The organism is Mycobacterium colombiense (assembly GCF_001953985.1).
Taxonomy (GTDB): domain Bacteria; phylum Actinomycetota; class Actinomycetes; order Mycobacteriales; family Mycobacteriaceae; genus Mycobacterium; species Mycobacterium colombiense_B.
Map to the genome: position 1 here is coordinate 55,861 of NZ_MBEI01000022.1, position 45,347 is coordinate 101,207.

30 protein-coding genes, 1 tRNA gene and 1 pseudogene (1 of these 32 running past the window's edge) are annotated in these 45,347 nt (G+C 65.4%); 11 read left to right on the forward strand and 21 right to left on the reverse strand.

Translation table 11 applies throughout. From position 1 onward, the window contains the following. From A5732_RS04435 to A5732_RS04445, 3 genes are all read right to left on the reverse strand, one after another. Positions 1-132, reverse strand: partial view of a nitroreductase family deazaflavin-dependent oxidoreductase gene (locus A5732_RS04435; protein WP_076100959.1) — the beginning only. 300 nt of this gene lie to the left of the window's left edge; only the first 132 of its 432 coding nucleotides appear in the window; its start codon is at positions 130-132; the stop codon falls past the left edge of the window. 169 nt (positions 133-301) lie between these two features. Continuing rightward, the gene (locus tag A5732_RS04440; protein ID WP_076054025.1) at positions 302-628 is read right to left on the reverse strand and encodes an STAS domain-containing protein; all 327 of its coding nucleotides are present in this window, start codon (positions 626-628) and stop codon (positions 302-304) included. Beyond that, positions 628-3,201 (reverse strand): SpoIIE family protein phosphatase, encoded by a 2,574-nt coding sequence (locus A5732_RS04445; protein WP_076054027.1) that lies wholly within the window; start codon positions 3,199-3,201, stop codon positions 628-630. The genes A5732_RS04440 and A5732_RS04445 overlap by 1 nt, the downstream gene beginning before the upstream one ends. A gap of 221 nt (positions 3,202-3,422) precedes the next feature. Between A5732_RS04445 and A5732_RS26700 the strand changes: the two genes are divergently transcribed. From A5732_RS26700 to A5732_RS04460, 3 genes are read left to right on the forward strand one after another with little or no spacing between them, the layout of a single operon-like run. Beyond that, positions 3,423-15,800 carry a BTAD domain-containing putative transcriptional regulator gene (locus A5732_RS26700; protein WP_081395981.1) on the forward strand — a complete coding sequence of 4,126 codons (12,378 nt, stop codon included), beginning with the start codon at positions 3,423-3,425 and terminating at the stop codon, positions 15,798-15,800. Further along, on the forward strand, positions 15,797-16,504 hold the full coding sequence (locus A5732_RS04455; RefSeq protein ID WP_076100961.1) for a Type 1 glutamine amidotransferase-like domain-containing protein: 708 nt from the start codon (positions 15,797-15,799) through the stop codon (positions 16,502-16,504). Before A5732_RS26700 ends, A5732_RS04455 begins: the two co-directional genes overlap by 4 nt. A 37-nt stretch (positions 16,505-16,541) precedes the next feature. After that, positions 16,542-18,143 carry an AAA family ATPase gene (locus tag A5732_RS04460; RefSeq protein WP_076100963.1) on the forward strand — a complete coding sequence of 534 codons (1,602 nt, stop codon included), beginning with the start codon at positions 16,542-16,544 and terminating at the stop codon, positions 18,141-18,143. Between the two features lie 51 nt (positions 18,144-18,194). Here the strand turns inward: A5732_RS04460 and A5732_RS04465 are convergent, their stop codons facing one another. Next, positions 18,195-19,106 carry a TPM domain-containing protein gene (locus A5732_RS04465; protein ID WP_076100965.1) on the reverse strand — a complete coding sequence of 304 codons (912 nt, stop codon included), beginning with the start codon at positions 19,104-19,106 and terminating at the stop codon, positions 18,195-18,197. A gap of 218 nt (positions 19,107-19,324) precedes the next feature. On the opposite strand from A5732_RS04465, the gene A5732_RS04470 reads away from it, so the two are divergent. Further along, positions 19,325-20,731 carry an aldehyde dehydrogenase family protein gene (locus tag A5732_RS04470; RefSeq protein ID WP_076100967.1) on the forward strand — a complete coding sequence of 469 codons (1,407 nt, stop codon included), beginning with the start codon at positions 19,325-19,327 and terminating at the stop codon, positions 20,729-20,731. Positions 20,732-20,820: 89 nt separating this feature from the next. Then, a tRNA-Cys gene (locus A5732_RS04475) sits at positions 20,821-20,891 on the forward strand. 55 nt (positions 20,892-20,946) lie between these two features. On the opposite strand, the gene A5732_RS04480 is transcribed toward A5732_RS04475, so the two are convergent. The 9 genes and pseudogenes from A5732_RS04480 to A5732_RS27255 all read right to left on the reverse strand — a co-directional run bounded on the left by A5732_RS04480 (position 20,947) and on the right by A5732_RS27255 (position 28,564). Then, complete coding sequence (locus A5732_RS04480) at positions 20,947-21,744, reverse strand: maleylpyruvate isomerase N-terminal domain-containing protein (protein WP_170880068.1); 798 nt, start codon at positions 21,742-21,744, stop codon at positions 20,947-20,949. 201 nt (positions 21,745-21,945) lie between these two features. Further along, positions 21,946-22,332, reverse strand: a complete 387-nt coding sequence (locus A5732_RS04485) for a YchJ family protein (RefSeq protein WP_076100970.1) — start codon at positions 22,330-22,332, stop codon at positions 21,946-21,948. A gap of 20 nt (positions 22,333-22,352) precedes the next feature. Beyond that, a pseudogene (locus A5732_RS04490) lies at positions 22,353-23,002 on the reverse strand (hypothetical protein). Further along, entirely contained in the window at positions 22,999-23,850 is an 852-nt protein-coding gene (locus A5732_RS04495) for a hypothetical protein (RefSeq protein WP_364298299.1), read from the reverse strand. The pseudogene A5732_RS04490 and the gene A5732_RS04495 overlap by 4 nt, the downstream one beginning before the upstream one ends. Before the next feature lie 38 nt (positions 23,851-23,888). Further along, the gene (locus A5732_RS04500; protein ID WP_076100974.1) at positions 23,889-24,866 is read right to left on the reverse strand and encodes a hypothetical protein; all 978 of its coding nucleotides are present in this window, start codon (positions 24,864-24,866) and stop codon (positions 23,889-23,891) included. After that, positions 24,857-25,330: a hypothetical protein gene (locus A5732_RS04505; protein WP_076100976.1), complete on the reverse strand. Its 474-nt coding sequence runs from the start codon at positions 25,328-25,330 to the stop codon at positions 24,857-24,859. The genes A5732_RS04500 and A5732_RS04505 overlap by 10 nt, the downstream gene beginning before the upstream one ends. After that, a complete protein-coding gene (locus A5732_RS04510; protein ID WP_076100978.1) occupies positions 25,320-26,186 on the reverse strand; it encodes a DUF58 domain-containing protein in 867 nt (288 codons plus the stop codon). The genes A5732_RS04505 and A5732_RS04510 overlap by 11 nt, the downstream gene beginning before the upstream one ends. 8 nt (positions 26,187-26,194) lie before the next feature. After that, positions 26,195-27,196, reverse strand: a complete 1,002-nt coding sequence (locus A5732_RS04515) for an AAA family ATPase (protein ID WP_076054049.1) — start codon at positions 27,194-27,196, stop codon at positions 26,195-26,197. Between the two features lie 102 nt (positions 27,197-27,298). Then, on the reverse strand, positions 27,299-28,564 hold the full coding sequence (locus A5732_RS27255; RefSeq protein WP_076100981.1) for a hypothetical protein: 1,266 nt from the start codon (positions 28,562-28,564) through the stop codon (positions 27,299-27,301). A gap of 487 nt (positions 28,565-29,051) precedes the next feature. On the opposite strand from A5732_RS27255, the gene A5732_RS04525 reads away from it, so the two are divergent. After that, the gene (locus tag A5732_RS04525) at positions 29,052-29,729 is read left to right on the forward strand and encodes a TylF/MycF/NovP-related O-methyltransferase (protein ID WP_171974955.1); all 678 of its coding nucleotides are present in this window, start codon (positions 29,052-29,054) and stop codon (positions 29,727-29,729) included. Positions 29,730-29,747: 18 nt separating this feature from the next. On the opposite strand, the gene A5732_RS04530 is transcribed toward A5732_RS04525, so the two are convergent. Beyond that, positions 29,748-32,300 (reverse strand): excinuclease ABC subunit UvrA, encoded by a 2,553-nt coding sequence (locus A5732_RS04530; RefSeq protein WP_076054055.1) that lies wholly within the window; start codon positions 32,298-32,300, stop codon positions 29,748-29,750. 99 nt (positions 32,301-32,399) lie between these two features. Between A5732_RS04530 and A5732_RS04535 the strand changes: the two genes are divergently transcribed. Further along, complete coding sequence (locus A5732_RS04535) at positions 32,400-33,551, forward strand: alpha/beta fold hydrolase (RefSeq protein WP_170880070.1); 1,152 nt, start codon at positions 32,400-32,402, stop codon at positions 33,549-33,551. A 25-nt stretch (positions 33,552-33,576) separates the two neighbouring features. Further along, the gene (locus A5732_RS04540; RefSeq protein WP_076054060.1) at positions 33,577-34,761 is read left to right on the forward strand and encodes an ATP-grasp domain-containing protein; all 1,185 of its coding nucleotides are present in this window, start codon (positions 33,577-33,579) and stop codon (positions 34,759-34,761) included. Here A5732_RS04540 and A5732_RS04545 read toward each other — a convergent pair. The 5 genes from A5732_RS04545 to A5732_RS04565 form a co-directional block, all read right to left on the reverse strand. Further along, entirely contained in the window at positions 34,750-35,634 is an 885-nt protein-coding gene (locus A5732_RS04545; protein ID WP_076100986.1) for an alpha/beta fold hydrolase, read from the reverse strand. The two genes, A5732_RS04540 and A5732_RS04545, sit on opposite strands and share 12 nt — an antisense overlap. Positions 35,635-36,097: 463 nt before the next feature. Continuing rightward, complete coding sequence (locus A5732_RS04550) at positions 36,098-36,517, reverse strand: hypothetical protein (protein WP_076100989.1); 420 nt, start codon at positions 36,515-36,517, stop codon at positions 36,098-36,100. Further along, the gene (locus A5732_RS04555) at positions 36,514-37,323 is read right to left on the reverse strand and encodes an SDR family oxidoreductase (RefSeq protein WP_076054065.1); all 810 of its coding nucleotides are present in this window, start codon (positions 37,321-37,323) and stop codon (positions 36,514-36,516) included. The genes A5732_RS04550 and A5732_RS04555 overlap by 4 nt, the downstream gene beginning before the upstream one ends. A gap of 4 nt (positions 37,324-37,327) precedes the next feature. After that, entirely contained in the window at positions 37,328-38,236 is a 909-nt protein-coding gene (locus A5732_RS04560; protein ID WP_076054067.1) for an RNA polymerase sigma-70 factor, read from the reverse strand. 432 nt (positions 38,237-38,668) lie between these two features. Further along, on the reverse strand, positions 38,669-39,691 hold the full coding sequence (locus tag A5732_RS04565; RefSeq protein ID WP_171974956.1) for an ABC transporter substrate-binding protein: 1,023 nt from the start codon (positions 39,689-39,691) through the stop codon (positions 38,669-38,671). A 206-nt stretch (positions 39,692-39,897) separates the two neighbouring features. Between A5732_RS04565 and A5732_RS04570 the strand changes: the two genes are divergently transcribed. Further along, positions 39,898-40,158: a DUF1918 domain-containing protein gene (locus A5732_RS04570; protein WP_076054068.1), complete on the forward strand. Its 261-nt coding sequence runs from the start codon at positions 39,898-39,900 to the stop codon at positions 40,156-40,158. A gap of 96 nt (positions 40,159-40,254) precedes the next feature. Here A5732_RS04570 and A5732_RS04575 read toward each other — a convergent pair whose 3' ends face one another. After that, positions 40,255-41,163, reverse strand: coding sequence for an SPFH domain-containing protein (locus A5732_RS04575; RefSeq protein WP_076054070.1), 909 nt, complete (start codon positions 41,161-41,163; stop codon positions 40,255-40,257). A 274-nt stretch (positions 41,164-41,437) separates the two neighbouring features. Between A5732_RS04575 and A5732_RS04580 the strand changes: the two genes are divergently transcribed. Further along, positions 41,438-42,985, forward strand: a complete 1,548-nt coding sequence (locus A5732_RS04580; RefSeq protein WP_076100991.1) for a molybdopterin-dependent oxidoreductase — start codon at positions 41,438-41,440, stop codon at positions 42,983-42,985. 4 nt (positions 42,986-42,989) lie between these two features. Here the strand turns inward: A5732_RS04580 and A5732_RS27525 are convergent, their stop codons facing one another. Further along, positions 42,990-43,190: a hypothetical protein gene (locus A5732_RS27525; protein WP_076054073.1), complete on the reverse strand. Its 201-nt coding sequence runs from the start codon at positions 43,188-43,190 to the stop codon at positions 42,990-42,992. A gap of 849 nt (positions 43,191-44,039) precedes the next feature. On the opposite strand from A5732_RS27525, the gene cax reads away from it, so the two are divergent. Beyond that, positions 44,040-45,197 carry a calcium/proton exchanger gene (gene cax / locus A5732_RS04595; RefSeq protein WP_081395984.1) on the forward strand — a complete coding sequence of 386 codons (1,158 nt, stop codon included), beginning with the start codon at positions 44,040-44,042 and terminating at the stop codon, positions 45,195-45,197. Positions 45,198-45,347 lie beyond the last annotated feature (150 nt).

The following is a 45,347-nucleotide window of genomic DNA, read 5'->3' on the forward strand; positions in this document are numbered from 1 at the left end:
CGCACCGGTCGACGTCAGAAGCAGCAGCGGGAAACCCTCGAATTGCCCGCCCACCTTGCCGCCATTGCGGCGAAACTCTTCGATGTTCTGCTCGTTGAATTCCCGTTCCGAGCTCAGCGCGTCGTTAGCCATTACGCCATCGTGGCACGCGGCGCGGACCTCGGCCAGGGGCCGCCGAAGTTACGCTGTGCCGCAAGGGTATTCGATGCTTGTCGATTTTCGCGGGTGCGACGTCGAGGGGCAGCGGCCAACGTCCGGGCACGGCACCGCCGGTCGGCGCGAAGTTGATGTGCTTGATGCGTCAGTGCCCCGACGCTGTCGGCGCGGCTCGGACGCTAGTCAGTTCGCTCAGGCCACTAATCCTCAGGACGGGCATCAGGATCGGGTGAGCGACGACCTCGATATGGTCGGCGTGGCTGACGAGGGCGCTGATCGCCGCGCTGTCCAGGTACTCCACCGCGCTGAGGTCGACGAGTAACGCCCCTTCCCCGCCGGTGGCCTCGGTCGCGGCGCTGGCCAACGCCAGATTGAACGCATCGATATTGCTCAGGTCGATTTCCCCAGCGACGACCAGCACGAACTTCCCATCACTGCCTCGCGCGCTGTCGAGCGTGAGCGGGGTGGTCATCAGGTGATCCTCGTGGATAGGTGCACGGTGGTCCCGTCGGTGTCGGGCCGGATGTCGACATCCTGCATCAGACTTCGCATCAGCGGAATACCGCGGCCCCGATGCGGGCGGGAAGTCGGGTGCGGGGCCTTCCACGAACCCGTGTCGGTAATGGTCAACTGGACCTCGTCGCCGAGCGCGACCGCTCCCAGACGTATCGTGCCCTCGGGTCTATGACGGTGACCGTGCTCGATGGCGTTGGCGACGGCTTCCCCGGCGGCAACGAGCACGTTCAGGGTTTGGTCGGGGTCCAACCGGGCCCGGGTCAGCCAGTTACGCAGGGCAGTACGAGTGGGCGCGAGTTGGCTGACTTCGGCGGGAAACTTCAGCTCCAATGGGGCGGGGTGGCGGTAGAGCAGCAGCACGACGTCGTCCTGGTACCCGCCGAACGGCGCGACGCGAGACATGATCTGGTTCGCCAGATCCTCCAGCGTCAACGCGCGCGAATCCTGGGCGACGCCGGCGACGCGGGAGATGCCGTGGTCGAGCGGAACCCGGCGGCGTTCGACCAGGCCGTCGGTGTAGAGCAACAGCGTCGAACGCGCCGGGATGGTCACATGGGCCTCCGGTCGAATCCAGTTGCCCCGTATCCCCAACGCGATGGTGTGTCCCTCGTCGAGTATCTGGGTGCTGCCGTCGCCGTGCACCAGGATGGGCGGCGGATGACCGGCGCTGGAGTAGACCAGTTCACCGGTCTCGGGGGTGAGCACCGCGCAGACCGCGGTGGTGCACTGCGCACCGGGCAGCCGCGCGGCGAAGCGGTCCATCCCCGCGAGAGCTGCACCAGGACTTGGGTTTTCGAACAGGAGCGCGCGACAGGCGCTGCGCACCTGGCCCATCACTGTGGCGGCGGCGAGGCCATGGCCGACGCAGTCGCCGACGATCAACGCGATGCGCCCGTCATCCAAATCGACGATGTCGTACCAGTCACCGCCCACCTGGAGGGGCCGCGTCGCGGCCTGATAACGCACCGCGAACCCGTTGGGCAAGTCGGCGGGCCCCAGAATCGCGTGCTGTAGGGCGAGCGCGGTCTCGCGCTGTTGATCGACCTGGTGCACCCGCTGCAAACCCTGTCCGAGGCGGCCGGCGAGCACGGTGAGCAAGGTCTGATCCTCGAGGGTGAACGGGCGCTGCGCGGTCAGATCCATCCAGACCACGAGCACGCCGTCGGGGTGCTGCAGTGCAATGCCCGCGGTTCCGGGTTGCGGCGCACTGGGGGTGAGCAGGTCGCCGTCGCGCAATGAGCTCAGCGCTTGCTGGGTGTCCGATGGCAGGTCGGCCCACTCCGCGGGTTCGCCGACAGACACCACCTGCGGTGCGCCGAAGGTGGTTTCCAGGGTCGACAACGTCTGCGTCGGGAAGGTGACGGCCAGGACGCGGCGTGCCCGCCAGAGCCGGCGCAGTTCCTCCGCGGCGGCTTTCACCGCGTCATCGACGGTGTCGGCTTCGGCGAGCTCCTGGTTGAGCGCGTGTTCGCGGCCCGCCGCCAACGCCAGGGCGATCGCCGCATGCCGGGCGAAGTCGCTGACCAGGTCGAGGTAATCGCTGCCGAACACGGGCTGGTGCGGGTCGCGCGCGACCGCGATGACGCCGAGCACCGCGTCGTCCGCGATCAGCGGCATGACGATCGCCGAGCGTTCACCGACATCGGTGAAGCCCTCGATCGGGTACTGGAAGGAATCGGTGATCAGCGGCAGGCCGCGGCGGGCCACGCCGCCGGTGGTCGAGCCGTCCATCGGAACCTGTCGGCCGATCACCGCTGACGAGTACCGGCCCGCGGTCGCGGCCACGACCAGGGTGTCGACCTGGTCGGCGGGCAGTTCGGCCTCCTTGGGAACCAGCAGAATGGCCTGCTCGGCGCCGGCCAGCTCGAGCGCCCGGTTCACGATGAGCTGCAACGGACCCGTCTGCGGGTCGCCGGAGAGCAGCGCGGTGGTGATCTCGCGGCTGGCCTTCGTCCATTTCGCTGACTCACGCTCGCGCTCGAAGAGTCGGGCGTTGTCGATGGCCGCGGCGGCGGCCGTGGCCATGGCGCGCACGGCGCCTTCCTGCGTGTCGGAGAAGACCCGGCCGGGCCGGTCGTCGGCCAGGTAAAGGCTGCCGAAGTTGGATGCCCGCACGGTGATCGGGATGCCAAGGAGCGCATGCATGGGCGGCTCGTGTCCGGCCAGCGCGAGGGTCGCGGGATGGGAATTCAGATCGTCGACGCGCAGGCCGTCGCCGACTGGAAGGTCGCCGAGCCGCCGCGCGGTGTCGGCGTCGATCCCGGCGTGCACGAAAGAAACGAGCGTGCCGTCGAAGGCGCGAATCCCGAGGGCGGCGTAGCGGGCGCCGGTCAGCTCCATCGCAGCTTTGATGACGCGTTGCAGCGTGACGTCCAGGTCTAGATCGGAGCCGATCTCGACGATGACCCGCACCAGTTGTTCCATCTGGTCGCGCGCCGCCACCAGCTCATCGAGCTGGTCGTGCATCCGGCTCACCAGGTCGCGCCGGCCCTGCCAGGTGAAGGCGGAGTCACTCCGGTCGCTGTCCATAGATACCAACGTAAACGGTCGGGTGAACGCGAATGTTCGGTATGTGCATGAGCGCAGCACGACGCCGGCCTTCTTGGCTCACCGATCGGTGCGGCCCGGCGCAGTAGCTGGTAGACATCCGTCGAGGTCAAGGGTCGTGGCGCGTCGTCGACGAACTGCAGGCAGCGCGCCTTTACTGGATCTTGACCGAGTATTGAATTGTCCCGCCGAAGATTGCTGACATGAGTACGCTTTCTTCGGTGGAACTGGGGGTTTTGGGTCCTCTCCAGGTCCGGCAAGGCGGAGCGTCCGTCGTCATACCGGGCGCGAAACCGCGCGCCATCCTCACGATGCTCGGACTGCACTGCGGGTCCGTCGTTGCGGCCGACACCCTCGTCGAGCTGCTCTGGGGCCAGGACCCGCCGCGCACCGCCGCTAAAGCCCTGCAGACCCACATTTCTTCGCTGCGTCGCACCCTGGGCGACGGCTTTGTCTTGACCCAGGGGGCGGGCTGGGTCCTCGCCGAGAGCGAGGTTGACGCGTCGCGCTACAAGTCGGCGGCTCGACTCGGACGCGATGCCGCCGCCGCTGGCGACACCAGCCAAGCACTGGCCCGCTTCGAGGAGGCGCTTGCCCTGTGGCGCGGGATCCCCGAACTGCCCGACGGCCGGCGCGGAACGTCCGAAAAGACGCGATGGATCGAGGGCCACGCAGCGCTGGTGGAGGACCGGGCGGACGCGCTGCTGGCTACCGGCCGGGCCGCGGAGGTCATCGGTGATCTCGAGGCGGCGGTGGCCGAAGCCCCGCTGCGGGAGCGGCGTTGGGGCCAGCTGATGCTCGCCCTGTACCGCGCCGGCCGGCAAGGTGAGGCCCTCGGCGCTTATCAACGGGCCCGGTCGCTGCTTGCCGACGACCTGGGTGTCGATCCGGGGCCGGAACTTCGCCGGCTCGAAGCGGCGATCGTCGCGCAGGACGCCTCGCTGGATGTCGTTGTGGCGCAACAGGCTCCGTCGGTGACGCGCGCCGTGACTTTTCTGCTCACCGACATCGAGGGCTCGACCGCCGCGTGGGAGGCGGATGCCGATGCCATGGCGGTCGCGCTCGCGCGCCACGATGAGCTGGTCGAACAGGTCGTCACGTCGCGGGGCGGTCGGCTGATCAAGACGCGCGGCGAGGGTGACGCGACGTTTTCCGTCTTCGACCGTCCCTCGGCGGGCGCCGCGGCGGCAATTGAGTTGCAGGACGCGATCACTCGCGAGCCGTGGCCGTCACGGAACCCCATCCGTGTCCGCATGGCACTGCACACCGGCGAGGTCGAGCTCCGCGACGGCGACTACTTCGGCCGGGCCGTCAACCGCGTTGCGCGCCTGCGGTCCCTGGCCGAAGGTGGCCAAATCCTGTGCTCCGGTGCGACCGCCGAGCTCGTGATCGACTCGCTGGCCGACGACGTCATGCTGACCGACCTCGGGATGCGTCAGCTCAAAAACCTCACGCGGCCCGAGCATGTTTTCGAGCTGCGACTGGAAACCGGTGCCGAACAATCGGAAGCGCAGGCCCCCGAAGCGCCGATGGAGCGGCCCAACTTCCCCGCGGTGCTGGTCGGCCCGGGGCCGTTCGTGGGACGTGGCCGCGAACTCGAAGGGCTGCTCTCGGCGTGGCAGACCGCCCTTGCTGGCGGTGTGCCCACCGTACTGATCGCCGGCGAACCCGGAGTCGGAAAGACGCGACTGGCCGGCGAATGGTCGCAACAGGCCTATGCGCAAGGAGCGGTCGTGTTGTACGGGCGTTGCGACGAGGATCTCGGAGCGCCCTATCAGCCGTTCGCCGAAGCGCTACGTTCGCTGGCGCCGTGTGTGGGCGCGGACCGGCTGCGAGGGCTGCGCGGCGTCGAAGCGTTGCTGGCACTTGTGCCCGGGCTGGCCGATGTCCTGCCCGATCTCACTTCCCCGGCTCACGCCGACCCCGACACCGAGCGCTACGCATTGTTCGATGCCGTTGTCGCGCTGCTGGAAATCGCCTCCAAGAGCGCACCGATAGTCCTGATCCTCGACGACCTGCATTGGGCGGCCAAACCGACGCTGCTCCTGTTGCGGCATCTGCTGCGATTCGGCGACCACGCCCGCGTGCAGATCGTCGGCACCTACCGCAGCACCGATCTCGACCGTTCCCATCCCCTCGCGGCGATGCTCGCTGATCTGCACCGCGACGGGACAGCCAACCGGCTCACCCTGAGCGGACTCGACGAGGAGGACGTGACGGCCTACGTCGCAGAAGCCGGTTACGACGACGAGGAACTCGCCCATGCATTGGCGTCGGTCACGGGTGGCAACCCCTTCTTCCTCATCGAGGCCCTGCGCCATGTCGACGAGAGCGGCGGCGTGTGGGACCAGAGCACCTTGCCGCAAGGCGTGCGGGAAGCGGTGAGCCGCAGGCTTTCCCGGCTTCCGGCCGAGACCAACAAAGCGCTTGCCGCGGCCGCGGTCGTCGGTAGCCGGTTTGATCTGGAGTTGGTCGAGCAGGTGGTCGGAGGCGACCTCATCGACGCGTTCGACGAAGCGCGCCAAGCCGGCATCGTCATCGAAGAGCCCGGCGGGTATTACCGGTTCAACCACGCCATCGTTCGGCAATCATTACTGGCCGAGCTGGCGTCCGTGCGGCGCATGCGATTACACCAGCGCATCGCCGCGACCCTCGAGACACTGCCCGGCGCCGACGACGACCTGCTCGCCGAGCTGGCTCACCACTATTTCGAATGTGCTTGGGCCGGAAACGCAGCCAAGGCGGTCTTCTACTGTCGCCGCGCCGCCGACCAGGCGATGGCACGACTCGCCTACGAGGGTGCCGCCGACCTCTACCATCAGGCCCTGCACGCGCTCGAGGAGATCGACGACGAGCTGGCGGACCGCGACGAGCAGACCGCAGAGCTGTTAATCGCGCGCTGCGAGGCGCTACTGGCCGCGGGCGACGTGGCTTCGGCCGCAGGCGCGGTATCCCAATTGCAAGAAGCGACAGTTGATTCTGCGCGACTGGCGGCATGGGCCACATGCTTCGACGGCCAACTCTCGATGTTGGTACACCCCGAGCGGCTAGACGAGGTCGAAGCGGCGTTGGGCGCGGCCGCGGCCAAGCTCGCCGAACTGGACGACGCCGCCGGAGAAGCCACGGCGCACACCGTCCGGGCGGCCTGCCTCAATCGTCTCGGGCGAATCGGTGACTGCGAGGTCGCCCTGGACGACGCGCTGACCGCAGCGCGGCGAGCGCGTGAACACCGCCGGGTGAACGCGGTTTTGGCGGGTGCGCCGCTCGCGGCGCTGTGGGGGCCGAACCCGGTTCCGCGGGCGGGCGGGCGGTGCCTCGACGTGGTGCGGCTGCTGCGGATCACCACCGACTCCCCCGCTGTCGAAGCCACTTCGACCCGATGCCAAGCCGTGCTGGAGGCCTTCCGCGGTCGCGCCGCCGCGGCCCGGCGGATGATCGATGCGGCCCGGCGCACGGTCACCGAGCTCGGCCTGCGCCACGCGCTGCTCGAGGTCGAGCAGTTCGCCGGGATCGTCGAACTGATCGTCGACGACCCGGCAGGCGCTGAGCCGCATCTGCGTAAGGCCTACAGCGGCTTTCGTCGGATGGGCCTGGACGCCGACACCGCGGAGACCGCCGCGCTGCTGGGGCGGGGCTGTCTTGCACTCGATCGCGATGACGAGGCTCGTGAATTGTGCGCGGAGAGCGAGCGTCTCGCCGGGCACGCGCTGAAAGCATCGATCGCGTGGCGGACACTCCGTGCGCATCTGCTCGCGCGGGGCAACGACCACGAAGGGGCCCGACGGATTGCCGCAGAGGCAGTCGCTTTGGCCGAGCGCACCGACGCCCTGGTCGACCACGGCGACGCGTGTCTGACGCTGGCAACGGTGTTGGGTGCCGCCGGCGACGTGGCCGGGGCCCGAGCCGCCGCCGAGCAAGCGGTCGACCTGTATGAGCGCAAAGGCGCTGCGGCACTTGCACAGATGGCGCGGGGAATTCTTGGCGCCGAACTTCCGCCGGCGGCGGCAACTGCCGCCGCTCAACAAGCAGAACTGGACAACGAGTGCGTACGTGCGGTCGGACTGGTCGTCGCCGCTATCGATCGCGAAGCGTGGGACGAACTGCAACCACTGTTTGCACCGCGCGTCATCGTCGAGAGTCGCCGAAAGATAGTTCGCTTCAGCTTGAACGACCTTTCTGCGGACGCGTGGCCACGCGAAGTGCGGCGTCTCAGCGAGAACGGTGAACTGCGATTCAAGATCGTCGATGTTGTCGCCGTCCGCGGGCCACGTTTGGCGGTCACCCGGTTGAAGGTGGGCACGGCCGACATGAGCCCCGGTGCACCCCACGACGAATTGCTGCAGCTGTGCCTCCTCGACGAGGAAGGCCGAATCGCGCTGCAGGTGTGGTTCGACGCCGAAGACATCGACAACGCGATCGCCGAGCTCGATGCGGCCCAGGCGCGGCTCGAACCAGAACATCCAAAGCGGCGGAAGATCGAAAACGCGGCAACGCGCGTGTACGACCGCTTCTGGTCGTACTTCGCCACCCGCGATTGGGACGCCATAAAAGCGATTGTCTCCGAAGGTCTTTCCGGTGCCGATCACCGACGGGTGGTGAATGCCGGGAACCGAGGCAGTCAAGCTACGGTGATTGAGGATTTGCAGGTATCTGCCGACATCGGATTTGCGATATCGGTTATGGACGTGGTCGCTATCCGCGGCGAGCGCCTCGCCCTCACCCGGGTGCGCGCCTCCGGTCGCAGCCCCGACACGGTTCAAGACGTTGCCCTCAATCTCATTGAGATCGGCGCCGACGAGCGCCTGACGTCGATCGTCGTCTTCGATCTCGACGACATGGATGGGGCCTTCGGAGAGCTCGATGCCCGATACCTCGCCGGCGAAGCGGCGCCGTACGCGGAAACGTGGTCGACCGTGGCGGGAACCTTCGTGTCGATCGGAAGGCACGAATTCCCAGCGCTGTCACCGAATTGCGTGAGTATCGACCATCGCCGAGCGGCAACTTTCGCGCCAGGCGAGTTAGGCCAATACATCCGCGCAGGATGGGACATCGACCAGTCCATCCGGCCGTACGTCGAGGTTGTACACCGACTGAGTGATCTCGGTGCGGTCTGCACCTACTCTGCGAAAGGCGGTTCGAACGAGGGCTTCGATGCCGAGTGGCGGGAGATTGCCCTTGCCACAGTCGGCGGCCAAATGGTCAACCGCTGCGAGCTATTCGACAAGAACGACATAGCCTCCGCGATCGAGAGATTCGATCTGCTCGCCCGACCGACACTCAAGCTGGAAAACAGGGCTAGTCAAGTGGCCGAGCGCTTTCTAGCGCGCTTCACGGCACACGACTGGGATGCATTGGCGGAAATGCTGGCCGAAGGCTTCTTCACCGAGGATCGACGTCGAGTGGTGGGCGTGGAAGCGCGACATGGTCGAGCCGCCGAGATCGCGAGCATGCGCGTCGTAGCCGACCTCGGAGGCACCAACATGACCTCGACCGTCGTTGCAACGCGTGGCGCACGCCTCATTCTCACCCGTCTGAGGTATGCGGATTGGGATCAAGCGCCCGGCGCCTTCCGCACCGATGTTCTTGACGTTATCGAAATCGATTCCAACGAGCGGCTCTTGACGCGGATAGTTTTCGACCCCGACGACTTCGACGCCGCCGTCGCCGAGCTCGACGCCCGCTACCTCGCCGGCGAAGCGGCGCCGTACGGGGAAACGTGGTCGGCTGTAGCGGAAAGTTACGCCGCGCTCAACCGACACGAGCCACCATTGACCAGCCCGGACTGCGTCAATGTCGACCACCGACGGGAAACAGCGTTCGGGCCTGGTGACGTGACCGCATACATTCACGCCGGGTGGGACTCCAAGCAAGACATCAACGTCTATGTCGAGCAAGTGCATCGGCTCAGTGACATTGGAACGGCCGTTACTTACGCGGCGCATGAGGTCTCGCACGAGGGCATGGTGGCCGAGTGGCGCGGGATCGCACTATTCACGGTCGAGGACGGCAGGATAAACCGGACCGAGGTCTTCGTCGAGACCGAAATCGACGCCGCGATCAAAAGGTTCGACCAGCTCGCCCGACCGGCAATACGATTCGAAAACGCGGCGGCGCGCGTATTCGAGCATGTCTGGTCGCACTTTGCGGCCCGCGATTGGGATGCCATGGCTGCAACGGTGGCCGACAACTACATCGGAATCGATCACCGGCGAATCGTGAGTGCCGAGACTCAGCATGGTCGGAAGGAGGTGATCAGAGACCTGCAGGCAGCGGCAGGCGTTGGATTCACTATTTCGATGGTGAACGCCGTGGCGATTCGCGGAGACCGCCTGGTCCTCGCACGAACTCGCGCCAGCGGCCGCGACCCCGACGCGGCCCAAAACGATGCCCTTAACGTCGTCGAGATCGACGCCGACGACCGGATCGCGCGTGTCGTCTCGTACGACCTTGAAGACGTCGATGCTGCCGTAGCCGAACTCGATGCCCAGTACCTCGCCGGCGAGGCGGCAGCCCACGCGCGCACATGGTCGGCAGTCGCGGCCGCCTACGCCGCGTTCAACCGGCGCGAGCTCGCCACAGTCACGCCAGACTGGGTGAACATCGACCATCGTCGCGGAGCAGGTTTCGCCCCCGGCGACATCTTCCCGTACATCCAAGCCGCGTGGGGCGACTCGCCCGACACCAAGATATACATCGCAACGGTGCATCGGCTCACGAACGCAGGAGCGGTCGTCACCCATGTGGCGCATGGCATCTCACAAGACGGCTTCGACGCCGAGTGGCGGGACACCCACCTGCTGATGCTGGAGGGTGATCTATTCACCCGCGCCGAGCTATTTGACGAGGCCGACCTCGACGCCGCGATCGCGAGGTTCGAACAGCTGGCCGCTCCGGCGCCTAAGCTGGAAAACGCGGCGAGCCAGGTGTACGACCGCGTGAACGCACTCTTCACCGCCCGCGACTGGCATTCCATGGCAAATGCCATGGCGGAGAACATGATCAACGACGATCGTCGACGCATCGTTAACTCCGGGATCCGACGCGGCCGGGATGTCGAAATCGCGAACGGTCAAGCCTTCGTAACACTCGGCGGCGAGAAAATCGCTGCGACCGTCGTTGCGACCCGCGGCGACCGTCTCGCGTTATGTCGTTCGTCCATCGTCGGGCAGGGCCGTCAATCTGGGCCATTCCATATCGAGTTTCTCAGCGTCGTCGAGATCGACACCAGCGAGCGGCTAACTGCCCACGTGGCCTTCGACGTCGACGACTTCGATGCTGCTGTAGGCGAACTCGATGCGCGTTACGTCGCCGGCGAAGCAGCCGCTCACTCGCATACCTGGTCGGTAATCACCGGTGCCTACGCTGCGCTCAATCAGCGTGAACAGCCAACGGCGACGCCGGATTGGGTGAACGTCGACCACCGACGAGGGCCATCGTTCGCGCCCGGTGAATTGCCTTCCCTGCTGGCCAATTGGAACGCCACGCAAGAGTTACACAGCTACAGCGAGGAGGTGCATCGGCTGAGCGACCTGGGAGCAGTGGTCACCTCCGTGACGCATGAAACGTCCCATGACGGCTTCAAAGCCGAGTGGCGGGGGATCAACGTTCTCACCATCAAAGGCGGCCTCATCGACCGCTTGGAAGTCTTCGACGAGGCGGATTTGGACGCCGCCCTCGCGAAATTCGACCAGCTCTCACACCCCGCGCCCCGGCCGGAAAACGCGGCAAGCCGAGTGGTAGAGCGTCTCTTTGCGTACTTCGCGGCCCACGACTGGCCCGCGGTGTCGGCGACACTGGCTGAGAACGTTTCTCACGACGATCGCCGGCATGTGGTAAATGCTGGGGTCCTGCGCGGTCGAGATGCCCAAATCGCGAACCTGCGAGCCATCGCTGAGGTCGGGGTCGCGGATTTTTCGACGACTGTCATAGCGACTCGCGGCGCGCGTGTTGCCCTCGTCCGCACCCGTTCGTCGGCGCGCGACCGGGCGACCGAGGGCGTCCTCACGGAGGAGCTTGGGCTCGTCGAGATCAACTCCGACAACCGGATGGTGTCCTACATCGCATTCGACGTCGACGACTTCGATTCCGCCATAGCCGAACTCGATGCGCGTTACGTCGCCGGCGAAGCGGCCGCTTATGCCGATGCGTGGTCGGCCGTCGCGGGCGTGCACGCGATGTTCAATCGGCATGAACTTCCCCCAGAGGAATGGGTGACCATCGACCACCGGCGAGGCACACCGTTCGCCGCGAGCGATATGACTCCTGCCATCCACACCCTTTTCGATCTCACGCCGGACTTCCATGTTCATATCGATACGGTGCATCGACTCAGCAATTTCGGGGCGGTGATCAGCAACAAAGCGCACGGGTCCTCGCGCGATGGCCTGGGCGTCGAATGGCGCATGGTGATGCTTCTCATTGTCGATGGACACCGGCTAACACGTTGCGAGGTATTCGACGAGGCCGATTCGGACGCCGCGATCGTGCGATTCGAGGAACTCGGTCCACAGGCGCCGCGGATAGAGAACAGGGCGAGCCGAGTGGTTGAGCGATTCCTCGCGCACTTTGCGGCCCATGACTGGGATGCCATGGCGAACCTCATCGACGAAGACATTTGCTCGGAAGACCGCCGTAAAGGCGTAAACGCCGGAACCCGGCACGGTCGCGATGTCGATATGGCGAATTGGCGAGCCACCGCGGAACTTTGGAGGTCCGATGTGCGGGCGGCCGTCGTTGCGATCCGCGGAGACCACCTCGTGCTCTTCCGCTTCACGTTCACGAGCCAAGATCCGCTGCCCGGGGCGTTCCAAGCTACGGCACTGTGCATCGTGCAGGTCAATGAAGACAACCGATGCGCGGCTACGGTCGTTTTCGACCCCCACGACCACGATGCCGCGTTCGAGGAGCTCGAAACACGCTACCTGGCAGGAGAAGCGGCCGCCCACGCGCACACGTGGTCAACTCTCGTGCGAAATTTCGCCGCATTCAATGAGCACAAGCTTCCCTTGACGACGCCAGACTGGGTAAATCTTGACCACCGGCGAGGACGAGCGTTCTCGCCGGGCGAACTGGTTCCGTACATCCACGCCACCTGGCAGCTGACGCCGCAAGCCAAGATCCACGTCGTTGCGGTGCATCGACTGAGTAATCTCGGAGCGGTCGTCACCCAGTCGACGCACGGGACATCGCCGGATGGCTTCGACGCCGAGTGGCTCGAAGTGACCCTTGTGACTGTAGACGGTGACCTGATAAACCGTATCGAGGTATTCGATGAGGCGGATCTCGATGCCGCGCTCGCGAGGTTCGAAGAGCTCCGTCCGGAGGCGCCGCGGCCGAAACACCCTGTGATGGAACGTTTCTTGGCCTCCTTCGCCGCACGTGACTGGGATTCCATGGCGCAGATTTTCGCCGCGGATTACTACAACGACGACCGCCGGCGGGTCGTGAACGCCGGGGTCCGGAACGGTCGCGATGCCGCGATCGAAGACCTTCGGGTGTCTACTGATGTCGGGTTACTGACGAACATCACAGCGGAGCTCATCGCGTCCCGCGGCGGACGCCTCATTCTCGTCCGCCTTGGCGCCTCCGGCCGCGACCACCCGGCGATTCAACTCGACGTACTTCAGGTGCTTGAGTACAACGCCGACGAACAGATCACAGCAGCCGTCCAGTTCGATCCCGAAGACATCGATCTTGCATGCGAGGAACTCGAAACACGTTACCTGGCAGGGGAAGCGGCTGCCCACGCGCACACGTGGTCCCTTATGCAGCGGACTTACGCAGCATTCAACCGGCACGAGATACCCGAAACTGCACCCGACTTCGTCAATATCGACCACCGCCGCGTAATTGGGTTCGAACCAGGCGAAATCGTCCCGTACGTCAAGGCCACGTGGGAAGTCGCGCTAGACCTCAAGCTGTTTATCGAGACGGTGCATCGACTCACGGACACTGGATCCGTCATCACACATACCGCCCGTGGGACCTCGCAAGAGGGCTTCGATGCAGAGTGGCGTGAGAACGTCCTCTTCATATTCGAAGGTGATCTGATCAGAAGTTGCGAGATGTTCGACGAGACCGATCTCGGCGCCGCGCTGGCGCGATTCGAGCAACTGCAACCGCACCCACCGACGCTAGAAAACATGGCAAGTCGGGCAGTCGACCGCTTCTTTGCGTACTTCCGGACTCGTAACTGGGCGGCGATAGCCGAGATCCTCAGCGACGACAGTTACGTGGACGATCGCCACGATCTAGTGAATTCCGGTATCTGGAAGGGCCGCGAAGCCGTGATCACAAACCTTCGCGCGCTGGCTGACTCGGCGCCGAGTTCGTCTACCGTGATCGCGACCCGCGGGGAGCGCCTCGCCCTCACTCGTATCTGTTCTCCGAACCGCAATCAGCAATACGGGGAGTTCAGCAGCGACATGTTCATCGTCGCCGAGATCGACGGTGAGGCTCGGATCACCGCGCAAATCGCGTTCGACGTCGATGACGTCGAAGTCGCCTTCGAGGAACTCGAAACACGTTACCTGGCAGGCGAAGCGGCCGCCCATGCGCAGGTATGGTCGGCCATCACGCGGGAGTGCGCCGCGTTCAACCGGCACGAACTCCCGGCGGCGAAATGGGTCACGGTCGACCACCGGCGGCTCGTAACGATCGACGCGAGTGATCTCCTCCCAAACATCCGTGCCACTTGGGACCTCATGCCAGACATCCGGGTCTACATCGAATCGGTGCACCGCATCAGCAATTTGGGCGCCGTCGTCACTTACACCGCTAATGGGACCGCACAGGAGGGCTTCGTCGCTGAGTGGCGGATGATCCATCTCCTGACAGTAGAAGGCGACCGGATCAATCGGTCCGAGCTGTTCGACGAGCCAGACGTTAACGCCGCCCTTGTGCGCTTTGAAGCACTGCAACCACAGACGCGGCGACTCGAAAACGCGGCAAGCCAAACCGATGACCGATTTTTTGCCTACTGTGGGGCTCGCGATTGGGAGGCGATGGCCGAGATTTTGGCCGATGACAGTTTTATCGACGACCGCCGCCGCGTGGTGAATGTCGGAGTGTGGCGCGGCCGTGATGTCGTGATCGCAAACATCCGAGCTCTCGCGGAGGTGGCGTCGACCATAACGTCCGACGCCATGGCGACCCGCGGCGATCGCCTTGCCCTGGTCCATATCCGCGCACCCAACCGCGACCCGCAGCATGGAGAGTTCGGCGTCGAGATGCTCGGCGTCGCCGAGATCGGCGCCGACGGCCGGATCATGGGGCATGTCCTTTTCGACCCCGACGACCTGGCCGCCGCCATACGGGAACTCGATCGTCGGTACCTTGACGGCCAAGCGGCTGCGTATTCGCGAACTTGGTCGGTCTTCATGCGGAACTATTCCGAGCACCATCAGCAGGAACTTCCGAATATGAAAGCGGATTCGGTTTACATCGACCATCGAGCGGTCTTAACTACCGAGCCGGAGGATCTGGCTGGATACTTTCACAGTCTGTGGGATCTTATGCCGCACATCAGCGTCTACATTGAGGCGGTGCATCGGCTGACTGACCAGGGAGGCGTCATCACCCAAGTTGCGCATGGAACCTCGCAAGAGGGCTTTGACGCCGAGTGGCGGGTAATCGTCATTGGCATCGCCGAAGGCGAGCTGTGCAGCCGCGTCGAGGTCTTCGACGAGGCGAATCTCGATGCCGCGCTCGCGAGGTTCGATGAGCTCGATCAGCCGGCTCCCCGGCTCGACAACGCCGCCACCGCGGCTTTGGCACGGGCGTTAGAGGCATACAACCGCCGTGACCTGGAGGACTTTCTCGCGAAGCTCGATGCGGATGGGCGAACGGAGGACCGTCGAAAGGGGTTGCGCGCCTGCCACGACGGGCCAGCTCGGCGAGAGAACGCCCGGGCGATGCTCGAGACGCTGCCGGCCAGCTGGCGGGTGGAGCTAGAACCCATCGCGACCAGGGATTCTCGCTTTGCGCTGGCTCGCCTGCGTTGGCGCGACATCGATGAACCCGATCAGCCGGTCACCGTCGAACTCCTGGGGGTGGTGGAAGTCGATGACGACGGCCTCATCCACCACACCGTGAGCTGCGACCCCGAGGACATCAACGGCGCGTTCGCGGCGCTGACCGAACGCTGGATCGCGTCGGGCGAGGTTGCCCACCCGGAAGTCATCGAATTCGCGCAGAGGCTGATGGAATTGAACAACAACCATGACTGGGATGCGTTTTCCAGGCTGACCGCCGGTGCCACGCACATGAATCACCGGCAGCTTGGCCGTCGGGACACCCAAACGATCGCCGACCACATGCCATCGATCCGAGCGCTAGTGGCACTCGCCCCCGACTGCAGGCTCGAACACACTGAGCTCCTCGCGCTGTCGGCTCGAGGCGCTGTCGGGCTCGGGATCATCAAAGGAACAACGGCCGACGGCGCCGCGATCGAAATCCCGCTGATTCAGCTGATTCTCGTCAAGGGTGATCGCATCACCCACATCGAGGACTTCGATCCCGATCAGCGCGACGTTGCGCTGGCCCGCTTCGACGAACTCACCGGCGAAGTCCAGCCAAAGTGACGGCGCCGCAACCAAAACCGCTCTACTTGCTGGCGGACAGCCAGCTGCTGTTCTGGAAGCGTGACGACAAACTGCTTCTCGAAACCGCCGTCGAACAGGGCGAGGCCCTGAGCGCGGCGTACGTCGGTGCCTCCAACGGGGATCGTCCGGAGTTCTACGAAATCTTCGAAGCGGCAATGGATGCCGTGGGAATCACCGATCGACGGATGATCGGTTCGTCGTTCGGCCCGGACGACCGCTCCTTTCTGGAACGTGCTCGGTTGATCCTCCTCGCAGGCGGCGATGTGCGCCTCGGCTGGAACACGTTCGAGAAAACCGGCATGAAGGACGTGATTCTGGCCAGGTATTCCAAAGGGGCCGTCCTGGTGGGCATTTCGGCAGGTGCGGTCCAGCTCGGACGCTATGGCATCGTCGAGACACCGGATACCGAGGGTACGGAAGTACTCGACATGTTCGATCTCGTCCCCCTGGTTATCGACGCGCACGATGAACGAGCCGAGTGGGCCCGGCTGTCGCGGGCGATTCAGACGCTCAAGGGAACGACTACCGGGCTGGGAATTCCCTCTGGCGGAGGTGTCATCGCCCACCCGGACGGCACCGTCGAGCCTTTGCGCCGTCCCGCGCATGCATTCACTTTTCAGGGCACCGGTGTCGCGCGCTCGGTGTTGCCCGCCGACGTTCGGCCAGGATACGAAAGCCCTTGACGGCTACCCGAACCGCCTGCAATCGTTCGGCGAGACCATGACGCACGCCTTCGACCCAGCCGGACCCGACGGCCACCCACGGATCGTCGCCGATTTGCTGCGACCCGATGCCTACGACCCGCCGGCCGACGACGTACGCCTCCACGAGACGCACAGCTCCTGGGTCTTTCTCGCCGGCGCCTATGCCTACAAGCTCAAGAAGCCGGTGAACCTGGGTTTCCTCGACTTCACCACCATCGAGCGGCGTCGCGCGGACTGCGCAGAGGAGCTACGACTCAACCGGCGGTTCAGTCCACAGATGTATCTGGGAGTCGTCGAAGTCACCGAGCAGGATGGCCGCTACAGGATAGGCGGCGAACGAGGGTCGGGCGAGCCGGCCGTGTGGATGAGGCGGCTGCCTGAAGAGGGCATGCTGCCCGCCAAGCTCGCGCGCGGCGACGTCGACATGCGTCTCGCGCGACGAATCGGACGTACGCTGGCCAAGCTGCACAGCCGGGCCGAAACCGGTCCCGACATCGATGCGTACGGGCGACCTTCCAGTGTGATCGCGAACTGGCGGGAGAACTTCGACCAGATGGGTCCATTCGTCGGTCGAACCATTTCGAGCGACGTCAACGAGGACATCCGAACCTACGTCGACCATTTCGTGCAGGAACAGGCTTGGTTGCTTGAGCGGCGCGTGGCCGAGGGCCACGTGCGGGACGGCCACGGTGACCTGCACGCCGCCAGCATCTGCGTCGTCGACGGCGAGATCCTGCTGTTCGACAGCCTGCAGTTCGCCCCGCGCTATCGGTGCGCCGACCTGGCGTCGGAAGTAGCTTTTCTGGCAATGGATTTCGAGTACCACGGTCGCGCGGACCTGGCCTGGGGATTCGTCGATTCATACGTACGCGTCAGCGGCGACGACGGACTGGTCAGCCTGCTCGACTTCTATATCTGCTACCGGGCCTACGTGCGCGGCAAGGTCCGCAGCCTGCGCCTAGCACAGGCCGAACAGGCATCCGGTGGTGAAGCGCGTCAGCTCATCGCCGAATCGCGGGCCTATTTCGATTTGGCGTGGGCACACGCGGGTGGCCTACCCCACCGACCGATGGTGGTCACCATGGGCCTTCCGGCAAGCGGCAAGACCACCCTGGCGCGCGCGCTCGCCGGCCGATCGGGCCTGGTGCACCTGTCGTCAGACGTGGCGCGCAAGAGAATGGCGGGCATTGAACCCACCCGGCGCGGTAACGACGAATTTGGTTCGGGGCTCTACGATCCGGCCAGGACGCGTAGCACATATGCCGCGCTGCGTCGCGACGCGGCGCGCTGGTTACGCCGCGGTCGCGGCGTGGTCGTCGATGCGACATTCGGCAATCCGCGCGAGCGGTCCCAGATCCAGCAACTGGCGCACCGCCTCGGAGCGGACCTCCACGTCGTGCTGTGCGAGGCGGACGACGCCACCCTGATCGCACGACTCGAGCGGCGCGCCACCGAGCAAGGTGTTGTCTCGGATGCGCGGATCGAGCTGTGGCCCGAGTTGCGGGCCGCGTTCACGCCTCCCGATGAGCAGCCGTCCCTTCTGCGGGTCGACGCGACGCGAGATATGGAGGAGACCGTCGAGCAGACGCTGACGCTGCTGCGTGCCGCCTACCGTTAACGGCGGTGGTACGTCACCAAAATGGTTTGCGCGCCTTGTCGTTTGGTCGATCTAGCGGGTAGACGCGCTGCCTCGTCGCCGCGGTGTGCGGTGCGCTTCCAGAACGTCGCCGTTGGCCAGGCTTTGGGCCTGAGCGGCGAGCGTCGATGCCCTGTTGGCATACGCAATGGCGTCGCTGTCGTTGCTTGTTTCCACGCCGCGCGCGGCCGCCAGGTGCCGTTTCGCGTCGTCGAGCCGCGCCTGGGCCTCGGAGCCGATGTTGGAGCGATACCTGGCGACATAGTCGGAGATTTGACGCACTCTGGCATCCGCGACGGACAACGCCTGCTGCACCGGATGATCGCCCCCGCCGATGTCCAGCTGTCCACCGCTGCGGGCGGCGCGCCGACGGCGGCGTGCGCGCAGCAGCACAAGCAAAGCGATCAAAAGCACGACCACGATGACGCCGATCGCGATCAGCGGCCAGATCGACTTCGCCGAACTCGCCGGCTTCGCCGAGCTTGTCGATTTGTCCAACCCGTCGGCCGCGGCGACCGCGGCGCCGCTCCAGTCTTTAGCGCCCAGTACCGGTTCAATCTGGGTAGTACGCAGTTTGTTCGTCTCGGCGGCTGTAAGGATCTGCGGCGGCACGCTGAACGTGTACGACTTGGTGTTGGTGGCCACGGCCAGCAGCGCGTCGTGATCGCCCATCCCGCTGGCACTGCGGGTTCGGTCGGCCCAGTTGTCGGGTTTGAACCTGGAGAAGTTGTCGACGTAGACCACCCACAGTTGAAGATGGCGATCCCGGTTAAGCCGGTCGATGGCAGCGCTGACCGCTGCGCGGTCGGAAGCGCTCAACACCCCGGTGCTGTCAGTGATGTGATCGGTGAGCTTGGACGGCGGTTGCGCCCCGGCCGGAGATGCCCACAGCAGACCCGCCGTGAGAATTGCCAGGACTACGCCGAACAGGCGAAAAACCCGCATACGGGTAATCTAGCCGCCTATTCGTGGCCGCGCGGGCTGGCTTCAAAGCCGCGGCCAACAAATCGCCGGTCCGCTGTCATCACCGCTATGACCAGCGCAATCCGTCCGCGTCTGACGCCCCGCGTGAGCTCCGCGCTTACTAGACACCCTATGGTTAAGCGCGTAACCTCTGTCGCGCGACGACAGCATTTCCCGCGAGTGAAGGGCCACGAGGAACATTGAGTAACACCATTGCGGTCTACAACCCGTCCAACGAGGAGCAGATCGCGGAGGTCCCCGATTCGGACCAGGCGGCCGTCGACGCGGCGGTGGCCCGGGCACGCGAGACCTTCGAGTCGGGCGTGTGGCGCAAGGCGCCCGCATCGCACCGCGCCAACGTGCTCTTCCGCGCCGCGCGCATCATCGAGGAACGCAAAGACGAGCTGGCTGCGCTCGAGGCACAAGACAATGGCATGAACCTGACGGCCGCGGGCCACATCATCCCGGTGTCGGTGGACATGCTGAAGTACTACGCCGGCTGGGTCGGCAAGATCCACGGCGAGTCGGCCAATCTTGTGTCCGACGGCCTGCTCGGCACCTGGGAGACCTACCACACCTTCACCCAGCTCGAGCCGGTCGGCGTCGTCGGCCTCATCATCCCTTGGAACGGGCCATTTTTCGTCGCAATGCTCAAGGTCGCGCCGGCCCTGGCGGCCGGTTGCAGCGCCGTTTTGAAACCGGCCGAGGAGACGCCACTTACCGCGCTGAAGCTGGAGGAGATCTTCCGCGAGGCGGGTCTGCCCGACGGCGTGCTGAACGTCATCACCGGCTACGGCGAGACGACGGGTGCCGCGCTGACCGCGCATCCGGATGTCGACAAGATTTCTTTCACCGGGTCGACGGAGGTCGGGCGGCTGATCGTGAAGGCGGCCGCGGGCAACCTCAAGCGGCTGACGCTGGAGCTCGGCGGTAAGTCGCCGCTGATCATGTTCGACGACGCGAACCTCGACAAGGCCATCATGGGGGCCGGTATGGGTCTGCTCGCCGGCTCCGGCCAGAACTGCTCGTGTACCTCGCGCATGTACGTCCAGCGCGGCATCTACGACCAGGTGGTCGAGGGCCTCGCGGGGTTCGCGCAGATGCTGCCGATGGGGGGCAGCGACGACCCAGATTCGGTGCTGGGCCCGCTGATCAGCGAGAAGCAGCGCCAGCGCGTGGAAGGCATCGTGAACGATGGCGTGGCCGGCGGCGCGCAGGTGATCACCGGCGGCAAGCCGATGGACCGCAAGGGCTATTTCTACGAGGCGACGATCGTCACCAACACCACGCCGGACATGCGGCTCATCAAAGAGGAGATCTTCGGCCCGGTCGGATGTGTGATCCCCTTCGACGACGAGGACCAGGTGATCGCCGCGGCGAACGACACACACTACGGGTTGGCCGGCTCGATATGGACCGAGAACCTCAGCCGCGCCCATCGCATGGTGAATGAGCTTCGCGCGGGCCAGATTTGGGTGAACTCCTCACTGGCGGCCGACCCGTCGATGCCGATCAGCGGGCACAAGCAGTCGGGGTGGGGCGGCGAGCGGGGCCGCAAGGGCATCGAGGCGTACTTCAACACCAAGGCCGTCTACATCGGCCTGTGATCGAGTCGGCCCGCAGCCGCTCAACGAAATGATCGGACCGAGTAAAAGACTGGGCTTCAACTGCATTCGCTGGCATGGTTGCGAGTTATGCGGGTGTGGCTGAGTGGTTAGGCAGCGGCCTGCAAAGCCGTACACACGGGTTCAAATCCCGTCACTCGCTCTAAGGCAGACCACGTGGGGCGCCGCGTGAAACCAGGCAGGGCGTGCGCGCGGAGTTACCTGGCCGCACGCTTAGGCCACGGAACGGCGTCGGGCCACAGCACGGTCTCGATTACGCGTTGGGTCGCGTCGTCGGCAATGACGCGCTCCGGGCGGCTCGACGACCGTCGCCCCCAAATGGTCAGCAGGCGCGCCGCTGCATCAACTTCTATTACCGCGTCTCCATCGGCAGGTCGTTCAGCCAGTTCGAAGCGCGCGTTTCCGTCCTCGTCGGACACGAGTATCACGTCGGGCTGATTCGGGGAACGCAGCACGATGCTGAGTGGATGCCGACTGGCTTGCTCCATTCGCTTGCCGGAAGATTCCAGCAGCACCGGCATTCCATTTAGAACCGTTATCGCGTGCGCAGTGAGTTCGGGCTGGCTGAGCAGCGAAGCGGAAACGGCATCCTCGCCTGCTATGTCCCAGCGGTGGATGGCGGCCTCGCTGCGTGAGTGCAAGGCGATTTGGGCGGCTGTGAGCGTGGCGCCGGTGAATTCAAATGTGGCGTCTTCACCGAGCGCGGCCAGCGCAGCTACCGCCTCGGTCTTGCGTTGGGTCTGCCGGTACCAGGCCGCGCGTAGTTGGTCGTCGGGCAGTGCCCGAAACGATGCCTCGCGACTGGCGAAGTCGCGAGTGGGCCGCGACGGCGACCCCGCGAGCTTTTCTTCGATCAGATCGGCGATCTCTTTGGAACCGGCGGCAAAATGGGCAACGATGTCGTGAGTGGTCCAACCTGCGCAGGCGGTAGGTGCGGCAGGAGATGCATCTTCGACCGTTGCCATCAATGCCATACCTTCGTTTTGCTCTGCCATAGATTTCATCAGCTCCTCTGTATGCCGGGTATTTCCAGCGAATACCTACTCGGGCGGTGATCGCTGGCAGGTTTCCGACCTCTTAGTCGTCCCTGCCGCATAAGGGAGCGTCGCCGATCTATGCGGCTACCGGTTTTGGCTATTTTGTTGCGCTCGCGGTAACGAATTTCTCTCCGGTCGGCCGCTTGACGTAGGGGTTCGCTACAGATCTTCGGTGACGGCGTCGAGGTAGAACCATCGGCCGGCGCGGCGTTCGAAGCGGCTGCGCTCATGCAGGCTGCCGGCGCGGCCCGCGGACTCGTAGCGGGCCGTGAATTCCACTTCCCCGGAATCATCGCCCGGCCCACCCGCCAGGGTGTCGATCACCTGCAAGCCGGTCCAGGTGATGCCCGGGTCGACGGTCACGTCGGCCGGGCGGGTGCGCGGGTGCCACGTGCGGAACAGGTAGTCGACGTCCCCGTAGGCGAATGCCGAGTACCGCGACCGCATCAATTCCTCGGCCGTCCAGGCCTGTGACTGGCCCTCGTGGAGCGGCCCGCAACAGGCGCGATAGCTGTTATCGCTGCCGCAGGGGCATGGTTCGTTCATAGCAAGAGCCTGACAGAGCGTTACGAGGATGCGGCGTCCTGCAGCACCTGCTGCAGTTTGTCGAGCGGATCGCCTCCTGCGGGGTCAAGCCGGCGTGGCGGTGGCGGCGGTGGCGCGCCGGGGGCGGGGCGTTGAGCGCAGTCCTCTTGGCCGCCAATCGGTTTGCGGCGTCGTCCCGGATCGCGTGCCGTTGTGGGTCCGGGTCGGTGTTGCCAGCGAAGCATGCATGCGGCGAAGCGTCGACTACGGCCAGCGCGCTCGCGTAGCGCTCGTCGGCGCGGGCTCGGTCTCCTGCCGCCGTGGCCCGATCGCCCTGGGTTTCGCGGACGAGTTCGAGGTTGACGCGCACCGGGCAGGAGCCCACTATGTCGGTTCGGGCCAGCGCGTCGGCGAAATGCGCGTCGGCGTCCTCGAGCCGGCCGTCGAGCACGGCGGCCGCGCCCGCGGCGAACGGCGCCCTCGCCGGTTCCACCACGTTGACGACGCCGAGGATCGCCGCGTCGGCCGCCACCGCGTCTCCGTCGCGGCTCGCAAAGGCCTCGACCGCCGAATTGCCAGCCAGCACAACCGAAAACAACTTGATTGCGACCAGCAACGCGACCGTGACGACCGGCGCCGAGTAGATGAGGAGCCGCCGTCGCAGCCGCAATCGAGCCGGTCTGCGCGTCATGACGCCAGGTCCCGTCGGGCAATGCGGCCACGCCGGAACTCTCGGACCGACAGGTAGATCTCGGCGAGCAGCAGCCCCGCCGCGACCAGCGCAGGCAGCCAGTACAGCTCGGTCCGGTCGGCGGCATCCCCTCCGCGGCCCGGCGTGTCGGGCAGTCCAATCTGGAAGGGTTGACCAAGCCCACGGTGTACGTATGGGACGCCGAGTTGTGCTGCAATCCTGTGCAATTCGGCTTCATCGATCGCGTCGCCGCTGCCGTAACCGAGCACCGCTCCCCCGGCCACCGAACCTCCCATGAGGTTGAAGTCGCCCTGGGGCGCGCGCGAACCCGGCGCACCGGAGCCGAAGTAGAGCACCACGTTCCGCGAACCGGGATATTGCTGCGTTGCCTGGATCAGCTGGTATCGCAGCACGTTGTCCGCCGCGCTCGCGTTCGCGTCGGAATCCGCGTTCTGGGAGCCGAGCGCCGCGACGGTTGGGCGCAGGCTCCAGACGTCCTCGGACAGCGGCCAATCCAGGGAGGCTTTCGAAGCGAAGCCGATGAGCGCGTATCGAGCCGCTGGGTACTGCTTCATCAATGCCGCGATGTCATCGCGCAGGCCCGCGATCTGTTGCCCATCTGCCGAGCGGTCGACGACGAGGAACACGTTGAGATTGGCGCCGGCGGCAGTTGCGCCGTGTCCGCTTTCGTGGTCAAGAAACGCCGGGCGGCTGGTCGCCGCGATGAGCAGCAGCACCGCCAATGTCACGCCACTCCAGCGCATTACCGCGCGACTCCGCCGCTGTCCCGCCGAAACCAGCACCTGGCGCAGCGCCACCACACGCGCCAGCAACAGCGCGCCGGCCACGACCGCAAGGATCGGCCAGGGCAGTACGGGTTGAAACGTCATCGGCGCAACACCAAGAGGGCGACCGACAGCACGGCCGCCGACAACAAGGCGATCACCAGCGGTACCACCGGCGCGTCGCGGAAGTCCGCGATCACAACGGTGCCATCGGCACGGCGCGCCGGCGGGGCGTGCGCGCGAACCTCGTTGAGCGCCGCGGTCATCGATTTGGCTCCGAGGGCGACGTACCGTCCACCGGTCTGGTTGGCGAGCGTGCCCAGCGCAGCGCTCGTGGGTGAGGCGGCAGTGTCGATCACGTTGATTTGGGCTCCGACCCGCTCGACCAAGGCCCGGACGCTGCCATCGGTGAACAATGCGGGACGCTGCTCCCCCGCGGCACGAAGATCCGACGGCCCGAGATAGATCACCGAGCGCCGGTGCGTGGCGCGCTGCTCTGCGGCAGGAAAGCCCGAGAGGCACAACGCAAGCACGTCATTCACGCTTACGGCGTAATCGGAGTACGGCACCGCAGGGGCGAACGACGCCGAAGGCGTCTCGTGGGCGCCGGTATAGTCGCCGAACCGGCCGGCGGCGTACTGATGGTCGCGCGTCAGCGGCACCAGGCGGCGGTTGGCCGATGTCAGGCCGATGCGTTGGGCCTGAGGAGAATTCGTGGTCTGACGCGCGAAGTAGTCGAGCAGTTCCGCCGTCGACGCATCGGCCACCGGTTGCCCGACGCACAACATGATGTCCTCGGGGTGGGCGGCATCGAAATCGTTGGTCGCCACGCTCGGACGGGCCCCCGCCCACGTCGCGGCAGCGAACATGACCGTCAGGACCACCAACGTCACAATCGTCGACAGCGACCGCAGCCGCGCTACTTTCGCGTACTCGGGCAACCGGGTCAGTCGCGCGACATTGGCCAGCGGGCGCAGCTGCCGGCGGGTGGCGGTCATCGACAGCAACGCCGCCAGAACGACGACCGCGACGAAACAGGCCAATCCGATGAGCGCGACCGGCCACCACCTCAGGCCCACGAGCGGATCAACTCCTGCGCCTGGGTACTCACGTCGTCGACATCGACGTGCGTCTCCGCGTTGAACTGCCCGTCACCGAGCTGGGTGAGCAGCGGCGCGGCCGCGGCCAGGTCCACGTCGGCCATGGCGGCGATCTGCAGATACTGTGCGCGCGTGCCGGTCGCTTGATGCAGAAAGCTGCGCAGCGTCCGGCTGATCGCCGCGCACGCCGCCGGCGCCGGCATCCGCCCGGCATCGTGCTCGTCGGCGATACCCTGCACGCAACGAGCAAATCGCTCGCGGATCAGCCAGGCATGCACTCGCCGCGCACCAGGGATGCGCCGCAACCGGTCCGACCGCAGCGTCCACACGAAAACACCCGCATACCAACCGGAGACGACAACAACCAGTAACACGGCCAGCCACAGCCACCACGACGAGTACGGCTGCGGCCCGAACACATGGCGCAGCAGGTCATCCGGCACGGGCGGCCACCTCGGTCAGGAGAACGAGCTCGCGCCGAATGTCCTTGCTGCCGGCGATAATCGCGTACGGAATGGCATGGGCGGTCAGGAACGCATCGAGGCGGTTGCGCCGCGTCTGCTCGGCGCGCCGGTACGCGGTGACGACGCGGGGGCCGAGGTCGGCCCCGTTCAGGACGAAGCGGCCGGTGGCGACGTCGTATCCGTCGGTGTTGTCGGGACCCACCGCGGGCATGTCCGACACCATGGCCCACATGATGTCGTGGCGCCCGGTCAGTCTGGTGAGCACTTCGCTGAGCCGGTCGTCGACCTCCGGTTCGTCGGAGACGACGATGATCAGCATGGTGTGCCGGTAATGCGTTGCTACATAGTCCAGTTGGGCCGTGACGTCGGTACGACCGGGGCCGCTGCCGGTGTGTTGATACCAGCGGTGCAGCAGTCCCTCGATGTGCGACTCGCCACGTCGCTGCGGGATGTTCACGCTGCCGCGGCGGTCGCCGTAGACCATGCCGATCTGATCGGACCGCCGCAAGCCGATCAACCCCACCGCACCCATGATGTGCGCGGCGACGTCGCGTTTGCACTCCCCGCTCGGGGCGAGCGCCGACATGTTGCGACCGGCGTCGGCGACGAGCAGGATCTTGTGGTGCTTTTCGGACACGAACCGTTTGATGAGCACGCCCCCCGAGCGTGCGGACGCCTTCCAGTCAATGTCCCGGACGTCGTCGCCGGGAACGTAGGGGCGTAGGTCGTCGAATTCCATGCTGCGCGTATGCAACAGGGCGTAGCGGCCGCCTTCGAGCAGACCGCGGGTGTCAGTGCCGAAGTGCGCCTTGGCCCGGTTGAGGTGCTTACCCACGATTGGCCTCAGGGCACGCGAACGGCACGCAGCGCGGCGTCGATCACGACCTCGGGAGTGATGTCGGCGCTGGCCGCTTCGAAACCGAGGATGAGCCGGTGCCGCAGCACCCGGTGCGCGAGATTCGCGATGTCCTCGGGAAGCACGTGCGCGCGTCCGGCCAACACCGCCTGCGCTCGGGCCGCCTTGCAGAACGCGATCGTGGCACGCGGGCTGGCACCGTACTCGACCAGGCGCGCGATCTGCTTGGGCAGCGCCCGCGCGGGGTGACGGGTCACGTCGACCAGTTGGCTGGCGTAAAGCATCAGCGCACGGTCCATGTGGACGTGACGCACCACCTCCTGCAGGCGCAACACGTCATCGAGGCCGACCACCGGCGCCGTCGGCTGTCCCCTGTCGTAGATGCCGGCGTCGATCCGCGACATGACTTCGACCTCCTCCTGCGGGGAGGGGTAGCGCACGATCTCCTTGAGCAGGAAACGGTCGGTCTGCGCCTCGGACAGCGGATAGGTGCCTTCCTGGTCGACGGGGTTCTGGGTGGCTATCACGAGAAACGGATCCGCAAGGGGGTGGACCTGCCCGGCGATCGTGGTCTGGCGTTCCTCCATCGCCTCGAGCATCGCGCTCTGCGTCTTGGCACTGGACCGGTTGATCTCGTCGAGCAGCACGACGTTGGCGTGCACCGGACCCAGTTGGGTGACGAAGGAGTTGCTCGCCGAGTCGTAAATCTGGGTGCCGATGATGTCGCTGGGCAGCAGGTCGGGTGTGCACTGAATGCGTTGAAAGCGGCCATGAATCGACTCGGCGAGCACCTTGGCGGCGGTGGTCTTGGCCAGGCCCGGCACGCTTTCGAGCAGGACGTGGCCGCCCGCGAGCAGACCGATGAGCAGCGACTCCCGAAGCTCACGCTGCCCGACGATTTTGGTGGCGAACGCCTGGGAGATGGCGTCGACGATCTGTTGGACGCCGTCGAGTTCGCGCTGATCCGGTTGTATACGTGCTGTAGACATACGCCCGCTGGGATACCCAGGCGTCGATTTTCCACACTTCCGGCCACACGACGCTGCCCGCGTCTGCTCAGCGTGTTCGCGAGCGCCGCACCACCGCTACGGCTACGGCTGGTTGCCTTGCGGGGGCCGCTTGTTTTTGGCTTCGGCCTCGAGCCGCAACCGGATTGCCTTCGCCCGCGCCTCGGCGGCCCGAGCTTGGGCTTCGGCGGCTTCTGCTCCCGCCCAAACCTCGGCGGCCCGGGCGCGAGTTTCGTCGGCTTCCGCGCGCGCCCGCGACTCGGCGGCCAGCGCCTCGGCTTCGGCGGCTTCGGCGCGCGCCCGCTCCCGCGCCCGCGCCTCGGCGGCCAGGGCCTGGGTCTCGGCGGCTTCCGCGCGCGCCCGCGACTCGGCCGCCAGCGCTTCTGCTTCGGCGGCCTTTGCCCGCTTGCGAGCTTCGGCCGCAAGGGCCTCGATTTCGGCGGCTTCTGCCCGCTTCCTCGCTGCGGCGGCCTGCGCTTGCGCTTCGGCGGCTTCCGCCTGCTTCCGCGCCTCGATGGCCAACGCCTCGGCTTCGGCAGCTTTTGCGCGTGCCCGTTCCCGTTCCCGCGCCTCGGCGATCAGGGCTTCAGTTTCGGTCGCTTCTGCCTGCGCACGCGCTTCGGCAGCCAAAGCTTCGGGTTCGGCGGCTTTGGCCCGCCTCCGGGCTTCGGCGGCCAGGGCGTGGGCTTCGGCGGCTTTGGCCTGCTTCCGGGCTTCGGCGGCCAGGGCGTGGGCTTCGGCGGCCTCTGCCCGCTTGTGCGCCTCGGCGGCCAACGCTTCGGCGGCTGCGGCTTCCGCGCGCGCTCGCTCTCGCACCCGCGCCTCCGCGGCCAGCGCTTCCGCCACGGCGACCTCTGCCTGCGCCTGAGCCTCGGCGGCCACCGCTTCGGGCTCGGCGGCCAGCGCTTCGGCCGCGGCGGCTTCCTCCTGCGCCCGCGCCTCGGCGGCCACCGCTTCGGCTTCTGCGGCCAGCGCTTCCGCTTCCGCGGCAAGGGCTTCGGCCGCGGCCGCGTCGGCCCGCGCCCGCGCCGCGGCGGCCACCGCTTCGGCTTCTGCGGCCAGCGCCTGGGCGGCGGCGGCTTCTGCCTCCGCCCCCACGTGAGCTTCGACCTTGGGTCGCGGCGGCTTCTGCTTGGACGGCGGCCGGGGCTGATTGACGAGCGGCTGACGGTTCCGCATCGGGGCGCCGGCCGCGGCCCGAGCCTTTTGCTCAGCCTCTCGGTATGGGCCCGCGAGGAAATCGGTCAATACCAAGGCCACGCCGACCAGCAGTACCAGCGGCAGGGCCAACGATGGGCGGGTGACCATTCCCCAGATACCGGCGACTGTCAGCGGCGCCGCGAGCAACACGGCAGCCCCCGGATACCGACCGCCTAGGTCGAGGATTGTCGCGGGCACCGCAGACGCGCGAGCGGCCAACGGGAGCCGATCCGGTCGACTGACGACGACTCTCTGAGACCGCACGATCCCGCTCCTTTATGGAGATGCTGGCTCATAAGAGTACTGCGCTATCGGCCGTTCCGGTGTATCAAATTTTCGTGTCGAAGTAGCGATGTCGCCGCAGTACCGTAGCCAGACCGGACGGCTTGGGAGGTGCCGGTAGTTTCGCGGCGATGGCGAGCGTAGGTGCGGCCGTCGAACGCTGGGATCTGGACGATCTAGCACCGGTGCCGATGGGATTCCACAATCCCTCGTGAATCGGGTGGCAAGCCTCTACGCTGCCGATAATCATGCTGCGTCTTCCGGCGAGGAGGTTGAGCGCATGGAGCCGTCGACGGCGTCAGATTATCCGTGTAGCAACGGATTCAATTGGGCCCAATTAGTGAAAATGCCGATCGTGAGCGACGAATGGCATCATGGGCATCAAATCCTCAATTTCTACCCGATGGACAAGGACTATCGAGAATCGCCGGCAGCGAGGACGATGGTGGCCGAGCACTTCGGCAATGCCAAGGCCCTGGACACTGACGCGGAATTGCTCAAATTCGGCTCCGACCACGTTACGTTGGCGGGCGCGTTTTTGGAGATGGGCGTATGCACCGGCAGAACCATCAACTTCGTTGCCGCGCTCAATCCCCGGCAACGCATCTGGGGATTCGATTCCTTCGACGGCCTTCCTGAACGCTGGGCCCGCGCCGACATCACCGTTCCCCAAGGTACTTTTCGGGCGAACGTCGAGGGGTGGATGCCCCCGGTGCTCCATAACGTAACTTTGGTAAAAGGCATGTTCCACGAAACCCTTCCGGAGTTCAAAAACCGAGTGCTGAAATCCACTCCCATCGCTTTCCTGCATGTCGATTGCGATATTTACACGTCGACGAAAGAGATTTTCCATCAGCTGGCCGACAATATTATGTCAGGTACAGTAATCGTATTTGATGAGTTTTATAACTACCCGGGCTCCGAGGAACAGGAGTTCAGGGCATTCCAGGAATTCCTGGACCAAACCGGAAGGAAACCGGTCTACCTGGCCTACAACCAGTACTTCGAACAAGCGGTCGTCCGGATTGCCTGACAAGATTTGCGATGGCGCTTAAGCCGGTAAGCACTCGGCTTGTGCCAGGCGCCTCGCCAGATACGGCGCCGTGCGGCTGTGCTTCGCACGTGCCACCTTCTTCGGCGGGCCCGCCGCAACGACCCGTCCGCCGTCGCTGCCGGCTCCCGGTCCCAGGTCGATCACCCAGTCCGCACCCGCGACCATCCGCATGTCGTGTTCGGCCACCACGACGGTATTGCCCGAGTCGACCAGACGGTGCAGTTGACGGTCGAGCAAATCCACATCGGCGGGGTGAAGCCCGGTGGTCGGCTCGTCGAGGACGTAGAGAGTATGCCCTCGCCGGGGTCTCTGCAGTTCGGCGGCGAGCTTGATCCGCTGCGCCTCGCCACCCGACAGCTCGGTCGCGGGCTGTCCGAGACGCAGATAGCCCAGTCCGACCTCTTGCAGAGTGGTCAGGCTCCGTGCCGCGCTTGCGACGTCGGCTAAAAACTCGGAGGCCTCATCGACGGTCATCGCGAGCACGTCGGCGATCGTACGGTCGCGATAGCGCACCTCGAGTGTCTCGTCGGAGTAACGCGCTCCCTGACACGCCGGACATGTGGCGTATGTGCCTGGCAAGAACAACAATTCGACCGAGACGAACCCCTCCCCCTGACAGGTGGGGCAGCGCCCTTCGGCCACGTTGAACGAGAACCTGCCCGCTGTCCAGCCGCGGCGACGCGCCTTCGGGGTCGTGGCGAATTCACGCCGCACGGCATCGAACAGGCCGGTGTAGGTCGCCAGCGTCGAGCGCGGCGTGCGTCCGATCGGGCGCTGGTCGACGGATACCAGTCGGTTGATCTCCTCGGTCCCCTCTGCCGTCACACCGACACTCGCGTCGTGATCGAGATCGACGATCCCACTGTCGGTTTCGTCGTCATCGGATTCCGCCGGCTCGGCCATCCGTCCGGTGCCGAGATGGCTGTGCACGACATCGCCGAGGACCTTGACGACGAGCGTCGACTTGCCGGAACCAGACACACCGGTGACCGCGGTGTACACCCCGAGTGGCAGGTCCACGTCGAGGTCTCTCAAATTGTGGAAGCAGATCCCGCGCAGCCGCAGCCAGCCGGCGTGCGTGCGCGGTTGGCGAGGCGGCGGGCCGTCCTCCTCGAAAAGGTATTTGCGAGTGACCGAGCCCTCGATGTCGGCGAGACCCGGCACCGGTCCGCTGTAGAGCACGCCCCCACCGAGCTCTCCGGCCCCTGGTCCCACGTCGACGATCCAGTCGGCACGGCGTACCACGTCCATGTCGTGCTCGACCACGAATAGCGAATTGCCCGCGCGCCGCAGGCGATCGAGCACCTCGAGTAGCGGTTCGGCGTCGGCAGGGTGCAGTCCGGCCGACGGCTCGTCTAACACATAGAGCACGCCGAACAAGCCGGCCCGCAGTTGAGTAGCCAGCCGCAACCGCTGCAATTCGCCGGGTGACACCGTCGGAGTGCGGCGACTGAGCGTGAGATAACCGAGGCCGAGATCGATGAGTACCTGCAGGCGTGCGACGAGGTCGGCGGCGATCATCGTCGCCACTTCCGTCAGCTCACCGGATTTCGTGGACTCGTACGCGGCAGCGGCATCGGTCCGAGAAGCCGTCGGGCGCAACGCCTCAGCAAGGTCGGCCAACGGCATCGCCGTGTAGTCGGCGATGGTGCGCCCGGCGAACGTCACCTTCAGCGCCTCCGGTCGCAGCCCGGAGCCGTCGCATACCGGGCACTCGACGCTGTCGACGAATTGCAGTACGCGGCGACGCATCATCGCGCTATGGGAGTTGGCCAACGTGTGCCGGACGTGACGTTCGGCGCTGGAGAACGTGCCGTTGTAGTAATAGTCGGCCTGCACCGGGTGCTGGCTCGGATCGATTTCGACCGTCGGTTGCTCATCGGTGAACAGGATCCAATTGCGTTGCCGCTTAGGGAGTTTGTGCCATGGCTTGTCGATGTCGTACCCGAGCGTGACGAGGATGTCGCGGAGGTTTTGGCCCTGCCACGCTCCCGGCCATGCGGCCACCGCGCCTTCGCGGATGGTCAGCGACGGGTCGGGTACCAGCGTTTCTTCGGTCACCCGGTGGATTCGTCCCAACCCGTGGCATTCGGGGCACGCCCCCACCGCGGTGTTCGGCGAGAACGCATCGGAGTCCAGTCGTTCCGTGGCCCCGCGCGGGTAGGTGCCGGCGCGGGAGAACAGCATCCTCAGCAGGTTCGACAGGGTGGTGACGGTGCCGACCGTCGACCGCGACGTCGCCGAACCCCGGCGCTGCTGCAGTGCGACGGCAGGCGGTAGCCCGGTGATGTCATCCACCTTCGGTGCGCCGGTTGGCAATAGCAGTCGACGGGCGTACGGAGCGACTGATTCGAAGTAGCGGCGCTGGGCCTCGGCATAGATGGTCCCGAAGGCCAGCGACGATTTGCCGGATCCGGAGATTCCGGTGAACGCGACCAGCGCGTCGCGCGGCGCTACGACGTCGACACCCCGCAGGTTGTGGACCCGCGTCCCGTAAACACGCACGCAAGGGTCGATTTCGTCCGTGCTTCGATTGGACATTTGCGTCATCTTGCACAGCCGGATACCCCCAGTTGGGGCCGCACAAGCGCGACGCTTGCCGCTCGACACCGTTTTAAGGCCCGGCCGGCTGGGAATTCCGCCGAGGCCATGACGGAGACATCACCAAGCCGCATCCGCCTGAGCCATCACGTCGTGGAACTCGATGACGGGCGCCGGATTGGACTTTCAGTCGGCGGCCGCGGAGTGCCGTTGTTGTTCATGCACGGGCTCCTGCTCAGTCGTAGGGCATACCTCCGGATGCTCAGCCGGATCGCCGGGATGGGATTTCTGGTCGTCGCGGTCGATGCCGCCGGTCACGGCGACACCGGGCGACTGCCCGGCGACGCGTGCGCCTTCACCGATCGCGCCAATTCGGTGTTGCGCACGCTGGACGCCCTCGGCATCGGGCAAGCGTTGTTCGTGGGCCATTCGATGGGCGGCCGAATGACCATCCAGCTGGCCGCACGCGCGCCCGAGCGGGTACTCGCCGCCGTGCTGTTCGACCCGGCGGCCGGCGCGCAATTCGACACGACCATCCCAAAACTGGTGAGGTCGCCAACCAAGGCGTTGGGCGCGGCCTACACCGCGTTCCGCGACACACTGGGCGACCCCACGCAGCTCTCACCGAGCGAGCAGCTCGGATACTTCCGCGTGCTGGCCGCGGTGGCGGTGCCCAACCTGCGTTATCCCCTCGTGGCCGTGCGAACGATCAAGGCCATCATCGAGTCCGGTGATTACACGCCGATGCTGCACACCATGCGCGACGAGGGGATGCCCACGATGGTGGTGCACGCCGAAAAGGACATGATCGTGCCGTTCCAACACGCGCGCGACATCGCCGACGAGTCCGACGCCACGCTGTACAAGGTGCCGGACGCGTATCACTCGTGGATGATCGCCAATCCCCGGCAGGGCGCCGACGCGTTTCGTCAACTGCTCGACGGTGAACTGGGCGAGGTGCTTCGCAACGCCGCCGACGCGATGGGCATCGCCGACCTCGATGACCACGAGGCGTGGGAGCGCGAATTGCTGGACCCCGACGCTCTGGTGTTGCAGTTCATCCACGGCCGCGACCGAATCGAAATCGGGCCCGAGGAGCTCGACCATGTCGACCTCGAGCTGGTCCGCAGTCCGGAGCGTTCGCAGGAACGGATGTCGTGGGCTCGACGAACGTATCGCCGGTGGGCGGCCAAGCACCTGCATGAGGCGCGATCGTCGATCCGGAAGAAGACCCGGATCGAGCCGGAGCACGGCGAATAGGGCTCGGGGTTCAATGGGAGGTCCGATGTCCGGATTTGGTCGAAAGACCGTGCTGATCACCTTCGGTCGGTCATATCTGTCACTCCACCTGGCCCGCCTGATGGGCGCCGCGGGACACGACGTGCTGATCACAGACTCGGTGCGGTTTCCGGTGTCCAGGTTCTCATCGGTGGTCAAAAAGACGTTCCGTGCACCGCGGCCGAGGTATGAGCCGGTTGAGTGGGCGCAGGCGCTCGCGGACATCGTCCGCGAGGAGGGCGTCGACATGGTCGTGACGGTCCACGAGGGGACCGAGATCTTGGCAAACACGATCAAGCGACATCCCGATCTCTTCCCGGACCGCCAGAAGTTGTTCTTATCCAGTTTCGATCTCGAGGCCCGGCTGGAAAACAAGTACGAGTTCCAGGCCGCGCTCAAGACGCTGGGCATGCCCACGCTCGACTTCGCGCTCGTCCGCAGCCAGGAGGAGCTCGAAGCGTTGGACTTCGACCAGCCCTTCGCCCTCAAGCGCGTCTACTCGCGGGGGTCGCAGGAAGTCCAAAAGGTGCGTCCGGGTGAACTGCCGCGCGGCCTGAGTTTCGAAGAGGAGAATCCGTGGATTGCCCAGGAATGGGCCGACGGCACGAGCTATTGCTCGTATTCCGTCTGCCACGAGGGTCAGGTGAAAGCACACGCACTTTACCCGGTGCGTTACGCGATCGACGGCACGTCGTGCCTGTTCTTCGAGTCCGTCCAGCACGAGGCTATCGCTGAATGGACGCGCGAGTGCGTCAAGGCGTTCAATTTCACCGGGCAGATGGGGCTGGACTTCATCGAAGTGCCCGGCCGAGGGCTCTTCACGGTTGAATGCAATCCGCGTGCAACCAGCGGAATCCTGTTGTTCGATCCGGAAACGCGGGTCGACAGGGCATTTTTCGGCGTGAACGACGAGCTCATCACGCCCCAGCCCGGTGTGAGCAAGATGCTGGGTCCGGGGATGCTGATGTACGGGTGGCGCAAATCGTCGTTGCAGGACAACACCTTCCGCGGATTTCTGCGAGATTACCGCCGTACCGACGACGCCGTCTTCACCCGCAGCGATCTCAGGCCCACCCTGGCGCTGCCACTCGTCGCGGCAACCATTTTCACCGAGGCGGCTCGTTATCGGGTGAATATCCCGGACGCGTTCATGCACGACCACGACTGGGACGGCGGTGACCTACCGCTGTGAATCGCGGTGCGCGCGGCAGAAATTGGTGATCCGGGCGACGCTGTCGCCGGGTGCGGTGAAGATGCCGCCGTGTCCGGCGCCGTCGATTCGTACGAACTCCGCGCCGGGGATAAGCCGAGCCGACGCCTCGCAGAGGGCCGGCGGAAAGAACAGGTCGTGTTCGAAAGCCAGGACGAGCGTAGGCACGTCGATCTCGCCGAGATGCTCCGGCGTCGGTTCGCCGGACGTGATCCACTGCTGGGAAGCCGTCAGCTGGCCCTTGAAACCCTCCTGTCCTGCCCAACCGCTCTCATAGCCGGCCGACAGCGCCTGCTGCCAGCCCCGCACGGTCTCCGGATCTTGCAGCATCGGCAGGTGGAGGGTGGTCAACAACTGCTCGAACACCAATACCTCGCGCGGCAATTCACCGTAGCGTTCGATCAGACCGAGTTCCATCTCGCCAACCATCGCACCCACCGGCGACGGCTGCAGCCCGGCGAACAGAACGAGCGCCCGCACGAGCTCGGGCCGGCTACGCAGTAGCGTCTGCGCGATATAGCAGCCCATCGAGTAGCCGACGACGATGGCCTGGTCGACCTGGAAATGGTCGAGGATGGCCGCGGCATCGGCGGCGAGGTCTGCCACCGAGTACGGCGCGGCCGGTGCGGAGGATGGCGACATGCCGCGCGCGTTGTATGCGATGACCTGGAAACCGGCGTCGACGAGGGACTGGGGAAGTCCGCAGATGTTCCACGTGATGCTCGGCATGCCGAGGCCGCCGACCAAAAGCACGGTCGGGCCCTCGCCCGACTGCTGCACCGAGATCTCGACGCCTGGTTCTGCGATGACAAACTCGAAGCCGTCATTCGGCGGTGCGCCCGTTGCGTCAGTCATTAGTTCAACTGTAATAACGGCGCTGCGAACGTAGCTCCGGCTTCCAAAGGCCGGCACGCTGTTGCGCAGGGGGTCGCATCAACCGGGCCGGGCCCGCTGCGAACCGTGCTCACTTCAGAAGGGACAGGTCTCCCTCATCGACCGACGTCATTGGCCACTGTGGTGGGGCGGGCGGGGCTCGAACCTGGGACCAAGGGATTATGAGTCCATAGCAGGCGATATCCTCGACCAGGAGAAACGGCTCGCGGCGACCTCTAATCGTCTGCGAGACAGGGATTTCGGGCGTCGGCGGTACGCCTTCGGTACGGGCTCGATTCGCCCTGGAATCGCCCCTGGACGCCGCGTTGACGCAGCGATGAGATTTGCGCTTGGGTGTTAGCTGGCGACACGCCGCCGATCCGCGCCGCGCCCTACGTAGCCCAACCATTTCGACACCCGCACAAAATGAACCCCCTGCCGGGAGCTAAAAAGCGATGGCGGCTCGCCTGGGCCGCCACGCCGCGAGGATAAGCAGGCCAGCCGGCAGCAGCACGGCAACCGTGAGCACAATCGTTTGCCAGACTGCGGCCGCCGTTGTGAAGTGCTCCAGGTGGGTGAGATGAAAGATCAGGTGCGGGATGGCGAACAGCAGGTACGCGCCCAGCGCAACCCGCACCATGCGGGGCTCCATCGTGATTGCGGCGACAATGAATACGAGCGCAAGCGAGAGATTCATGGCGCCGTAGTCGCGCATGAGGTGTTCGGAGTACGGCGGGATGAGATCCACCCAGGGCACGTAGTCGTAGAACGCCCGCGGGGCCAGTGTCGCGACGAGTCCGACCACGATCTCCACGAATGTCAGAAACCACACCCCGGCGCGAAGCGCGGTCTGCCGTGCGTTCACCGCGCATCCATGCGTCGACGGTGCGGCAGGTAGGTGCGGATGATGCCGCGGTAGGGCAGGTGGCCCGCGGCGACTTGTTCGCCGAGGTATTGCTCGAAGGTGATCGTGCCGGCGGCGTGCTCCGGGGCCAGCAGCCCGCCGGCGCGTATCCCGCCGAATACCTTGCCGGGCAATCGGATCGGGACGATAGGCCGACGCTTACCGACGATCGCCAGGTAGCTGCGGGCAAGATCGTCGAGCCCGCGCGCCTGCGGGCCGCCGAAATCGGGCGCCCGCCCGATCGGCTCGCCCAGCGCCAATTGGGCCAACCGCGCGCCCACGTCGCGCACGTCGACCGGTTGGAACCGCAGCCCCGCCGGCAGCGCCATGACCGGTGGTTTCGCGAGCATGCGCAATAGGAAGGCGATGAGATCGTGAAACTGGGTCGCCCGCAGCACGGTCCATGGCAGGCCCGACTCGGCGATCGTGCGTTCGTTGGCGAGCATCAAGCGGTAGAGGGCGAACGGGACTCGGTCGATTCCGACGATGGAGACGTACACCAGATGTGGTGAGCCCGCCCGTTTCGCGGCTGTGACCAGGTGCTCGGTGGGATAGATGCAGTGCACGACCGTGTCGACGCCGTCCAGCGCCGCGTCGAGCCCATCACCGGTTCGCACGTCCCCCACGACATGCCGAATAGTGGAGGACTGCCGGGGCCGCCGCCCGCGGCTGAGAACGCGGACATCTTTGCCCTCGGCCGCAAGATGGTCGACAACGATGCGGCCCACGGTTCCGGTGCCGCCGGTTACGAGTACTTGATTCGCCATACTCTTACGAACCGGGCAGGTCCGCCGGATGTGACAACTGCCCGGCAAGGAACCGCAGTTTGTCGGGATTGGCCAGGATCCGTAGGGCCGCGATCCGCTCACCGGTGATCTCGAAACACAAGACCCCCGCCAGCGTGTCGCCGTCGAATGCCAGCATCGCGGGCTCGCCGTTGACCTCGGCGACATCCAGACGCAGCCGTACCTGCGCCAGGTTTCTGGTGAACACCCGCGCCACGTACTGGGCCATCCGGTCGCGGCCCGAGACCACGCGCCGGGCCGCCGCCACCTTGCCGCCGCCGTCCGCCGTGGACGTCACATCGGCGGTCAAGATTTCGACGAGTCCGGCGACGTCGCCGGCGGTGGCGGCGGTGAAGAACCGATCGACCAGCGACTGCCACTGCGTCCGATCAGGTTGAAAACGCCGCCGAGGTTCACCAAGGCGTTGCCTCGCGCGCCGGTACAGCTGCCGGGCGTTGGCCTCCGACATCTCGAGGATCTCGGCGATCTCTGAATGGCTGTAGGCGAACGCCTCTCTGAGCACGAACACCGCCCGCTCGTTGGGCTTGAGTTGCTCCATCAAGCTCAGCAGCACGATGGACACCGACTCGCGTTGCTCGGCAATTTCCTGGGGGCCGAGTGTCCGGTCGTCGGTGAGGACTGGCTCCGGAAGCCACGGTCCGGGGTAGACCTCCCTGCGAGCGCGGGCCGACGTGAGCCGGTTGAGGCACAGGTTCGTGACGGCCTTGGTTAGCCACGCCGGCAGCGATTCGATGAGCGCCGAGTCCGCGCCGTGTAGTCGCAGGTATGCGTCCTGCACGGCGTCTTCGGCTTCGCTCGCCGACCCCAGCAGTCGGTAGGCCAACCAGAACAGGCGCGGCCGCTGAGCCTCGAAGTCCTCCACGAGGTCGGTCACACTCCCCAGACTGCCACGGCTCGAATGTCGCCGGATGGCTGCGACCACACAGCGGGTGCAGCCTCAAAAGTTGATATCGCATGTGCTATCGCTTTGGAGATTCGCTTGGCAAGGCAGACGGGCCGTCAGCCGAGCGCCATTGCGGCGTAAAGCGTCGGGCGGGGCTCGCACCCGCGACCGACGGATTATGAGTCCCTATCCAGCGCCGCGCCGACCAGGCGAAACCGCTGGCCGCGATGGCTTAAATCGCCTGTAACACAGTGAAATTGACTATTGCCGTACGTCTTCGGTACGGGGCTCAGTACCGGCCAGATTCGTTCCTGGACGCCGCGTTGCCGCCGCGACGGGACGAGCTGACAGGTGTAGCTGGTTAGCTAGGGACGGACCGCCCCCAACACGCCGACCCATGCGGAGGTGATGTGGCATTGACGCTCACTTCCGACGAGGCGGCCGATCGACCAGCACCCGCTCTCCGTCTCGCCACTGAACGACGCGAATCTGATGGCCGGTTTGCACGCCGGTGACCGGGTCGACACGAAATCGACCGAACAAGGTGGTGGTGTCTAGTCGTTGTGATGCGGCCATCACCGGAGAGGATTCAATAGTGTCGGCTTCCTTCACGCAGCGCTGCCAAATGACACCTGCGGCGAAGGCCGCAGCAGCCGGATAGGGCGGCTCAGTGCCGTTCGCGTCCCGGTAACAGTGGCTGAACCACTCGCTGTTGGGTCCGTCCGCGGGATCATCTGTCCCGTCGTTCAACCACTGGCACGGTCCGTAAAGCCCCTCCACGCGATCACCGATAGCATGGCGGAGCTCATCGACCCCTGCGGCAACCAATCCAACTGCGCGCCAACGGTGTTCGCTGGCCCACTGCGCGATCGCGACGTCGTCGTCGAAGGAACCGGCCGATAACAGCACATCGCCCGCCGGGACCCGCGCCAGCATATCTCTGGCCCGGCCTGGCCGAAAAGTGACCGACCGCCACAGGAGACCCAGTCTCCGGGCCACTACCGCCGCCTCATCGGCCACCTCGCGACCAAACCCCGTGTCGACGTGCACTATTACCACCTCTGACCCCTCCCCGAGACCGTCGGCGACAAGTGCTTCGAGCACTGCGGCGAGATAGCGGTAAGCGGGAGACTCCACGTTGACGACACGCGGATACGCCGGCCGCGCCAGCCGGGCGGTCGCGCCACCGTGGTTCCAGACGACCCCTGTGCTGGCGGCCGCGGCCGCGAGCGCGGGCCCTGAACCGTAGGGCCCGAACACCACGTTGGGCCGGCTAGCCTCGGCGGCCCGTATCGCGGACGCCGCGGAGGGGTAAGCGTCGATGACCTCCAGACTTACTTCGCAACTGTCAGCCCAGAAAGCAACGGCGCGAGCCCCTGCAATCCCGAATCTAGCCAGCGGGCCCGACAGTGGGGTAACCAGGACGGCCCGCGCTGCCACGCTCACAATTTAAACAGTGTGGCGAAACCGAGCGCGAGCCTCGCGCGGCCGCCGCGTCGGAATTCAGCCACGGACGTGGCGGTACGCGCCGACCTACAAGCGCGGACTTCGTCGCCGGAAAGCTGTAGTAGTTACTCAGGCTTCCGTTAAGTGACGAACGCGCGCACGATGGAGGGGTCCGCAGTCTCACCAGGACGAGAAGGGGGCGGGCGATGAAGGCTAATGTCGGCGACTACCTCGTGGTAAAGGGCACAACCACGGAACGGCATGATCAACATGCTGAGATCATCGAGGTTCGCTCGCAAGACGGCTCGCCGCCATACGTGGTGCGTTGGCTGGTGACTGGGCAGGAGGCGACCGTGTACCCCGGGTCTGACGCGGTGGTCGTCACCGCCGCCGAGCATACGGAGGCCGCACGACGCACTGCCGCGCGGGCCCGCCACGCCGCCACAACCCACACACCGGTTCCGTGAGATTTGCTGGGCCAAGAGTAATTCGACGAGAGTCAGGTGTGTCGGCCAACATGGCCGGCTCACCCCGGGTTCGGCCGTTTCGAACGGCTACCCGTTTCAGTCGGAATGCCGACCCGCGATGCGTGTGTCGACTTCCAAACCGCTGGCGTCTTCGGGGATCTGTGGCTTGTCCAGCTTCGACATCTCGGTCTTCGAAGCCGCCGCTCCGGTGGAGGGCATAGCGGCTTCGTCGTCCCGACCCCCGGATGCTTGTGGTGTTGCTCGTTCCAAAAACCGGAGCAGTTCGACGGGGAAGGGAAGCACCAGGGTCGAGTTCTTCTCCGCGGCGACCTCGACCACGGTTTCCAAGAGCCGCAACTGAAGCGCAGCCGGGTGCACGGCCATCGTCTCGGCCGCTTGGGCCAGTTTTTCAGACGCCTGTAGTTCACCGTCAGCGGTGATAACCCGAGCGCGCCGCTCACGCTCCGCCTCGGCTTGGCGCGCGATCGACCGCTTCATCGAATCCGGCAGTACGACATCCTTGATTTCCACGCGGTCGATGTGAATACCCCAGCCCACCGCGGGGCTGTCGATCATCAACTCCAGGCCCTGATTGAGACCCTCGCGGTTGCAGAGTAGGTCGTCCAGGTCGCTTTTGCCGATGATTGAACGCAGTGATGTCTGCGCGACCTGGCCAATGGCGGACACATAGTCCTGTACGTCGACAACCACACGCACCGGATCCGCAACCTTGAAATAGATGACAGCATCCACACGCACGGTCACGTTGTCGCGCGTGATGCCATCCTGGGCGGGCACCGGCATCGTAATGATCTGCATGTTCACCTTCTTGAGGCGATCGGCGATTGGAATCAGCATCGTGAGCCCCGGTCCACGGACCGCGGTTTGCGCACGTCCGAAACGAAAGACGACGCCTTGTTCGAATTGCTTGACGACCCGAACGTTTGTGCCCAGCCAGAGCACACCAAGGCCGAACGCTGCGGCCAATGCGTAAAGGATGATCATTATGTCCACTTCCACCCGGCCAAGACCTGTCAGTGCTTCTCGGCGAGTACGGGCGACTTACAGCCGACGAAACGTCGAGATCCCTCCAGTATGGGCCGATCACTGCAGACGTGCTGGGGCCTCGAATCGAGGTCACGGCTGTGGCCCCCAGTGCAGGGTCAGGCTAGATCGCCCGTACCGTGCCCCGGTCGTCGGGCAGCATGCCGATGTCGCCGGTTCGCCTGCACGGCAAGATGTTTGCGGTTGCTGAGGCGAACACGAGTACAGTAGTTCGATGGTCGTCGCCCCGTCCAATGAGCGGATGATCGCTGGGGTCGCCGCCGCTACCGTCTCGCTCGGAATAGCCCAGCTGGTGGGCGTCCCGTTCGGTGCGCGGGCCGATGCGCGTGCTGCGATCGGCTCAGTGGCCGTCGACCTGACACCGGGTCCCATCAAAGAGTGGGCCATTCAGACCCTGGGCTCTCTGGACAAACTCTTCGTGGCCGTCGCCGTGCTCGTGGTGATCGCTACGATCGCTGCAATCGCCGGGACCCTCGAGACTCAGCGTCGCCCGCTCGGTAGCGCCATGGTCGGCGGGGCCGGCGTCCTGGGATGCATTGCCGTGCTGTCGCGGCAGGGTGCGACAGCACTCGACACCATCCCCACCGTCGCGGGCGCCGCCTGCGGCGTGGCGACCCTTCGCGTGCTCACCCGTCGGTTTTGGCCCGCCCTGGGAGACCCGGGAGACAGAGCCGACCACGACGAACCGGATGCCGGCCGGCGCAAGTTGATCATGTTGGGATTGCTCGGATTCGGAGTAGCGAGTGGCGTGGCGGGTGCGGTCATTACGCGGTTGGTGCATTCGGTGGCCGCTGACCGCAACAGCTTCACACTTCCCCGACCGCGCATATCGGCGCCACCAATACCTACTGATGTGCAACCGAACGCCGTTGCGCTACCGAGCTTTGTCACCGCCGGCGCCGACTTTTACCGAGTGGACACCGCACTCAGTGTTCCCCAACTCAGCCACGGCGACTGGCGGCTGCGCATCCACGGCATGGTGGACCATGAAGCCACCTACAGCTTCGAAGACCTCGCCCGTTTCGACGTCGTCGAAACGGTGACGACGCTAACCTGTGTGTCGAATCCCGTTGGAGGCCCACTGATTTCGACGGGTGTCTGGACGGGCTACCGGGTAGCTGATCTGTTGGCGGCGGCCGGCGTGCACGCGGATGCCGATATGGTGCTCTCGACTTCGATCGACGGGTTCACCGCCGGCACGCCGGTGCAGGCGCTCACCGATGGCCGCGACGCGCTCCTGGCCGTCGGCCTGAACGGTCAGCCGCTGCCGATCGAGCACGGTTACCCGGCCCGGCTGGTAGTACCCGGGCTCTACGGGTACGTGTCGGCGACCAAGTGGGTCGTCGAGATGGAGCTGACCCGCTTCGACAGAGCAGAGGCGTACTGGACGCGGCAGGGCTGGGCACCGCGTGCACCCATCAAGACGGAGTCGCGGATCGACGTGCCGAAAGGTGGCCAGAAGGTGCCGATGGGACCCGTGGTGTTTGGCGGTGTCGCGTGGGCACAGAATCGTGGGGTGCGGGCTGTGGAGGTCCTCATCGACGACGGCGGGTGGCAGCCCGCGCAACAGGGCGCGAGTTATTCCAACGACACGTGGCGATTGTGGAGCTTCCCCTGGCAGGCGAAAAACCCTGGGAGACACACCATCACCGTGCGCGCCACCGACAACACCGGAGGCACCCAAACGGCAGATCAGGTTGGTACCGTCCCCGACGGCGCCACCGGCTGGCACACGGTGGACTTCACGGTGGTGGAGACATGAAGCGCTATTTTGACGAGAATCTCCGCCAACTGAATAGCGCAATCACGATGCCAATCAGCACCGTGATCGGACCGATGATGGACCAGGTCGTGGTATTGCTCATCGGGCTCCCACCAAGCACTCCAAATCCCTGGAGCGCCCAGATCAGACCGAACAGCGCGACAATCAACCCAACCGCGAATGTAACGACGAAAGCCCTTCGCATATAGGGATCCTACGCGGCGGAGAGAGGATGCCGCGCCCTTGACCCAACAGACCGCGCAGGCCATGGCTGGTTTCAGGGATTTCCCAGGGGTCGGTTGGATCGCCTGTACTGACCCGCCAAGCAACGGTGGCACGTTGATTGACGTTGCCCCCTTGCCCCGCTGCTGGCTTCGTAGGAACTGACCTGTCCGCGGGCCGGGTCGTTAATACTGGTGCCCGGCATCTGCATGAACGTTCACGTAACCGGCGGATGAGGTACGACGTCCCCAACCACGCAGTGCCACTGCATCTTCCATCAAGCGAAATCCTGCGCAATCATGCCATTCGGTGATCAACGCGCGGGTAGTTTAGCGATGACTTCAGTGGTCAGCGCCAGATAGTGCTGTGCCCCAGTCACTTCTATCGCGCTCGCCAATCCCCGCCTCCTGAGTAAGGCTGAGGCCGCAACGCTCGTTACAGGGCCATCGGGGGTGTTCTACCGCCTGTTTCCGTACAACGAAGCGGCGAGGGTGTTGACCAAATTGGGCAGTAGAACGAAGAAGTTGAGCCAATGGGGTCGCCCAGAGCCGTCCGTCGATTGTCGATGTCACGAATCATCGCTCTCGGCGATGCGCTGCTGCACGGCGACATCAATGCTTTCTTGCGGTGCGTCTCTGGGTCCGCTAGCCCATAACCCAGGGGTTGATGGCACCTATCAGCATGAGCGTGACGGCGCAGATCAGGATTACGGCTGCATCCCGCCATTACCCGGACTCGGCAGTAAGTCGAGGTCGCCGCAGCGGGACAAGCGTGTTTCCCGCGCGAACCGTTCGGTTGTGGAAAACTTCAGCGCGATCAGAGGGAGAGGCGCGTGACGAGCACCCATACCGAACGGCTCCCGCTGCTGACCCGGCGCGACCGCATCATGATCACCATCACCGTGATCGCGTCCGTGGCAGCAGGGGTTCTCAACTTCACCCACGCGAATGCAGTGCTGTCGTTCACCATCTCCGCACTCGCGTTGGCCACACTGGCATCTCTGGTCGGCCGTTCGGTGGAGGCGCTCGGAGCTCGGCTCGGGCCCAACGCCACTGGGATACTGCAGACGGCGCTGGGAAACCTGCCCGAGTTGTTCGTCATCCTGTTCGCGCTCAAGGCAGGCCTTTACGGCGTGGTGAAGGCCACCATCGTCGGCTCGATTCTTTCGAACGCCCTGCTGGTGCTCGGGCTCGCATTCGTGGCCGGCGGGATCAAGCACGGCCGCCAGCGCTTCGCCGCCGACGACGGACGCACCCTCGGACTGATGTTCACCCTCGCGGTGTTCATCCTGGCCGTCCCCTCGCTCACCGCTGCAATACACACCCCGGCGCAACAGCACGAACGGGCGCTGTCGGTCGTCGTCTCCATCGTCATGCTCGCGCTGTTCGCACTCTCGCTGCCCGCCACGCTCGGAAACCGGGCCCCCGACTCGGCGCTGCAAGCTAGTCATAAACCCTCCAGAGCGGCCTCTCCCATTGTGGCCAGCCCCGATTCGGCCGAAGCCGCCAGTGCCGCGACAGCGCACGGCGAGTGGCCGCTGGCGATGGCCATCGGCATGCTGGCCGGCGCCGGTATCGGTGCGGCCTTCGTGTCGGAATGGTTCGTCGCCGCCCTCGAGCCGGCGATGCATGCAGCGGGCATCAACGAGGTTTTCGCCGGTCTGGTGATCGTGGCCGTCGCTGGCAACGCGGTGGAGAACTTCGTCGGCATTCAGCTGGCTGTCAAGAACCAGATGGACTACGCGGTTCAGGTGGTCCTCCAGTCGCCCGTCCAGATCGCGCTCACCATCGCCCCGATCGTCTGCCTGGCGGCGGGATGGCTCGGCCAGCCCGGTTTCGATCTGGTGTTCTCGCCGCTGCTGTTGGCGTCGATGATTATGTCGGCGCTGGTCGCGGTGCTGGTGACCTTCGACGGCGAGTCGACCTGGTTCGAGGGAGCAGTGCTCATCGCGCTCTATGTGGCGATCGCCACGTCGTTCTGGTGGGGATGAGCGGCCCCAACGGTGGTCGGCCCTCCAATCACCCGAAGGCGAAACGACAAACATCACCCGAAGTCATACATTTCCCCTGTTCAGAGTCGGTTGATGGTTTACGTTTCTGTTTCGGTTGATCCTTGACACTCGGTGTTGTGGTTTAGGTCG

What these genes read in the sequence shown, in the direction of transcription:
- A5732_RS04570 (WP_076054068.1), top strand. Translation starts at nt 39,898, where the DNA reads ATGAAGGCTAATGTCGGCGACTACCTCGTGGTAAAGGGCACAACCACG.
- A5732_RS04540 (WP_076054060.1), top strand. Translation starts at nt 33,577, where the DNA reads ATGTCCGGATTTGGTCGAAAGACCGTGCTGATCACCTTCGGTCGGTCA.
- A5732_RS04575 (WP_076054070.1), bottom strand. Translation starts at nt 41,163, where the DNA reads ATGATCATCCTTTACGCATTGGCCGCAGCGTTCGGCCTTGGTGTGCTC.
- A5732_RS04555 (WP_076054065.1), bottom strand. Translation starts at nt 37,323, where the DNA reads ATGGCGAATCAAGTACTCGTAACCGGCGGCACCGGAACCGTGGGCCGC.
- A5732_RS04580 (WP_076100991.1), top strand. Translation starts at nt 41,438, where the DNA reads ATGGTCGTCGCCCCGTCCAATGAGCGGATGATCGCTGGGGTCGCCGCC.
- A5732_RS04445 (WP_076054027.1), bottom strand. Translation starts at nt 3,201, where the DNA reads ATGGACAGCGACCGGAGTGACTCCGCCTTCACCTGGCAGGGCCGGCGC.
- A5732_RS04465 (WP_076100965.1), bottom strand. Translation starts at nt 19,106, where the DNA reads ATGCGGGTTTTTCGCCTGTTCGGCGTAGTCCTGGCAATTCTCACGGCG.
- A5732_RS04485 (WP_076100970.1), bottom strand. Translation starts at nt 22,332, where the DNA reads ATGAACGAACCATGCCCCTGCGGCAGCGATAACAGCTATCGCGCCTGT.
- A5732_RS04530 (WP_076054055.1), bottom strand. Translation starts at nt 32,300, where the DNA reads ATGACGCAAATGTCCAATCGAAGCACGGACGAAATCGACCCTTGCGTG.
- A5732_RS27525 (WP_076054073.1), bottom strand. Translation starts at nt 43,190, where the DNA reads ATGCGAAGGGCTTTCGTCGTTACATTCGCGGTTGGGTTGATTGTCGCG.
- A5732_RS04440 (WP_076054025.1), bottom strand. Translation starts at nt 628, where the DNA reads ATGACCACCCCGCTCACGCTCGACAGCGCGCGAGGCAGTGATGGGAAG.
- A5732_RS04460 (WP_076100963.1), top strand. Translation starts at nt 16,542, where the DNA reads ATGACGCACGCCTTCGACCCAGCCGGACCCGACGGCCACCCACGGATC.
- A5732_RS26700 (WP_081395981.1), top strand. Translation starts at nt 3,423, where the DNA reads ATGAGTACGCTTTCTTCGGTGGAACTGGGGGTTTTGGGTCCTCTCCAG.
- A5732_RS04515 (WP_076054049.1), bottom strand. Translation starts at nt 27,196, where the DNA reads ATGTCTACAGCACGTATACAACCGGATCAGCGCGAACTCGACGGCGTC.
- A5732_RS04545 (WP_076100986.1), bottom strand. Translation starts at nt 35,634, where the DNA reads ATGACTGACGCAACGGGCGCACCGCCGAATGACGGCTTCGAGTTTGTC.
- A5732_RS04535 (WP_170880070.1), top strand. Translation starts at nt 32,400, where the DNA reads ATGACGGAGACATCACCAAGCCGCATCCGCCTGAGCCATCACGTCGTG.
- A5732_RS04480 (WP_170880068.1), bottom strand. Translation starts at nt 21,744, where the DNA reads ATGGCAGAGCAAAACGAAGGTATGGCATTGATGGCAACGGTCGAAGAT.